The sequence below is a fragment of the Paenibacillus thalictri genome, from assembly GCF_004307995.1.
GTDB lineage: Bacteria > Bacillota > Bacilli > Paenibacillales > NBRC-103111 > Paenibacillus_AF > Paenibacillus_AF thalictri.
In genome coordinates, this window is record NZ_SIRE01000027.1 from 1 (window position 1) to 57332 (window position 57332).

Genomic DNA, 57332 nt, shown 5'->3' on the forward strand with positions numbered 1-57332 from the left:
TAGGCACGCCGCCAGCGTTCGTCCTGAGCCAGGATCAAACTCTCCATTAAGGTTTGTTTAATATAGCTCAATTCATTGCTGACTTGCTTGTTTTACATTCACTCGTTGTTCAGTTTTCAAAGAGCAAGACAGGTATATATGTTATCACACCTTATCATGTCATTGCAAGCATTTTTTATTCCAACAATTTGTTTCGTTAGTTTAAAAGTGCTGCACACAAGATATTAATTTACCACATCTCTTACCTAAATTGCAAGTAGTAAATTTATCTTTTTTTCAAAGCGTCAAACTCGTTAGAGCTTGTCCACAGCATCCTTGCTTGCCATCTTTCTCAGCGGCTTGTGCCGGGAATTAGAAATATATCATAAGCCCGGATAAAGCGCAAGCGGAAATTGCAAAAAACTTTTTGGGACACGTCTTTACGTGTCTATAGCGATCTCTGAAAAGCCAAGCCCGGTATAAGCTCCCTCCTATTAATGCCTTCAAGGATGAGTGCGCTGAAAACTTAATAAGTCTAATATTATGAAAAAAGCAGGCGCCAAAAGCGCCTGCTCTGCCTTACCACGTGCATCCTTATTAACCTGTGGCTTCGCCTTCACGCAGCGCATCCAGCATTTCTTGGTGGATGTGCCCATTGGTCCCGACAACGTTGCGAACGGACAACGAATACGGATTGCCCAGCGTATCAGTGACTTTACCGCCGGACTCCTGAATCATCAATGCGCCGGCGGCTATATCCCATGCGTTCAAGCCGATTTCCCAGAAGCCGTTCAACCGGCCGGCTGCCACATAAGCCATATGCAGCGCGGCGGAACCGGCGACACGAATATTGCGAACTTTAGGAGAAAGCTCCTGCAGCCCCTTCAGATTGACGGGGAGCGCGTAGCCGCGATCTGCAGGCAGACCCGTAGCGATCAGACCTTCGATCAGCTTGGTTTGAGGCGCCACCGCCATCTTTTTGCCGCGGAGATAAGCGCCTTTGCCCTTTTCCGCTACAAACATCTCATCATGATTCGGATTGTAAACAACACCTACAATCACTTCACCTTTGATTGCAAGCGCAATCGACACCGAGAAGAACGGGAAACCGTGCACAAAGTTAGTAGTCCCGTCTAGGGGGTCCACAATCCACAGGAACTCGGCATCGCTCACTTCGGAAAGCGCCGCCGCCGAAGCCGCAGGTCCCGGCTCGACCCCTTCCTCGCCAAAAATCATATGGTCGGGAAAGTGGGTGAGAATTAATTTGCGGATCATCGTTTCTGCGCCTTTATCTATTTCCGTTACAAGGTCGTGAACCCCATTTTTCGTATTCAGCTGGTTGTATTCCCCCAGCTTGCTCCGAATCCATTCACCGGCTTTCGCCGCAGCGCTAATAGCCACTGCCGTGTAGCTTTTGCTGCCTACGGAATAAGCCTGCGTTGTTTCATTTGCCATGAAAATCAGCCCTTTTCGCAAACATATATAAATCTACCATAACGCTTTCGTGAGTATAATAGATTATACGCCGGAAGCTCGCTGTAGTTTCGCTTTTTCCAAAAAACAGGCCTGTCCGGCAGGACAGGCTAATGAAACTGCTTCTACACGCCAACTATATGATACCCATTATCCACGTAAATCACTTCACCGGTAATTCCTCTGGAGAAGTGGCTCATCAGGAACATTGCCGTATCGCCCACTTCCGCCGTCTCCGTGGTACGGCGCAGCGGCGCCTTTTCCTCAACTTGCCTTAAGATTGAATTGAAGTCCTTAATTCCTTTGGCCGCCAATGTCCGAATCGGACCTGCCGAAATCGCGTTCACACGAATATTGTATTGGCCCAAATCGTTGGCCAAGTAACGCACACTCGCTTCCAGCGCCGCTTTGGCAACTCCCATTACGTTATAATTTTTCATAGCGCGCTCTGCGCCAAGATAAGTCATCGTCATGATGCTACCGCCTTCGGTCATAAGCGGATATATTTTATTCGTTACCGCGGTCAGCGAATAAGCGCTGATATCGTGGGCAAGCGCAAATCCGGCGCGGGAAGTGTCTGCGAACAAGCCTTCAAGCTCTTCCGTTTTGGCAAAAGCTATGCTGTGCACGTACCCGTGCAGCACGCCAAAATGTTCCTTCAGCGCTGCGGCAAGCGTATCGATTTCCTCATCCACCGTCACGTTGCACGGCAGCAGCAGGCTGCCCGGGATTGTATCCGCCAATTTGCGGACACGCTCTTCCACCCGTTCGTTCTCGTAAGTGAAAGCCAGCCGCGCGCCTTGGCTTGCAAGCGATTGCGCAATTGCCCAGGCGATGCTCCGATCGTTCGCTACGCCCATGACAAGAATATTTTTACCTGATAAAATTTGGCTCATTGGCAACTTGTCCCCTCTCCCGAAATGGTACGGCCGTCAAGGCCTTCCCCAACTTCCAAAGTACCCGATTTTTCAGAATATTTCAAGTCATGAGCTCGAAAGAAGCTTGGTCAATCTCTCTAACGCCGGATTCCCCCTGAATGTCCTCCATCAGACGAAAAAGCGCCTTGTCCTTCATCTTCGCTTCGATCATTACGTCCAGTTCGGGAGTTAGCTCAGCAATCGAACGAAGGAAATCCATCAACGCCGGAAGTTCGATATAATCGGCATGTCCGCGGATGTTGCGTTCATCTTTAGGGCTGGATACGTGTATTTTCGGAGGCAATAAGATGTTATCTTCAGGTCTTGATGCGGTTTCCCATGTTTTCAGAATTCGCGGCCACAACTCGTCGGCCCGCTCCCCTTCATTGTTGACCTGATGATGGTGAATATCCAATACCATAGGAGCGCCTACCTGCTCGCATAAAGCCAGCGTTTCGGCGGCATTAAACGTCTTGTCGTCGTTTTCCAGCGTGATCCTGCTTTTAATCGACTCGGGCAAAGCTGCAAATTGGCGGATAAACCGCCGGCCGGCTGTTTCCTTGCTGCCATAAGCGCCGCCGATATGAATATTGCACTTGGCCCTTTCATCCAATCCCATCGCCTCAAGCATCTGCACATGCCTGTCCAAGTCGGCAACCGAACTTCTCAGCACATCTTCTCGCGGGGTGCTCAGCACCGTAAAATGATCGGGATGAAAACTGACTCTCATCGCATGGGTGCGCACATAGTCCCCGATTTCGGCGAAGTCCGGCGCCAGCACGCCGGAAATAGGATTCCATCCCTCCAATAAATCGTGCCCGATTAGAGGAACCAGCTTCGAAGAGAAACGGTACATATGAATGTCGTGGGCCCGATTATGGCGCAGCAGACGCAGCGTATTATGAAGGTTTTCCGCGGCGATACGTTCCAATTTGCGAGTGGCCGCTTCCCGGTCCAGCAGCTTGGCAAAATGGGTTGCGGTCATCGTTTTGGAAGGCGAAGCGTTCTCCACCACCATGGACATGGCCACGTAGCCCAATCGCACAATCATTTTTTCTACCTCCCGCAGTTAATCTTATCCGTATCCGTAGCTTCCCCAAAAAAGCAAAAACCCTTCACCAATGTGAAGGGCCGGTTAAAAAATATCGAAACATAAGTGCTTCATTCAGTTCAGGAACGCTCGCCAAAAAACATTTCGTGTGCCAACGCGGTTTGAACGGCCGCTTCCTGTTCTGTCAGCTTGCGGACCAGTTCCATCTCTACCTGGGTCACTTCTTCGCCTTGAAAATTGATTTCGGCGATGGACGCCAGTATTTTCACAATAGCCACCGCTTGATTCTCCGGGTTATAAGCAATGACTTTCTGGCCTGTCGGGTATACCCGGAAGCCGCTTTTCACCATTTTGCCGCGGCCGTACTCCAGCAGCTCATACAACTCTTGGGACGACTTAAACTTACAGACGGAGTTAAACTCGGTTTGAAATCCCATTGTTCCACCTCCACTAGTGTGATGTGTGCCTCCACTATTCTTCGTCAAATGAATACCGGATAGCCTGTTTATCGGCATGACGCCGGATCGCAAGTGTGATGAGATCGTTCAGCAGCTCCGCGTACGATTTACCGGTTTCCTTCCAAAGCAGCGGGTACATGCTGAAAGGCGTAAAACCCGGCATCGTATTGATTTCATTAATAAAGATGCGGCTGCCATCCTTGGTCAGGAAAAAGTCGACACGCGACAATCCGCTGCCGTCGATGGCCTGGAACGCGCGAATCGCCATCTCACGGATTTCCTCGGCCAGTTCGGACGGAATTTCCGCAGGGATAATCATCGCGGATTTGCCGTCGATATATTTTGCCTTATAATCGTAAAAATCATTGGAGGAGACGATTTCGCCAGGTACCGACGCGGACGGATCTTCGTTGCCCAAGACGCTGATTTCAATCTCTCTTGCGTCCACAAATTCTTCTACGATGACTTTCCGGTCATATTGGAAAGCGAAAGCGATCGCTTTCACCAGTTCATCCCGGTTATTCGCTTTGCTGATGCCTACACTGGAGCCTAGATTAGCCGGTTTGACAAAACATGGATAACCGATAGTGATCTCGATTTCCATCAGGAAAAAGGCGTTGTCTTTTTCCCATTGGGGTTTTGTAAAATGCCGGAACAAACATTGGGGCAGCCCTTCTTGGGCAAATATTTTTTTCATCATAACCTTATCCATCCCGACTGCGGAAGCGAGCACACCGGCCCCGACGTAAGGGATGTTGGCTATTTCCAGCAAACCTTGAATCGTTCCGTCTTCGCCAAACGTGCCGTGAAGCAGCGGAAATACGACGTCGATCGGTTTGGCGGCGGCTGTGCCGTCCGCTTGCTGCACATGGCCAAAAAACGGCTGAAGAGCCGACGTGCCCGCCGCTTTGGCCGCGGATTGATGCGAAGTCAGCTGGAGCTTGTTTTCCACAGGGCCGGACAATAAGGCGCCCGAGCTCCATTCGCCCTGTTTGGTAATATAGAAGGGCACGATCTCGTATTTGGAGAAATCGAAAGCTTTAATGACCGCAAGCGCTGTTTGCAGCGAAACGTCGTGTTCCCCCGATTTGCCTCCGTAAATGAGACCTACCCGAATTTTCTCGCTCATAATAACCTCCATCATCCATAATATCCGTTTTAAGTGAGTTCAAAAAGCCGGCTTTCAGCATCAAGAGACTATTAAATTCCGCTATTTGAACACCTATTTGCAGCGCATATTCCCCGTCCGCCGAAGCATCCTATATTAGGTCAACTTGTTAAACTGCAAGTACCTTAGGAATCGACGATGTGTAAAAAACGGTAACGGGTGCGCGGCGTCCATGCCGGAGAATCTATGTATTGCCAATACCGGTGCTGGCTGCTAACCGTATGGGCATTGACCAGCGGCATCCCGTTCGGGTCAAACGCCGTTACGATGGTGCTGTGCTGGAAACGTCCGCTGCCATCCCAATCGTATACGATCACATCCCCATAGGTGAGCTGCCAAGGCGACTCGACCTCAACAGCGCGCAGACCGCTGCGGGAAGCGGTCAGATACCATTGAAAGCTGTTGGACACAGCCCAACTGAAGCTCCAAAGTTCCTGCCCTTGTATCCTGCCTTTGTACCACCAGCCGACATTCCTTTTTCCAGTATAGTTCATGGGGGCCCCGCCTGCAAAGAGGCATTGGGATATAAAGCTGGTGCAATCCACTTCAAATGTGGTATAAGCCGGGTTATTGCCGTTCCACCACCTGTCAGCGTATTGTACGGCCTTGGTGCGATCGTAAACGTAGCGATGAAGCACCGAATCGGGGAGACGCAGCAGTTCGTGATTTAGGTAAGGCACGGAAGGGATACTCATCATTTCAAATTCGTCGGGATCCTCGGCCAGCAGCATGCCGGGGCCGGAGTCCGATTGCAGCGTAAACCCGCGTTCAGCGGCGGTATCCTGTATTCTTGTAATATGCCAATGCTCGTTTCTGCGCTGCAGTTCGAGCCGTTGAAGCTCAATCCGCTGCTCGCTCTGCTCCTGACCTCGGATGTGCGCAACGATGGTCCTCTTAAGAGCTATGTCGGCAACGACACGGTCCGGCTGTTCGTCGGCCCTGACGATCCTAAGCCTGGTTTCATTTTTAACCGGAGTCGACCGCCGCTCTTCGTCATTGGTTTGAAGCTGCAGCAGCCGGTTTTGCCGATCCTGCAAAAAAGCCGCATCTTCAACATGCGGCGCAAGCGGATCGATGGAATAATCGATTTCCATCTGATTTTTATAATGCACATAATCGTAAATGTATGTTTTCCATGCTTTCACCAGCTTGACCTCCTTAAAAGTGCGTGTTCAAAAAGTCAGCTTTTCAGCAGAAGGTTGCAAGAACCTTTTGAACAACATCTAAAAAAAGGCGCATGAAAGCTGTAAAGGCGAGCTCCTCGCCAACCGGGATGCCTGCACTCGCAATGAACATGCGTTTTGCAACAATTATATGAAGCGATACGCGTAAAAATGAGCGAAATGTTCTTTACGCGCCATGCTCGAACATGTATACTAAAGGTATAGTCGGATTTTGAAATCAGGTTTCATTCCGTGAAACAACTGACTTATTGCTTCATCAAGAACTTAACTTGAGGGTGCATCGTGCAAGACAACCAGTTGCGGCTGGTTTAATTCGTTCAAGGAGGTAACACAAGCAATGGCTACAAACGATCAATACAAATCACGCAAAAGCTTAAGCGTAGGCGGCAAAAACTTTGCTTACTACAGCTTGCAGGCATTGGAAGAGCAAGGTTTCGCCGGCTTATCCAAGCTGCCTTTCTCCATTAAGGTACTGCTTGAGGCTGCGGTTCGCCAATTCGACGGACGCGCCATTACTGAAGAACATGTAAAGCAAATCGCCAATTGGGCTAACGAACGTGACGACAACAAGGAGATTCCTTTTATCCCTGCGCGTATCGTTCTGCAAGACTTCACCGGCGTACCGGTTGTCGTCGACCTTGCGGCCATGAGAGACACGATGAAAAAAGCAGGCGGAGACCCTAAACGGATCAACCCGCTTGTACCTGTCGACCTGGTTATCGACCACTCCGTTATGGTCGACGCATTTGGTACAAAGGACGCTCTTGAATATAACATCAACGTTGAATTCGAGCGCAACGAAGAACGCTACCGTTTCTTGCGTTGGGCGCAAACGGCGTTCGACAATTTCCGTGCGGTTCCTCCGTCAACCGGTATCGTGCACCAAGTTAACTTGGAGTACCTTGCTTCCGTTGCCGCTACAAAGCAAGTAAACGGCGAAACTGTCGTTTACCCGGACTCGCTTGTAGGTACCGACTCCCACACCACAATGATCAACGGTCTTGGCGTTGTAGGCTGGGGCGTTGGCGGTATCGAAGCGGAAGCCGGCATGCTCGGCCAACCGTTGTACTTCGTAGCGCCTGAAGTTATCGGCTTTAAACTGACAGGCAACCTGCCTGAAGGTTCGACGGCTACCGACTTGGCACTGACAGTTACGCAAATGCTGCGTAAAAAAGGCGTTGTCGGCAAATTCGTCGAATTCTACGGCCCTGGCCTGAGCAACATCAGCTTGGCTGACCGTGCTACCGTAGCCAACATGGCTCCTGAGTACGGCGCAACGATCGGTTTCTTCCCGGTAGACAGCGAAACGCTGAACTACATGAGAAGCACCGGCCGCGAAGAAGATCAAATCGCGCTTGTCGAAGCTTATTATAAAGAGCAAGGCATGTTCCGTACGGACGCAACCGTTGACCCGATCTTCACCGACAAAATCGAACTCGACTTGTCCACTGTCGTGCCGAGCCTTGCAGGACCAAAACGTCCTCAAGACCGCATCGAGCTGACTTCCATGAAGGAAGCGTTCAACTCGATCATCCGCACGCCAATCGACAAAGGCGGCTACGGATTGTCCGAAGAGAAAATCAGCGAAGTGGTTGACGTTAAACATGCAGGCGGCGCAGTCAGCAAAATGAGCGCCGGCGCTGTCGTGATCGCTGCCATCACTTCCTGTACGAACACATCCAACCCAAGCGTTATGCTGGGCGCAGGCCTTGTTGCGAAAAAAGCGGTTGAACGCGGTCTGGTTAAACCGGGCTACGTGAAGACCTCGCTGACTCCAGGTTCCCTGGTCGTTACCGAGTACCTGCATAAAGCAGGCCTGATCGAGCCGCTCGAAGCGCTTGGCTTCCACGTTGCAGGTTACGGCTGCGCAACTTGTATCGGCAACTCCGGTCCTTTGCCTGATGAAGTCAGCCAAGCGATCGCCGACAACGATATGACCGTTGCCGCTGTATTGTCCGGTAACCGTAACTTCGAAGGCCGCGTGCATGCACAGGTTAAAGCCAACTATCTGGCTTCTCCGCCGCTTGTCGTCGCTTATGCGTTGGCCGGTACGGTCAACATCGACCTGTCGAAAGATCCGATCGGTTACGACCAACAAAATCAACCGGTCTATCTGAAAGATATTTGGCCAACTAACGCTGAAGTACAGGCAGCGGTTGCCGCATCCCTGACACCGGCAATGTTCCGCGAGAAATACGCCAACGTATTCCGCGCCAACGAACGTTGGAATGCGATTGACGTTCCGGAAGGCGAGCTGTATGAATGGGATCCGAAGTCCACTTACATCGCCAACCCGCCGTTCTTCGAGAACATTCAAGGCGGCATCGGCGACATCGCTGATATCCGCGGCGCAAAAACAATGGCGCTGCTCGGCGATTCCGTAACGACGGACCACATTTCACCTGCAGGTAACATCAAAGCTGACAGCCCTGCCGGTAAATTCTTGATCGAGCATGGCGTGAAGAAAGAAGACTTCAACTCGTACGGTTCCCGCCGCGGCAACCACGATGTGATGATGCGCGGTACATTCGCTAACATCCGCATCCGCAACCAAGTGGCTCCAGGTACAGAAGGCGGCGTAACAACTTACCTGCCAACCGGCGAAGTTGAGTCGATCTACGACGCATCGATGAAATATCAAGCGAGCGGCACAAACCTTGTCGTTATCGCAGGCAAAGAATACGGCACCGGCTCTTCCCGCGACTGGGCGGCAAAAGGTACGTTCCTGCTTGGCGTTAAAGCGGTTATCGCGGAAAGCTTCGAGCGGATCCACCGTTCCAACCTTGTGGGCATGGGCGTGCTGCCGCTGCAATTCAAAGCCGGCGACAGCTGGAAGTCGCTTGGCATTACAGGCCGTGAAACGTTCGACATCGTTGGCCTGAGCAACGACGTTCGTCCGGGACAATCCGTACCGGTCAATGTGGTTCGCGAAGACGGATCGACCTTCTCCTTCGAAGCGCTCGTTCGTCTAGACAGCCTGGTTGACGTGGATTACTACCGCAACGGCGGTATTCTCCAAACGGTTCTTCGTCAAATCATGAAATAAGCTTGGCATATATAAAAAAGCGGGTCGCCTTGGGCGTAACCCGCTTTTTTTGCCGAAAAAGCGCCCGATTTGAAGTGACCTTCATCGTTAAGCACTTTAACGATGCGAGGCGCATTTCATATCGGGCGCTGCTGTTATTTGCCGCATATCGGCATCAATCAACCCAGCAGCTTGATCTCATTGTATGCCATCAACAGCGGCGCGACGCCGTGACCGTTATTGTCGACGATTTTTTCCTGTAAAAAATAATATTCCAAGCTGCCGTCGCGCATTTCTCCGCTTTCCGGCTTCTTGCCAAGGCCTGCGCTTCTGCATATACCGCCTAGAAGCACTTCGCCGTTCTCTTCGCGCAAATATCGGGCGATTGTCCCTTCAAACGACTGGATGCCGTATGTGGCATATTCCTTTGGCACATATCCAAGCCGAGCTGATTTCAGAATGGCATAAACAAGCATCAACGTGCCGCTTGTTTCCAGGTAATTACCCGGATCATCGCCGTGATCCACAACCTGATACCACATGCCGTCACGATGCCGGTAAGGCAGCATATCGTGGGTAAGCTCCTTGATATAACCCCGAAGCCCCCCCGTATCCGCCGGCTCGCCCTCCAGCAGCTCCAGGACGTCCACAAGCGCCATCGCGGTCCAGCCGACCGCACGTCCCCATACATTTGGCGACTGCCCCGTTGCCTGCTCGCACCAGAACATACTGCGGCTTTCATCATAAGCATGGCTGTACAGCCGCTTCTCTTGATTGTAGATATACCGGCGGACATTCGCGAATTGCCGCAGTGTATCGGAATAGTCCTTGGATTTCGCGAACCGTTTCACATACTCAACATAAAAAGGCTGCCCCATGTACAAGCCGTCCAGCCATACTTGGTAAGGGTAATTTTCTTTATGCCAAAACGAACCCGACTTCGTCCGCGGATAAGAAGAAAGCTGCCGGTACAGCATATCCAAAATCTTTCTGTATTTAGGGTCCTGCTCCCGCTCGTCAAGAGCGAATAAAATGGTGGCCATACGGATTTGATCGATATTATAGCTGCCGATCCGAATATCGGCTATATCGCCTTTTTCGTCAAAAAGCCGATCTATAAAACCTTTGACAAAGCCATACTCTGCTTTATTGCCGCTTTGCCCATAGCTGTCCAAATACGCCTTCAGGATGCAACCCTCAATATAATGCCATCTATAGGAATACCATTTCGGCTCGGCCATATATTGCGCTTTCAGTTTTTCTACCAACGGATAAATCAAATCGGCGCCTCCTTGCAGCGGAACTACGTTAATGACACTTATGATTTCGCGTGTGCTTCCCGATATTGGCCCGGCGTCATGCCGGTCGATTTCCGGAAAGTCCGGATAAATCCCGTCGAGTTCGTATAGTTTAACCGCTCGGCGATTTCCGTAATTTTCATATCGCTGTCCTTAAGCCAGATCTTAGCCATATTCATCCGGTAATTCATCAAATAGTCGATAAACGTCGTTCCAACCTCTTTTTTGAATACGCGGCTCAAATATACGGGATGAAACCGGAACTGCTCGGCGCACGATTCCAGGGTAATATCCTGATCGTATTTTTCGTGAATGAGTTCGACCATTTGCTGGGCGATATTGATATACTGCGAATCGATCCGGCTCTGGAAAAAGGCGACCGTGGGCGGCAGCAGCTCTGTTTTGAACCAAGTCATGATCTCCTCGGCCGTATGCAGCTTCATAAATTTGATCACAACCGATTTGGAGCCGACCAGCCCGTCCAACGTTCCGCCTTGCTGCTGCACAAGCCGGTATATTTTGGCGATCAATTGTAGGTTAAATATTTGAAAATCGTTAAACGAAACGCTGTTCTCCAATATCGACGACGCATACTGATTGTAATAATCGTAAGCGACGGCGGAATCGCCCGCTTTCAGACCGCTGATCATGCTTTCTTCGAGATGATTCCAAGAAGCCGCAGGTTGAACGCTGTTCGTGTGTACTGTATTGGTATCTTCATAACTTAAAAGAAGTTCGTTCCCCAAACTAATTCTGCGTTTCAGCGCTTCCAACGCCTCCTGATAAGCATCCATCGCGTGAGTGTATTTATGAAACGGACGGCTGATGCCGATACTGATTTTGATCTTCAGCAGCTCGCTTACCTTGGCTTTCATCTGCTCCGCCACTTGATAGAAATAGCTCTTCAGTTCAGCAGGGTCGTCCGAATCCCCAAGCAGCAGCGTGACTTGGGATTGATCCAGCAGCAACGTGCCCAAGATGCGGTCGCCGGGGATTAATTCCGCAACTACATTATTGATCGCGAATAACAGCAGCTCCTTATCGCTGTCCAAAAAACGCGTACCCTCCAGCGTATCGATCTGCAGGGCAAGCACACCCATCATCTTCCCTTTTTCGCCGAAACCGTACGTTTCATATTTATAGGAGAATTCGCTTTCCGTGACTTGTCCCATCAGCAGCTTCAACAGAAAAAACTCCTTTACCTGGCCGCGCTGCACATGCAGCTGCTGCTGCAGCTGCTTTCTCGTGCTGAACAGCGAAGAAAATCTCTCTTCGATTAAAGTGAATTCATCCTGCTTTCTGCTGTCCTGCGACTCTCCGCCAACCTGCTCCATCATCCTAAACAACCGGCCGATCGGCCTGTACATGCGGCGGGTTCCAAAAAAGGCGGCAAACGCAATAATAATAAAAATAATGATGCAGCCATTCAAGGTGATAAGGGCAATTTTTTTCGATTCTTTTGTGATAGCGTCTATGGACACGATGGACACGTAGGACCAGCCGTTATAAGACGAGATCTTATAATTCACGGCCAGAGAATCCGTTTCAAAAGACCCTGCCGGGTCGGCCGCGGCTTGCAGCCTTTGCAGAATGGCGGGCTGAACCCGGTTAGTAGCTGAGCTCGCCAGAAACGGCTCGCGGTCGCGATTCAGCACATAGATGGTTCCAAGCTGCGTATTTTGCTCCAAGTTGCTCAGCAGCGCGTCCTGCGATATATCAATGAGCAGCAGCGCTTTGGGCACGGTTGAGGAGGCGATCATCGGCAGCTTGACGACAAGCCGAATTTTATTTCCGCCGACGGCATTGTCGGTCTCGGCCAGCCAAAATAAATTTTGCTTGCGCGACGCATATTGGCTTAATACATCTTGATTCGCAAACTCCTGGGATGAGGTGAAACCGAGGTTGCTGATCATCCAACGATGCTCCAGATTGATCAGCCGCGTATCGGCCACACCTGAAATCGAATGAAGATTATACAATCCTTTGGAGAGATTATTGATCGTCTGGAATTCATCGTGCTGCAAATTATCGTAAATCCCATCGCTGACCAGCGACGAGTTGATGTATTGCACCGCACCGATCTCCACATTTTTTAGAATCTGTTCCATACGCATCTGATTTTGCAGCAAAATCTGCACATTGCCCTCATTGACCTTTTGCTCGATATCTTTGGAAGCGATATAGTAGGAGATCAATCCTATGGAAATAACAGGAATTGCACTGAGCAGAAGGGAAAAGACAAGCATGCGGTATAAATATCTGGGCAACGGAAACCTCTCCCTCCTTTACTTGCAAGGCTTCGACATTACCATTATAACAGAGGGCCATTCGTTGCCCAGGCTGACAATTGGGAGAACTGGGATGTATTACTTCTTCTGCTGCTTGGCATACTCTGCCGTATACTCTTCAATTATTTTATCTCCGCCGGCTTTTTTCCACTTATCCACTTCCGCCTGCCAACCGGCCTCGTCGATTTTCCCCATAATAAATTTGGTCTGGGCGTCGCGGATCATCGTATCCAGCTCCCCGCCTTTATCGGAATATGTCTTGGAGTTCAGCGTTAACGCCACATTGGGTACCACGTGCTTCAGATTTTCGTCAACGACCTGCCAGCCTTTGGCCTGCAAGTCGGTTAATTTGAGCGGCAGACCCGTTCCCGTTACTTCAAACGACGGCAAACTATCTCGGTAAGGCTTCACTTCCAGATTAAATACGGACAAATCTTTAAACTGCGCTTTTCCGTCGTCGGTTTTCGTGAAATGCTTGCCTTCGATGCCCCGGGTCAGCAGTGTGGACATCTCCGGGTCAAGCAGCTTATCGAAAAATCCAAGCAGACGTTTTAACTCCGCTTCCGATTTAACGCTGGATTTAGGGAAGACGTAAAAGCCGTTATTGCCCGGCTCAGCCGGTACAAGCACACCCGACGCTCCGGCATAAGACACAACGTCCACCACGCCGTTAGGCACGGCCTTCCTCAAGTTGTCCTGCGAGGTCGCGGCAGCCGAAGCAACCGTGTTGATCCGGATCCCCACCTTGCCTGCGTTCCATTTATTGTCCGCGTCCGCCGATTGCACAACGGAGAAGTCCTGATTGATTAATTTCTCTTGGTACAGCTTGCGCAGCAGCTTCATGGAGTCCGCGTAAGGTTTGGTCATGAACTCGGGGACCAGCTTGCCATTCTCCACTCCCCATTTATTAGGGGCCCCTTGAGAGACGGCTAGCCGGGTCAAATACGCGCTGCTCGCAGCAGGGTCGTTGTAGGTTTTGTCGAGAAACATACCGTACGTATCGTTTTGACCGTTCTTGTCGGGATCTTTCTCCGCGACCGTCTTCATGACGTTATACCAGTCGTCCAGGGTTACCGGAGGTTTGATGCCAAGCTCGTCGAACCAATCCTTCCGGTAAGTGATCCCGGCACGCCCGATGTCGCGGAATAAAGGCAGCGCATAAACTTTTCCGTCGACCTTGATGTTTTCGTAGTACAGCGGGTTGACCGCCGACAAGTTTTTGTAATCCTTCAGCAGAGGGCCGATCTCCCAGAACAGACCGGATTGGATAGCGCTTAGCGTTGTTGCGTTGGATGTAATTTTAAACGCCTTTGGCATTTCGCTGGAGGCGATCATTATATTTTTCTTGTCCTCAAATGCCGCCGAAGGAATCCATTGAATATCGAGTTTGGCATTGGTGTATTTCTCGATCGCTTTCTCGATCTCGCTGCCTTTGGGCGGCGCTTCCCCAACCTGCGGCGTTGCGATCGTTACTTCGAGCGGCGTATTGTCCTGCACCTCGGCGCCCTGCGAACCGCTTTTCCCGCCGCCGCACCCCGCTAAAGCGCTTGCAGTTGCAAGCATGGAAACCATTAAGGTGATAAAACGTTTTCTGTTCATACAAACCCCTCCTGATATATGTTCTTATCCTTTGACGGAACCTAACAGCACACCTTTGGCAAAATGCTTCTGCAAAAACGGGTAGACCAGCACAATAGGAATCGTTGCAACTACGATGGATGCCATGCGGATCGTCTGCGGCAAATAGTCGGTCGGATCCTGCTGTGTCGTGCTGTTTCCAATCTGGTCTTGGGAGAGCAGCACGATTTCCCGCAAAATCACCTGTACCGGAAACTTCGCCGCATCGTTCATATACATCACCGCGCTGAAGAATGTATTCCAATGTCCAACCGCGTAAAAAAGTCCGAAGGTCGCCATTGCCGGCATTGAAAGCGGCATTACAATGCGGAACAAGATGCCTAAATCGTTGCAGCCGTCCATCTTCGCCGAATCTTCAAGACCGTCGGGGATTTGCTGGAAAAAGTTTTTCAGCACGATTAAATTAAAGGCGCTGATCGCGCTGGGAATCATCAAAGACCAATACGTGTTGATCATGCCGAAGGCTTTGACTACGAAATAAGTCGGGATCAAACCTCCGCTGAACAGCATCGTAACCAATACCATAATAAGAATCGGCCGTCGTCCCCGCAAATGCGGTTTCGCCAGAGGGTATGCCATCAGCGAAGTAAGCAGCAGATTAATCAGCGTTCCAAGCACCGTCACATAAATCGATATGCCAATGCTCCTAACCATCGTGCCCGTGGAGAAGATGTATTTATACGCCCCTAACGTAAACTTGGAAGGAACTAAGAGCAGGCCGCCTTTAGCCACTTCTTCCGGACTGGCAAAAGACATGGAGACGATATATACAAAAGGAATGATCGCGACGATACAAATCAGGCCAAGCAGCGAGTAGTTACCGGTATGGAACAGCCGGCTGCCCCAGCTTTTATCTTCTTGCGGCATATGGACAACCTCCTCAATAGATGCCTTCTTCTCCGAATTTTTTGGCCAGCCAGTTGGACCCGAGCACAAGGATGAGCCCCACTACCGACTTAAACATCCCTACCGCGGCGCTATAGCTGTACTGGGCTTGCGTCAAACCTTTCAAATAAACGTAGGTGTCGAATACTTCTCCGACTTCCCGGTTCATGGAGTTCAGCATCAGAAAGATGTGCTCGAATCCCGTGTCCAAAAAGCTGCCCAACCGCAAGATGAACAAGATGACGATTGTGCTGCGGATGGCCGGCAGCGTAATATGCCACAGCTGGCGCCAGCGCCCTGCCCCATCCATACGAGCCGCTTCGTACAGTTGAAGATCCACTCCGGATAATGCCGCCAGGAATATGATCGTCCCCCAGCCTGCTTCTTTCCAGATCGATTGGCTGATAATCATCGGTCTGAACCATTCTTCGCTCAGCAGAAACGGAATTTTGTCCATCCCGGCCCGTGCAATCAATTCGTTGACAATCCCGCCTTCGGTCGTAAACAACACGTAGAAAATGCCTACAGCCACTACCCACGAAACAAAGTGGGGCAAATACAAAATCGTCTGGGCGAAGCGTTTGAATACGCTATTGCGCACTTCATTAAGCATAAGCGCCAATACGATAGGAAGCGGGAAAAAAAACACGATATTGTATACCGCCAAAACGATGGTGTTGCGGAACAACATCCAGAACTGCGGTTCCGTAAAAAACCTTTCAAAATGTTTTAGCCCAACCCAAGGGCTGCCCGCAAAACCGAGATAAGGCTTGTAGTCTTGAAAAGCCATTGCTAAACCTAACATGGGGACATATTTAAAAATGATGAAGTATAAAACTCCCGGCAATAAAATCAGATACAACCACCGGTCTCTGACCATATCTTTTAAAAATAACGATCGTTTCAATAAACCGGAGCTTTGACTTATGTGTAACCTAACTTCGTGTTGTCTGTTCATCGGTGCCCTCCTTCTGGATTCATCGATTGCTTATCGGATTCATCCATATCATAAGTACCGTATGTACGACTGACAATAGTACTGATCGAACCAATTGCTCCAAGCCTTGAATTCCAAGCTCCAGCGCGGGTATGATCATTCTTTTCACGGCATCGTACTTTCTTAACCAGCCGTAATTTCGCAGGAATCAACCGGAGAATAGGACCTTGAAGCAGAAGTTTGCCGGCGGCGATAACCTTGCGGGACCCCAAGAACAGATAGAACACTTTCTTTCGGGAGATGCCGATGAGATGGATCAAAAAAAGACCGCCGGAGTTCCGACAGCCTAAGCAATGGTTCTTATTTCCAGTTTCCCTTTCTTTTTATACCCGCATGCCATCCTTCCCGTTGGACAACACTATGAATCGGGCTGAAAACGATAGACAGCAGCACGTTGCAGGAAAGCAAAAAAGCCCCGCAGCAGATTGCGGGGACGCCACATAATTCGCACATGCAGCGGCGGCCTCGCAGATTGCGAGGCGCTGCCATGCGCGCCGGTGCGATACAGTGCAAGGCCCTTAGCTGCCGCAGAGGGCCTTGCACTGCCTGCTGCGCAGCAAGGGCCCGGCGCCGGCCTGCCGCGGCCTTGCTGGCGATGCGATGGTGAAGCAAGACCCGTTCCCGGGTCTTACTTCACCATCGTGCCCATGCGCCGCGCTGCTTCCATCAGCAGCGGCGCATGCTCTTTCATCATGTCCGGCGTCAAACGGTTCGCCGGACCCGAAACCGCCAGCGCCGCCACCAGGCGGTGCGCGTGGTTCAAGATCGGCGCGGAGAACGCCGCCGCGCCCGGTTCGCGCTCCTCGACGCTCGTCGCTAGACCGAGCGTCCGCGCTTCCGCGAGCTGCGCGACAAACGCCGCGCGGTCAAGCCCTTGCGGCCAGCTGCTGTCGGCGAGCAGCTGCTGCTGCACTTCGTCGCCGGCGAAGGCGACGAGAATTTTGCTCGACGCGCCGACATACAGCGGCAGTCTCGCACCGATGGGGGCGACGCGCCGGATCGCCTGATTGCTCTGCACGGCTTGCACGCGGACCCGCTCCATGCCGTCGCGGACGTACAAGCTGACCGTCTCGCCGATCTGATCGCGCAGCCGTTCCATTTCCGGCAGCAAAATCAGCGCTGGGTCGTCGCTTTGCGTCAAGTTTGCGGACAACTCCCATACCCGAAAGCCAAGCTTGTATTTCTCGGAAGCCGGGTCGCGCAATATAAACCCTTTAACCTCCAGCGAAGCAAGAAGCCGGTGCACTGTGCTCTTATGAAGCCCGACACGCTGCGATATTTCAGTCAAACTTAAATCCGACGAATCGGTAAAGCAAAGCAATATATCCAATGCGCGTTCTACTGCGCGTACTGTTAGTTTGGAATCGTCCATACCCTTCTACCTGCCTTTGCTTTGGAAGCATTTTATAACGTAAATAGTTTCACTAAATGAAACCGAGTTACATACAGTATACCTTATGCGTGATCGGCGGTAAAGATATAGAGTGAAATATTACGCCCGTATTACAGGGAGCTTACAATTTAATGTGTCCCATTGACGCAGCTTTAGCGTATATTTTACTATATAAATATATATTAATCAGAAATATCAGACAATTTAAGGAATTTTAAGGCAATTTCACTGTCCCGATTAGCGGCAGCTTGAAGTGAACATCCAACCAGCATACGAAGGAGGTACTTTTGATGGATAACACTTCAATCACATCCGTTTCGCTTTCTCCCACTGCAGCGGAAACCGTCAAGCAGCCCGTTGTCGGCAAAAGACGCTGGCTGGCGATTACATCCGTTTCCGCCCTGCTGCTGCTCACAAGTCTCGTATTGGCTTTCCATGCCTACATAGCCTGGACACTGGCCAATCCGCATATCGATGCGTTGAAGTCCAACCCTCTTAAGGCATTTGGCGCCGCTTACGAAGATATCCATTTTCCAAGCCATAACGGAAAAACCGAACTGAGCGGCTGGTATATTCCCGGCACCGGCTCCAAAAGCGTTGTATTTTCTCATGGCTACGGAGGCAACCGCGAAGAAATATGGGTGCCTATCTACTCTTTGGCCGGCGAGCTGCACAAACGCGGTTATAATGTGCTGATGTTTGATTATGGGTACGTCAATCCGAATCAGATGGTAACCGGCGGCGTGCAGGAGTCTCAAGAGCTGCTAGGCGCGATCGATTATGTGCGGGGCCGCAACGCCAGCCAAGTATATGTGTGGGGTTTTTCAATGGGTGCGGGTACTGCATTGCAAGCCGCATTACAAACGAAAAGCATTGACGGAATGATTCTCGACAGCACGTTTTTGCTTGATCCCGAAACGTTGTACCACAATATGAAGCAATATGTGAATTTGCCAAAATACCCGTCGCTGCCGTTAGTCAAGCTGTTCTTCCCGCTTGTTAATGGAGTGAATTTACAGCAAATCCCGTCGGAAACCGTGAAGGAAACGAAATATTCGATACCGATTTTCTTTATTCACGGGAAAGAAGATACGAAAGCGCCTTATGAAATTGTAGAGAACATCTTCGCCAACCAGAAGCAAAATTTGCTGACCCGCTTATGGCTGCTGCCTACCGGCGAACATGAATGGATTTATCAAGCGAACAAAAAGAGCTATATGACCCGTACCATGAACTTTTTGGATGAGCTTTCATCCGTAAAGCCAAGCTTCAAATTAACGCCTTCGACCAGCGATGCCAGCATTTAATTCATTTACCGCATGACAAAAATGCCTCTGCCCAGTTAGCTGCTTGTCCGCCCTCTCCGTGTCCTTTTCTTAAGACCGGCTTGAGCTCACAGCTTACTTCAGCAGAGGCATCTTTTTTCCTTGCCCTCTGATTACCCTTTAATCAACGAGAGAAACTCCGACCTGGCCGCAGAGTCAGTCCGGAACAATCCGCGCACGGCGGAAGTGACCGTCTTACTCCCCGGTTTTTTGACTCCGCGGGCGCACATGCACAAGTGCTCCCCTTCGACGACAACCATGCAGCCATGGGGTTTCAGCACTTCATCCATAATGTTCGCGATCTCCGAAGTGATGCGCTCCTGCACTTGCAGGCGGCGCGTTACGGCTTCGACAAGCCGGGCAAACTTGCTGAGGCCGGCAATTTTACCGCTCGGTATATAACCGACGTGGATTTTTCCGAAGAACGGAGCCATATGGTGCTCACATTGGCTGTAATAAACAATATCTTTAATAATGACAAGCTCTTCATGCTGCTCATCAAAAGTTACCCCGAGGATCTCCCGAGGATCGGCTTCGTAACCGGAGAAGATTTCCTCATACATTCTCGTCACGCGGGCCGGCGTTTCCAGCAAGCCTTCCCGGTCTACGTCCTCGCCGATCAGGCGCAATATTTCTTTGACGTGGTGCTCGATCTGCGCCCTGTTCTCGACTACGCGGTTATTATTATATTCTTTAGCTGGCATCGTTGCTTCCTCCTTCTCGGATAAAAAAAGAACAGGCCGTCTGCAACGGCCCTTGCCTATTATTTAAATTTTTGCTTTTTCATCATTTGCTGCGCTTTATTGAGCTGCTGCTTGTTTAAATTATAGCCCATTTTTTTGGCCATTTCGGCCAGCATATCGGGATTGCTTTGCATTCTTTCAAGCTGCTTGCGCAAATAAAACACACCTGCGAAAAAACCGCCGACCGCGCCGACAATCAGCGTTACAATCGGAATAACCCAATTTGTCCACATATCCTCACTCACTCCATCTATCACTTGTATATGCAACACATCATAGCATGCCAACTGGCTGAAAACAAATCAATTAGGCCATTACAAAAGCACGGTATCGATAAAAACAGTATTATGTTTAGCCAGGTCAATTTCCTTTACATCCAACTCGTGATCCGTACCCTGCTTGACCACACGTACGATCGGCCGTCCAGGCAATCCGCGGTGCTGACCCACAACTACGCCCGTTTCCCGCGTGGACAGCCGCACGGAAGCTCCGGTCGGATACACCGACACCGAACGCAAGAACTGGATGACCACTTCCCGGTCCAGCTTGGTTCCGGCAAGCGCCATCAGCCGCTCGCATGCTACATGCGGCAAAATGCGCCGGCCTTCGGACAAATCGTGAAGCATATTGTCATACAGATTTGCGACTGCCGCAATGCGGGCATACAGATGAATCTGATCCCCGGGAACCCGGCGGGGTATCCCTTGCCCATCCATCGTTTCATGGTGCTGAAAAGCCACATGGGCAATCAGCAGGCTGAGCTCGCGCTTGTGTTTGAGCAGCTCAAAACCTCTCCAGGTATGGTGCTTTTTGGGATCGTCCGATTCGTCATCGGTAGTCAGCTCCACTTTGCCGATGTCATGCAGCAGCGCTCCAATCGCAAGCTCCTTGAGCTGGCTGGTCGGCAATCCCAGATTGATGCCAATCAGCGTCGACATCATACACACGTTGACAGCATGCACATACGATTCATTATCTTTGGTCCGAATGTCTGACAGTTGAACCAGCACTTCTTTATTTTTCATCACATCGTCAAGCAAGCTGTCGATGCTGCCGCTGAGCGCCTTAGAGTTGATTTCTTTGCCGGAACGAATCGAATCGAAGGTGTCGCCCATTTGCTTCATGACGGCCCGTTTCGTTTCTTCGGATACGACTTCTACGATCTCGACATCCTCGAAATTGGGATCCTTGATATAAATCATCGTAACCCCAATGCGACGCATCGTATTAATCATATAAACCGTCAGCTGCACCCCTTCGGATAATAAGACGGCGCCATTGCTGGAAAAAATCGTCCTGCCAAGCAGTTGGCCGGGCTCTACGCTGTCAATGTGAGTATATCTCATCGTTCTCACCCCTAAGAGTTTTGCAAAGCAAAACTTGCATCGTAAGCATTAACTTTAGAGTTTTGCGAAGCAAAACTTACTTAAGCATTTGCTTTGAGTTCCCGCAACACAGAATCACTTATTTAGCACTTCTTCCCGCATGTTCACTGCCTTGCGCAGCTCAGTCCTAACCGCTTCGTCCGGTTCCGTGTCCAGGGCTCTCGCAACGGCCTGAGCCGCTTCCTCACCGCCGATGCGTCCCAGCGCCCACGCGACCGTTCCACGAATTTCAGGCCGGGGATCTTCCTTAAGAAGCTGGGATAACACAGGCACCGCCGACTCGTCCCGAAAATTGCCAAGTGCCAATATCGCATTGCGCTGGATCGGCTTCTTGCCCCGCCAAGCCGCGGCGCTGCGCCCAAACTTTTCTTTGAATTCGCGGTTGGTCAGAGTGAGCAGCGGAATTAACAGCGGCTTCACCTTTTCCGGGTCCGGCTGCAATTCCGGATGATGATCCCAGCTTTTCCCTTTGTTGATCGGGCAAACGATCTGGCACGTATCGCAGCCGTATAACCGGTTCCCGATTTTACGCTTCATCTCGTCGTCTTCGATCATGCCTTTGGTCTGGGTCAAAAAGGAGACGCACTTCTGCGCGTTTAACTGCCCCGGTCCGACCAGCGCTCCGGTCGGACATGCGTCGATGCACGCTGTACATTCTCCGCAGCTTTGCGTTACCGGCGTGTCCGGCGGAAATGGAATATTCGTAATCATCTCCCCGAGGTAAATCCAAGATCCCCACTCGGGCGTAATGACAGCGCAATTTTTACCGCTCCAGCCGATACCCGAACGTTCCGCAACGGCACGATCGGACAACACTCCCGTGTCAACCATACTCAGCATCCGCGCATCGGGCACACGTTCCCGTATGAACGACTCCAGCTTGGCAAGCCGGTCCCTCAGCACTACATGGTAATCCTCTCCCCATGCCGAACGGGCGATGATGCCGCGATAAGCGCCTTTCTCCGAACGGGGCGGGTTTTGAAGCTTGGACGGGTAAGCAATCGCAATCGATACAATCGATCGCGGTTCTTCGAAGCTCAGCTCTGGATACACTCTTCGATCGATATCCGGCTCCTCGAATCCCGATTCGTACCCTTTTTCACGATGAGCCAAAAGTATATCTTTTAATGATAGAAACGGATCGGCGGACGTAAATCCGATCTTATCGATGCCAAGCGCTGCCGCATGGTTCTTGATGTCGTCTTTCAACTGCTTATAGTCCATAGCGGATGGCCAAGCCTCTGCAAAATTCAAGGGAAGTCACCTCAGTTCATTTCCCTCTAGTATATCCATATTATAACACCTTGAACTTGTTAAACGGCCATAAAATACATTCTGCGCGCCCTTCGATTTGCCCGGCCGATACCGCCCCGAAGCTGCGGCTGTCATAACTTGCACTGCGGTGCCGGTTATCTCCCATGACAAAATAAGAATCCTCATCTACGGTATAAGGGATAAATCTGCCGTCTTCGACGGGGCCATCGGTGTATGATTCCGTCAAAGGCTCGTCGTTAACAAACAATTGATTTTGGCGCACTTCTACCGTATCGCCGGGAAGTCCCACGACCCTTTTCACCAGATAAGGGTGAGACAGTTGAGCGGGGTCGGTGCTTCTGATGATGACGATATCGCCACGCCGGGGAGAACCGATAAAACGAAGCGTTTTGTTGATGAACAACAATTCCCCTTCATATAAGGTGGGCTGCATCGACGAACCTGCTACGGACGATAGGTGAAACCCGAATTGATGAACCAGTACAACAAGCAGGAGCGCCGCCACGATGGCTTTGAACCACTCCCATATTTCCGCGGTCAACTGCTGGCTGTCCAACGGCTCCAAGCCGCATGAAGCACTGCGATCCTTGCCAAGGCGGTTAAACATTCCGTCTCATCAAGCCTCCGTGCCGCCATCCTTCCACAGGCGGTAGTATTGAAACACCAGATCGTCTTGAAACGGCGCTGCCTTGCGTTCAATTCTTTGCAGCAGATCGGCCAGTCCCGCTTTGACTTTGGCATCGACAATGGAAGAATAATGGTAGCCCAGTTTGTGCCGCTCATACTCTTCCTGGTCGACAACAGATACATGTCCGTTCGACTGTCGAATGACGTCGAGATCATAATCGATATAGGTGATAACCTTACCGTTAACATATGGCGGAGACGCCACATTACAATAATATCTTACTCCGTTCTCTTCAAGCAGCGCAACCACATTAAACCATTGTTTTGGAATAAAAAAAGAGACGCCCGGAATCCGGCTTACCCATTCTTTGCCGTCCGCCTCCACAATTTTCGTCTGGCTATTGATAAGCACCTTCATGGATTCCGCCCGGTGGGTTTCATCAAGGGCATTTTCGGGAACCAGCCAATTTTCCAGCCACATACGGTGAAGATGACCGTCATGCTTGAAGCTTTTGATAATATAAGATGTAAACAGTGACATGGACCTCAAGCCTTTCCTTACCGGTCTTAATACATATATTATTAATAGAAAAGCATATCTTAGCCCCGATTGCAATGGTTCAAAGATATGCTTATAGGAATTGTTCAAATGATATGAATGAGGCTTATCTCTACGAACTCCAAAGTTCTCAGTAACCGAATTATCCGTTCACGATGCTAAGTTGATGTGTTGTCCGGGTAAAATGCTCCGCACGGTAGCCGACCGATTCATAAACAGGTAAGACCATCTCGTTATGCGTATCCACCGAAATCAATATTTTCCGAACCTTGCGCTGAGTGAAACGCGTCTTCATCGCTTCGATCATGGCTTTGCCGATCCCTTTGCGCTGAAACTCGCCTTCCACAGCAATACGGTAGTAGTATCCGTTGTTGTTGTCAATCGTACCAATAATCACACCTGCAACACGTTCCTGCTCCACTGCCACAAGCACCAACTCGCTGTCCCACGACAGCTGCTTGGCGAAGGCGCTCATCGTCTCCTCATAACACTCTTCGGACAGCACGTTTTCTAAAAGCTGGGTAATTGAACTGTAATCAGACAATTGAAACGAACGAACTAGCATACTTGTCTCTCCCCGCCTCTGGTTTAGAATCGGTAGGAATAAGCCCTCGGCACTATCTTCCGATTCCCTTTAAAAATAGCTTTTCCACCCTCAGCCTCATTACCGAACATGACGGATCCGGTTACTAAAGGCCGAATCTTTTTCTATCTTTAGTATTAAAATACGACAAAAATCGAACAATTCCTGCTAAATTTCATAAAAAAGTGTGATTTACTTAACAAATATTTAATTTATCTCCTGAAAGCGCTTATTTTGAAGCGTTTACATTTTTTCGTTGTGCCTTATGCATACTTTTGCTTCCTCTAATAGAAAATATATGGCGGAGGTAAAGGCAGACTATCGAACTAACGCCGGGACGTATTTTACCGACGGTCCATAAATAGCCTGCCCACACCTTTGTCGACTGTACACGACATGAAGTGGGTCAATCGGTCCACATTCGGTACAGAGCAGCATCCGTTATCGACCTAAATACTTAATATACATAAATGTTGATTTATTATGGAATATAGGCGATAATGAGTAAGGATCATTACATAAATTTAGGGAGGTATTTTCCGCTATGGCACATCAATTACCAGCTCTGCCTTACGCAGCAAACGCGCTCGAACCACACATCGACGAAACGACGATGAACATCCACCACGGACGTCATCACAATACTTACGTAACGAACCTGAACGCCGCGCTTGAGAAATACCCTGATCTGCAAAGCAAATCCGTTGAAGATTTGATCAGCGATCTGAATGCAGTGCCTGAAGATATTCGCACAGCCGTTCGCAACAACGGCGGCGGACATGCCAACCACTCCCTCTTCTGGGAAGTAATCGGACCTAATGCAGGCGGCGCTCCAACAGGTGCAATCGCCGATGCCATCAACAGCGCATTCGGCAGCTTCGACAAATTCAAGGAAGATTTCGCTAAAGCGGCTACTACCCGTTTCGGCAGCGGCTGGGCTTGGCTCGCAGTGGGCAAAGACGGCGCGCTTAAAGTGTACAGCTTGCCAAACCAAGACAGCCCGATCATGGAAGGCGACACGCCGGTTCTGGGCCTTGACGTATGGGAGCATGCTTACTACCTCAACTATCAAAACAAACGTCCTGATTACATCGCCGCTTTCTGGAACATTGTCAATTGGGATGAAGTAAATAAACGTTTGGCAGCGGCTAAGTAATTCACTTGCCTGCATGAAAGAAGCCTTGTATCCCGCCAAAGGATACAAGGCTTCTTTTTCATGCCTGCGACAAATTGTAGTATTTTTCACAAAAATGCAATACAAAATCGGACATGAACATTGTATTATAAGGTTAAGGTGATTTCTTCCAGCCCATAATTCCACATGAACCACGTAATATTCAACGCAAGTGCATCGCTTTCCTTCTATTCGAGAGCGGAGCCTTAAGAAAACGTTGCAAAGAAAGAGATGAGCTTAATTGATGCATAAAATCATTCCCCTGCTGCAAAATGTACCTTTATTTCAAGACTTTTCGCCTGAGGAGCTTGAGTTTTTCGCTCCTTTGTTTACGGAACGCAAGTTTAAAAAGGGCAGCATTTTATTTTTCGAAGGTGATACCGGTGACGAAATGTTCTTGATTCAATCGGGTGTCGTGAAAATATACCGGATCGACAATGCCAAGGAAATCATTCTTGCCCTCTTTCGCGACGGCGACTATTTCGGGGAAATGGCGCTGATTCAGAAAGGCCTCACCCGTTCGGCTACAGCGGAGACGCTTGAGCCAAGCATCATCTATACGCTAGCGCGGTCGCAGCTGTTCGAGTTCATTGAACGCAGTCCCAAGTTGTGTATGAAGCTGCTGGAGGATACGATGCAGCGGTTGCGGCGCGCCAACGAGCAAATTTACGATTTGACGTTCCTTGACGTACGTTCCCGCACGATGAAAACCATTCTGCGGCTGACGGAAGAACATGGGATAAAGAAACCCGGAGGTACGATGATCGACGTCAAGCTGACCCACCAGCAGCTCGCCAACCTGATCGGCACAGTGCGTGAATCGGTAACGAAGGTGCTGCAGGAGCTGCAAGAAGACAAAGTAATCACGATTGATAAGAAGTTTATTATGGTTAAGGATATGGAAGGCCTTAAATCGAGAGTACAACTGTAAATCGAAGGCCTCTTGTTAAAGTTATCCCCTCGATGAGCCATTATGCAGCCTGTTGGGCATGAGCCCGGTATGTTCCGGACCCATGCCTTTTCATTTGGGCTGGATGATTTGGGGACGATGCTTCTGGGCTTCATTAGCGGGTATCGCGATACTGTTTCATAATGCGCAAGAATACGTTAGGGAACGCATACTGCGGCAGCTCGTCCGGAGCAAGCCAGCGGTAATGATAAGGCGTCAGCTGCGGAAGCTGCTCTTTGCCGCTCCACCCGGATTTGATCCGGCAGCGGTACACCTGCATCTCCCAGTGGATGTGGCTGAACGTATGCTCGGCATCCATCAGCCGCTCTTGCGGCTCAATAGCGATGCCTTCCTCCGCCAAATGCGCTTCAAGCCGTTCGAGGGCTGCGTTCGGAGCAAGCACAATGCGCTCACCAAGGATGGCGCTTCCTTCCATGTTGTGCACATCTTCGCCGGTGTGCACAGGCGGCAGCTTGTCCACCTCCACATGCGGCAGCTCCCACATGCGGGCGAGCAGACCTTCTTGCGGACGCTGGCGGATGAGGATGCGGCCGGCCAACTCGCCGGTGCCTTCGATCAGCGCAACAAGGCGCTTCTCGGGGCGGGGCGGCTTCGCTTTCTTCTTCACGGGCAGCGTTTCCTCGCGTCCCTCTTCCCGTCCAGCGCAGCCTTCCCGGACCGGACAGGTCAGGCAGTAGGGCGAGCGCGGCGTACATACCGTTGCTCCCAGCTCCATCAACGCTTGGTTGAAATCCCCTGCCGCACCTTCCGGAATAAGCTCCTTCGCAAGTTTTTCCATCAAGGTGCGGGTACTGATTTTCATGATATCTTCTTCGATGATAAAATACCGCGACAGCACACGCATCACGTTGCCGTCAACCGCCGGCTCCGGCTTGTTGTAGGCGATGCTCAGAATCGCCCCCGACGTATAAGGGCCGACGCCTTTTAACGAAGAGATGTCCGTTTTCTCGCTGGGCACGACACCATCGTAACGCTCGTGAACTTCTTTCACTGCCGCTTGCAGATTGCGGGCGCGGGAATAGTAGCCAAGCCCTTCCCACAACTTCAACACATCTTCCTCCGGCGCCAACGCAAGCGCCTCAACCGTAGGGAACCTGCCGATAAACCGTTCGAAATACGGGATGACCGTATCCACACGCGTCTGCTGCAGCATGATTTCCGATACCCAGATGTAGTAAGGGTTCCTGCTCCTCCGCCAAGGCAGGTCGCGATGGTGACGGCGGTACCACGCCAGCAGCTCAGTTGAAAAATATGTTTTTCGTTCGTCGATGTTCATGGAGAACTCCTTCTCTTTTCAGTCGCATTCACTGTATAATAGAGCCATTCATTGAATTACTCTTTTGGAGGACTTAAGACATATGCTTACCCCCGGAGAACTGGCCTCCTATCTGAATAAGCTGGTCATTTCCATCCTGCTCGTCGGTCATCAGAAAACAGAAGCCGATTGGCACCAATCAACACGCAAAATCAAGCATCATTCCGTCTGGCTTATTATTAAAGGAAAAGGCTCCTTCACCATTAACGGCACTCATTACCCCGCCGAACCGGGGAAAATTTTTTTCTTCAGCCCGGGTATGGTCGTTGAGCGGGGGACCGATCCTGACAATCCGATAGAATATTATTTCTTACGATTTCATTATACGGAAACTTACGAAGAGAAGGAACAGTGGATTCACCGGCCGGCCTGCGACTGCCCTTTTCCGCTTGACGGGATGTACACCCTGCTGAATACGCCGCAGCTCATTTATTTGATGGAGCAGCTGGAAATATTGTGGAAGCGGCGCGGCCATATGACGGCCATGCGGCGCAAAATTTTGCTGCAGGAATTTTTCCTGGCGCTGATTTCCGATTTCCGCGCCCAGAAAATGGCCGGCGCAACCACCTCCGCGATCGAGCTGACCCAGGATTATATGGTCGGCCATTATAAGGAGCCGCTCACCCTGGAGGGGCTTGCTGCAATGGCGGGTCTGAGCGTCAGCCATTATTCCCGCCTGTTCAAGAAGTTTATCGGCTACAGCCCGATTGACTACTTGACCCATCTGCGCGTCGACCGGGCAAAAGAACTGCTTGTCTTGTCAGACTACCGACTTAAATCGATTGCGGGCAGCGTAGGTTATAGCGACGAGTTTTATTTCAGCCGGATTTTCAAAAAAATGACCGGGATGTCGCCGCGCGACTATGCCAAAAAACACCGTTACTCCCTGCCCACCAGCTGATTAACGGGTTGTCGCCGGGATGAGGAAACCGGATCTGCCGCACCCTTGCGGCTTCGCCCCCCAATTGACTTCACAGCGGCAAAAGTGTACTCTGACTGTATCTCTGGGGTATTTTCAGCACGACCGGGCCTTGGGGCCAGCGGATTGCTGCGGTCAAGGCAGAGTGCAGCCTGATGAATGGCCGCCCGGAATGACTGTAAATTGGCTGAATTCACAGGATAGAGGTGAATGAGCAATGAACGAACCAAGCGGGAGCGCCGCCGAACGTTTTGCGGTTTACCGCAAGACGGCACGGCCGTACGCTCCGCTGTTAACGATATGGGGCTTAGAGTGGATCGCCAGTGCCGCATTAAGTTTTCTGGGGCAATGGCGCGATATGGAAACTTACCATATGTACACGTTGGCCGCCGCTGCCATCTTGACTTTGATTGCGGCGGTATGGAGCAAACGCAGTCTCCTGCGGCGGGCAAACGCCGGGAGTCTGCTGCTGCCCGCCTTATGTGTGCTTATGGCTGTAGGCGCGCTGTTTGTGCTCGATTACGTGCAGGCGATCGATCCTTTTTTTGTCCCGCTGCTCCATGCCTTTGCCTTAGCAGTCGGCTACACCTTTGTCAGCATATATCTGGGCAGACCTCTTCTGTATTTGGGATTATGGCTGTTCGCGCTTGATGTGGTGGTCGCTTTACATTACTTGGGTTATACGCTGCTTATTCTCAGCGGATTCGGCGGCCTGAGCCTGCTGGTCTTTGCTTGGCTGATCGGAGAATGGAACCGTAAGCGCCGCCGTAAACCGGATAAACGAAACAAGTCGAGAAAAACGCGACCGTTGGTCGTTGAATTGGAATAACCCCGCTACTTTGAACGAACGGAGAGACATGTTGTGAGCAAAATGATCCAAACCGCAGCGCTTCTTGCTTTGACCATCCTGATTGCAGCGGGATGCGGCGGCCAGTCCGCAAACAAAACGGATAAATTCGCCCAGTCGGGACCGGGCGAGCTGTTGAACTCCGCCCCTGAACGCGCGCAGGAGATTTATAAAACCAGTTGTCTGTCCTGCCATGGAAACAATCTCGAGGGGCGTGTCGGCCCCAAAACCAATCTGCAGCAGATCGGCGGCCGGATGAACAAAGATCAGATTACCAAACAAATTACAAACGGCGGCGGCGGCATGCCGGCTTTCGGCGCGAAACTGAAACCGGAAGATATCACCGTGATGACCGAGTGGCTCTCCTCCCTGAATGCCGGGAAATGATGCTGGAGGTGCGTTAATGCGAATACGCAGATTAACTCCCGATGATGCGCAGGCGTTCTGGACGCTGCGGATGCAAGGGCTGATGCAGTACCCCGAGGCATTCGGCAGCTCTTACGAAGAAGCTGCTGCAACACCGCTGGACAAAGTACGGGGACGGTTATCCGTCTCCTCCGAGAACGCCGTCTTCGGCGCTTTCACAGAACATGGCGAGTTGATCGGCGTTGCCGGCATTTATGGCGACCACGCTGCAAAAATGCGCCATAAAGCAGGGATATGGGGTGTTTATGTAGCCCCTTCCGGGCAAGGGAGAGGAATCGGCAGGCAGCTGATGGAAACCGCCCTCGCTTATGCCCGAACCATCCCCCATTGGGAGCTTGTGCTGCTCGCGGTCTCTTCGTCCAATCATTCCGCCAAGAAGCTGTACGAATCGCTTGGATTCCGCACTTACGGCGTCGAGCCTTGCGCGCTTAAGATGAACGGCATATGTTATGACGAAGATTTGATGATGATGAAACTTTAAACGAACGCGAAAAAAACCGGAACCGCAGGTGTACAACCTGTGTTCCGGTTTTTTTATGCCTCAATCACACAATATGCAATGGCGGTGGATGCGCTGTGCGATATACTTAAATGGATCGTCAAGGGACGCCCGTTCAAGCCCAGACGGGTCAAAGCGCCTTCGGACAGAAGGCAGCAAGGCTTGCCGAGCCGATCCGGCATGATGGTGAGATCGTGAAACCCCACCTGCTTGCCGATACCGCATCCCAACGCTTTCACAACCGCCTCTTTGGCGGCGAATCGTCCGGCGATAAACTCGGGCAGCCGCCCTTTCCTTGCATTGGCGAGTTCCCGCTCCGCCCCTGTTAACACTCTCTCCACAAAACGATCGGCAGCCGGCTGGGACAAAATACTCCGGATGCGCTCAATTTCCAGCACATCGGTACCAATTCCGTAGATCACGTGGGCAGCCTAAATGCCCGGAATCGGCGCGCGCTTATGTTCGGTTTTCAAATACTGCTTCTCCAGCTTCTCTTGTGCCGCCGGGTCGATTTGCTTCCCTTCCAAATAAGCGCTGTTGTTGTCATAAGTAATGCCCAGCTCGTTCTCATCGGTTTGACCGTCCCATAATCCGGCTGTCGGCGCTTTGTCGAGTACGCTCTGCGGTACGCCGAGCTTCGCCGCAAGCAGCCGCACTTGCCGTTTATTCAAGGTGCTGAGCGGAGTAATATCGACGGCCCCGTCGCCGTATTTGGTATAAAATCCGGTGATCGCTTCAGAAGCGTGGTCGGTGCCTACGACCAGCAGGTTCAATTCAAATGCCAGCGCGTATTGCACGACCATCCGTGTTCTTGCCTTCACGTTGCCTTTGCCTCCGCGGCTAAGATGCTGGTGGACGCCGATCGATTTGAGGCCGTATTCCGACTCCAGCACGATTTCATTAACCGCCTCTTCAATGTTTGTTTCCACCCGGTATTGTAATTGAAAAGCTTCAGCGACTGCATAGCTGTCAGAGATATCGGACTGCTCTCCGTAAGGCTGAAATACGCCTACGGTTTTGTGCTCCTTGCCTGTCTCCGCCGTAAGCTCATCCGTCGCTTTCTTGCAAAGCCCTGCCGCCACCGCGCTGTCGATGCCGCCGCTGATGGCGATCAACAGTCCGTTCACTCCGGATTTCTGCACGTATTGCTTTAAAAAGTCGACCCGTTTGCGGATTTCCGCATCTACATCAATCTCCGGCTTGACGCCCAAGCGGTTAATAATATCCTGCTGCAAGCTCATGTTTCTCCACCCTTCCTGCATTTCCGTTATTTTCTTCTAGTATAGTCCAGTCCGTAAAGAATTCAAGTCGGATAAGGACATTTTATGTGACAATACTTATCATCAGGCTCCGGGCAGAATCGGATACCCTCGCAATATTGGTAAATTGATAGATTTTTCAGTCAATCTCTGCTACGATAACTTTACATTATTTTCTGAACTGCGGGAAACAGAGAGGAGACTACCCGATGATCGATATTCATTGTCACATTCTGCACCACATTGATGACGGAGCCAGCGATTTAAACGAATCGCTCGATATGGCTAGAATAGCATACAATGACGGGGTCCGCGATATTATCGTCACTCCGCATTTTAATCAAGGCTGGCGAAGTACCCGAGCTCTAGTCGATGAGCGGTTGCAAGAGCTGCAAGCCGCAATTCACCAGGCCGGAATCGGCATTACACTCCATCGCGGAAATGAATTGACGCTGGAGAGCGCCGAATTTTTTCATGAGCACAACCAACTGCAGCACTTTCACTATCTCGCCGGAAAGCCATCCTTCCTGCTGGTTGAGATGCCCTGGTCAGGTTACAATGAAGCTGCGCCGGACATCGTCCGCCACTTGCGCGACCAAGGCGCCACGCCCATTCTCGCTCATCCCGAGCGTCATATTTTTTTCCGGGAACGGCCGGAATTACTGGACAACCTGCTTGAAGCGGGCATATGGACGCAAGTCACCGTAGACAGCCTGCTTGGCAAAAACGGCGAGGATGCCCGCTTATTTGGACTCCGTTTGCTGGATCAGGGCCAGGTGCATACGATTGCCACAGACGCTCATAACGTGAAACGGAAACCGAATTTATCCGAAGGCTACCGGATTATCGCAGAGCGGCAAGGACAAGCCGCGGCCGATGCCATTCAAGACCGCATCAAACAGATCCTGGCGGGATAAACGCCGCTTCGCCGCTGCAGATGGAACGTGAAAAAGAAAAACTCCCGCATCCAAGCCGAAAATACGCGGCTGCGATGAACGGGAGTTTTATTTTGGACCAATTCCTTTAGGTCAGATGAACCTAAAGATTATTTGCAATAGTTCTCGAATGCGCCGCGCAAGTCATTGGCGATCATGTCAGCGGAACGGTCTTCGATTTGGTGGCGTTGAATAAAATGTACCAGCTCACCGTCTTTAAACAAAGCGATGGATGGCGAAGACGGAGGGTAAGGTGCCAAATATTCACGCGCCTTAGCGGTAGCTTCCTTATCTTGGCCTGCGAATACCGTAAACAGATGATCCGGCGTCACATCGCCTTGCAGCGCTTTGGCTACGCCCGGACGGCATTGTCCTGCAGCACAACCGCAAACCGAGTTAATGACAAGCAGAGAGGTGCCTTTAGCGCCTTCTCCTTCAACCAGTTGGCTGATAACCTCATCGGGGGTCCGCAGCTCGGTAATGCCGATACGAGTCAAATCGTCGCGCATCGGTTGGACCATATCTCTCATATATGCTTCAAAAGACATTGACATGGCTTTCACTCCTTTAGACAACATGTTTATTTAGAAACTTTCTTAAAACATATTATACATCGGCTTGGAATGAAAGCAAAGCGTTTTGCCTGAAGTTTCATGAAGGGCCAGAGCCGGTTTATTCAGCGGACCGCTCGCCGTTATCCTTATCTTTCGGCTGTTCGTACTTATAAGCTACATTCTTATCTGCATGCTCAAAGATGCCTGATTGAGGCGGAATTCCCTTCTCGAAGTAGTCCCGGTTTTCCGCGGAATGAAAGCCGATATCCTTAAAGGGATGCACCCAATCGTCCCCCGCCATAATGGACGGGTCCGTGTCTTCGGTCCAATTCTCGAGCGGAGAATCTTCCGACTCGTAATCGTGATCGCCGATCACCACGCCGTATTGGTTGACAAAAGGGTTGCGCGGTCCGCGGCCTTTTTGAAATTGCGGAAGAAAGTTGATCTCAAAAGGATCCAGTTCGCTTGCGTCGTCTTGAAGTTCTATCTCGTTATCACGATCGTCACGCTTTTTCACGCTAACTCCTCCTCTCAGTGCTTCCACATGAGTTAATCCGCAGGGCGGTTGGGGCCGTTCAGCTTTTTGTCATAACCTTCCTTTAACGGGTCTGCCTGCTGGTTTTGCGAATGCTGCCGCTGCTGCCGGCTTTGCGCTTTGGACGCGGATTTGTTGTTTTCTTTCATACGCTCACTCTCCTTTTGTAATTGCTTCGCACTTATTATGGCTGTAAAAATCGAAATGTAAACGAATCGCGCTGCAGCACATCAAACGAGTAACCGTCTCTGCTCAGCTTCTCGATCACCGTCGGCAGTGCTTCCACCGTCGTTTTTTTGCGGGTGTTGTCATGCATCAGCACGATAATCCGGCTTTTGCCGCGGCTGTTCTCCATAACGGAGTCGATAATCGCTTGCCGATCCTGCACCGGGGCGGCGGCATCTGTCGAGCTGACGTTCCAATCGAAGTATTGATATCCCTGGGATACCATTTCCCGGGTAATTTTTTTCATCACATTTCGACCGCCGGCCTTCCAGCTTAAATGATTATTCGAGCCTCCGGGGAAGCGGATAATGTCGGTATGAAATCCGACGGTCTCGAACAATAAATCGTCAAGCTTTTTCAAATCATCCTCAAAAGCTTCAACCGAGCCGTAAATCTGATTGTAGTTATGCGAAAATGTATGATTGCCGAGTTTGTGGCCGTCCTCGACAATTTTTTTGTACATCGCCTTGCCTTCGGCAGAATTGCTGCCATTGACGAAAAAGGTCGCTTTGACGCCGTATTGTTTTAAAATATCCAGAATCGCCGGTGTACTGCCGGAAGGCCCGTCGTCAAAAGTCAGAAACGCCGTTTTGGGTCCCGATGCGCCTGAAAGCTCCTTGCTATCCGGCTGATCGCCGGATTTGCTTCGGCCATTCTCTTCGTCCACCGTTTCAGCAGAGGATGCAGTCCCATTATGAGCTGCTAACGGGCCGCTTACGCCTCCATCGCCCGTCTCGCTCTCAAGGGAATGTGGTTCCAAGTTCCGCTGCGGTGCGCTGGGGGCTCTGGAGCTTATCCATACAGGGCCCAGTTCAGGCTCCTCCTCCATAGTACGGACTGTCCCGTCCAAACTTCCCGGCAAAGCCGCCTCTCCCCGCTCCTCTCCCTTTAGACCCATATCCGCCGTTATGCCTTGCTTGCCGTCCCGGGATTCAGCGGATGGCTGCCCGCTCCAGGGAACGGGAGCCGGTTTCTTGCAGCCGGCAAGCCCGGCGGCAGTGAGCAGCAGTGTCAACATAACACCCGTACCGGCGAGAATCCAACGCCTCTGCTTTACCTTCATCGCCGTTCCTCCCTTCAGCCTGCCGGCTGCTTCTCAAATGGAATAGTACGCTTATTATGGCTGATCTTTCTGTACCGCTACCGTATAACCTTTTTCCACAATTGGCGCAAAAAGGCAGCCCTTTTCAGGACTGCCTTTGCCATCATCTATATGAATACCCTCTGTTAGTTATTCAGCTTTTGCTTGAGCTGTTCGAGCTGCTCGTCGATTTTTTGCTGCTTGGCGGCGTCGACTTGATTATAGTTTGCGCTGCCTGTATAAGGCATGCGGGCAACATCGGCTTCCACTTCAAGCTGCATAATTTTTTCTTCCATGCGGCGGAAACCGCGAACCGCGCTGCCCCCTTCAATTCCGCTGTTTGTTGTCACTTCGGCCATTTGGCGTTTGGCTTTAGCTAATTGAGCGCGGGAGACCAATTCGCTGCGTTTGTTGCGCATTTGGTAGAAGGCGTCTTTCATTTCATGAAGCTGTTTGACGATTTCTTCCGCTTGAGCCTTAGCTTGTTCGTGCATATCGCGGTATTCGACGATTTTTTGTTCGTAATACAGCTTTTGCTCCAGCGCCCCGCGAGCCGCGGCTTCTTGGCCGGATTTAAGCGCACCGGCTGCTTGATCTTCGGCTCTGGCCGCCAGCCGTACGGATTCCTCGAGGCGTTCCTTCAGCTTGCGTTCGCTGGCTATATGACGCGCTACCGTCACTTCAGCTTGTGCAATTTCTTCTTCCATATCACGCAGGTATTGATTCAGCATCACAATCGGATCTTCCACTTTATCAAGCAACTCGTGCATCGATGCCTTCGTCATATCTTTCAGTCTTTTGAATACTCCCATTATAATCACTTCTCCTCTTTATTATTGGTTTCGTTATTATTTTGTTTCTCGAATTGGGCCACTTTGGCGCGCAGTTCCTCGATTTCCTTCCACATTGCCTTTTTTTCGATGTCTTTCATCATATCATCTATATTCGAAGGGCCGGATGGAGCGGCGCCGCCAGTTTTCGGGCCTTGCTGATAATTCGTATATTCCGCATCGCGGTAGTTCCGTTCGGGACGTTCGAATGTCGACCCTCCGTAGGAACGGCTCGGCCGGCCATAGCTATCGTATCCGTGAGCTCTGCCGAAACGGTCGTAAGTTTCATCTCCGTAAGGATCCTTGGGAATAACGATGCTTGCTAAAATGTAGATAAGAATGGGCGCTCCGCCAAGTACAAACGTAATGATGATGACAAGCACCCGGAGCACATTTGCATCCATGTTCATCCAATCTGCCAATCCGCCGCAGAGCCCTGTTATTTTCCGGTCTGTGCGCGAGCGATACAATCTGCTGCTCATCTTTTATAGCCCTCCTGTTCCAGTTTGCGCCTTAAATTCGCCAGTTCTTGTTCGACCGCATCCACCGCGGCGCCCGCATAACGCATCATTTCGCGTGTGCCGCTGCGTACTTCGCGCAGTGTCCGGGCGTGGGATTCCATATCGGACAACCGCTCATCGAGACGGTCGAACATTCTCGGTACGCCATAACCGCTGCCGGACGGGCGCACCCGCTCGTTCATCCGCTGCTGCAGCCTTACGGCTTCCAGCCTTGCCAGATAGTAGCCCCGTTTCGCAGCGACTTCGTCCAGATCCGCTTTCAGCTGTCTCAACTGATCCTCCAGATCGCGGATCGAGTACTGGCTTTCCTCGTACAACGCTTTGTAGTTGGCGCTTAATTCCTCTTGCTGCATTTTCTCCTGCAGAGCCAGACGCGCCACCTCGTCTTCACCGGCCCGCAAGGCCAACATGGCTTGCTGCTCACGCTTCTGCTTCATTTGGTCGGCCGTCAAATATTGCTGGCGGACCGATTGGGAATGCGCTAGGCATTGGGACAGCAGACGTTCTGTGGAGCGAATCTGTTCCGCTTGAGCCGCCAAATATTTATCGATCAGTCGCACTGGATCCTCCGAGGATTCCAGCATTTCGTTCAGCGTCGCTACGCTGATGTCCCGCAATCTCTTACTTATGCTCATCTCATCTACCACCTATCCCCTGATTTTCTTCGTTATTTTCAAAATTAATAGCTTCTATTGGAGTTCCGCTTTAAGAGATATACGCCGTAGCCAATCAAGCCAACTGCGATCAACAGGCCCGAAAGCTTGCCTAACAGAATTAACGCGCCCAGACCGCCGATAATGAGGCCAATCACTTTCTTGCCGTTAATGATTCCGAGATATCCGAGTCCAATCATTGCAATCGGAATAAGATAACTCATCAAATGCCCGGTATGGAAGCCAAAGCCATTAATTACAACAAGTACGCCTACAAAGATCAGCAGAATCGCAAATCCCATTTTTCCATTCCATCTCATCTATGTACTCACCGCCTTTCACAGATTAGTTTTTTTGGATCGTGTTTTTTGCTTGTGTTGTTGCTGCGCTTGCTTATGTCTTTATTCTAGGGAAAATCGGGCTTCTTCAAAACGGACCTGCGGCGGTTTTTGGCACTAGACCTAAGACGGGGGACAAGTCAGACCTCTGCCCGGTACTTCTTAAACAGATGGCTCTATAGGAAGCTCTGCGGCCGTTACGGAAAAGGTTTTAAGAAAAACCGTCAGGGAAAACCACCCTGACGGTCCTTTTGGTTCGTGGAGCTATTTTCGGCGCGTTGAATGGGGATGAGTATGGGACTCCAACCGCCAATTAAAATCATGTCCCTATGAACAGCTAAGTAGGTCGGACCCTGATTTTAAAAGCGGCCGCTTACGCTTTTACGCCCCATACGCATCCCTTTGGTCTACTCTGTGCTAGTTCGCCTCTTCCTGATGCTGCTGCAAGCTCAAATAACTCTGGCGCTTATGAGCAGCGCGCAGCGCCCTCAAGTTCCCTCTTGTATGCCGCGGCCATTCCCAAACGGCTGCGGAGGCTGGATATATTCGATATAAAGAGGGTTAGCAGGACTTGCACCGCCACCATATCCCGGTATAGCTGGGCACGAAGGTCAATCGCTCCGCTCTAACGAGATCGGCCAAGTCCTGCCCGAAGAAAAACCGGGTCAGCCGCTCCGCCTCATCCGCCGAAGCGAAGCGGAAATCGCTTCTTACCCACATGTGCCGAAAGCCGTAATGCTGCTCCAATTCACGGTAATACGGCTGCAAAAAAGCCGGCGGCTGCGGTGCCGCAACGCCGGTACCCATCGTTTCTATAATGATGGCAACGCCGTCCTGCCGAAGCACGCGATTCAGCTCCTCCATCGCGCGGGAAAGCTGTTCCCGCCAGTCTGCCCTATTGCTGCTGGCGATATAACACAAGGTCCAGCCTGCAAGCACAATGTCGGCGCTCTCCGCAGGAAGCGGCAGCTCACGGTGATCGGCGACGGCAGCGCTGACATTGTGCACCCCCGCTTCGCTTAATTTGCGCTTGGCCAGCTCCAGCATCGGCTCCGCCCCATCAAGTATCGCCAAGCTGCTAACCCAAGGCGCAATATGCCTGCTTAAGCGCCCTGTACCTGCGCCGAGCTCGGCCGCCGTTTTTCCCTGCCATTCCGCAAGCGGGCGAATAGCCTTCAGCAGCGGTCCTACATCTTCCCGCTCGACAAGCTGCTCATACTCATTTTCTTGCTCCTCGTAAATCCGCTTGTGATCCGGCTCGTTTTTTTCTTCCACGTCGAACCCTCCCGTCTATGATTGGACAGCATATGCGTCCCTGCCATTCATCATAAAGGCTCACGTGGCGTTAAACTCAAGTGTTGGTTTTGACTGCGTACACAATATGTGTCGCCCCCTCAACAGACTGCTGAATCGTCACATAACCCCAGGCTTGCAATATACTGACCAGCCGCTCTCTGACGGCCGGGTTCTCTTCATCTGCCCCGAAGGTTTCCGTCGTCCCCGCTCCGGTCCGAAGCCCGTCTTCTTCGTTCATAAAATCGACGATGCATAAACGTCCCCGCGGCTTCAGCACCCGGTCCATTTCCGCCAGCGCAAGAGGATGCTGGTCTCCGCTCAAATGATGCAGAGCAAAACTGCTGACCACAAAATCGTACTGGGCGTCAAAACAAGGCAAAGCTAATAGGTTGCCTAGCCGTGTTGTCAATTCCGGCAGCTTGTCCCGGCAATGGCTTAGCATTCGCCGCGACTGGTCGACACCAACCATAGCCGCGCCTTTGCGTATGCACCGCCGGGCCAGCTCTCCCGTACCCGTGCCAACGTCCAGCCCCGCTTCGCCCGAACGAGGGCCGACCCATTGCACCGCCATCTCCAGTGCACGCTCGTACTCTTGTTCCGGAGGCACATGGCTGCGCAAATCGGGGCTCGTACTTCCGGGCAGCGCAGGCAGCCCGTCAAAGTTCCAACGGTCAATCCAGCGGCTCCGGCGCTCTTTTAATTCCCCTAAACTGTCCGTGAGCTTATGCAACTGCTGCCCCCAATGCAACCGGCTTGGGTCCGCTGCCGCGGCGTTCTCTTCAATGATCCGGTCCAGCGTACCGATCATCTCCTTAAGCTGCAGCCACTGCGAGAACATGGCCGAGCGCTGCAGCTCCAACAAATGTCTGACCTCGTCCGGATTGTCCTGTTCCATCTGGCCAAGCAGCCGGCCGATGTCCTCAAGTCTCATCCCAACCTCGCGCAGCGAAGCAATCGAAGCCAATCTCCACACGTCGGATTCGCTGAATTCGCGGTAACCGCTATGCGGAAGCTTGCTGGGCGAGAGCAGCCCTTTTTCCTCGTAGAAACGGATTGTGCGCGGCGTCAGGCCCAGCCTTTGCGCCACTTCATGGATTTTCAAACCTCACTCCCCCTATGTACCTTGACGCTGCGGTATAGTTTAACTATAGCCAAACTATATGCTGATGGAAGAATTGCTTACTGTTTATAATACGTGAAGGAGAGTTTCAAGTCGCTCATACCTATAAAAACATCCTTTTCGCGAAAATTCCATTTTTTTCATGAACATGCTGAAACATTATTCGGGGAAGTCGCGTTTAATGTTTGTGCTGGTTTCAGGCGGAGAGGAAGCTGACCGAAATGGTTCAAACCTGGATTCTGCTCGTCATCCTGCTGCTTAGCGGATGCCAGAGCGATCCCGAGCGGGCAATGTCCCATGGAGACTTATCTGTAAATGAAGTTGCTGAAGCGATTGCCGCGGAGAACATCCCGGTAGCTCCAAGCGCTGACAAATACAGCTGGCTTGCAGGAACTGCCCCTGCCGCATACCGATTAGGCGGCGAAGAGAAGCTTCTCGTATTCACATTCTCAGGCCCCCGAGTGCCGCATAAGGCCTACGAAGACTACGACAAGAGGACTTCGAGCGAAGAAAAGGCGCATATTGTCCTGTACCGCGTCAAAAACGCGCTGCTTCTGTACGTCCACCACGCTCCGGCGGACGGCGCCAAACCACCGCGCACCGAATATGGCTCACGCATAGAACGGGTGCTGGATAAGCTGCATGGCGACGAAGTAGAGGATGTCCACGGCAACATTGCGAACAAAACAAAGCTGGAAAGCTTTATTTCCCATATCCGCAGTTACACTCCCGATCGGATGCGCATTACACGCTTCACCATCGAAGGCGACCCGATTTTTTACGATATCGTGTATGACGGGAAACAGTACCTTCTCTCTATCGACAATTCCGAAGACGCTTTTGCCGGTTCGGACAGCAAACAACCAAAGACCTATACATGTGGCGGTTTGGCCGAAACATCTGCCGAAGAAGTGACCCATTATGCATTAACCGCATGCTCCGGGTTCAGCGAACCTTTCCCTCTCCTATCCATCCCGCATGCAATAATTAAGGAGTGAAATGATTGATGTCCAAAACAACAACGGCTCCGGCCGGTTTATTCAGTAACGCTTTTATCCGCACGATCTTATTGTCCGGGCTGCTGCTGCAGATCGGCATCTGGGTACGAAACTTTGCCATTTTGCTGTTTGTGACCGAACGAACCAATGCGGATCCATTCGCCATATCGATGATCTCGGTTGCCGAATTTGCGCCGATTTTCATATTTTCTTTTATTGGGGGCACCTTTGCCGACCGCTGGCGGCCCAAACGGACGATGGTCTGGTGCGATTTGCTCAGCGCCTTATCCGTATTCGCCGTATTATTCGTGATGGAATCGGCAGGCTGGAAAGCCGTATTTTTCGCGACACTGGTTTCCTCGATTTTATCGCAATTTTCCCAGCCTTCCGGGATGAAGCTGTTTAAGCTTCATGTTCCCGAGCAGTTCATGCAAGCCGGGATGTCGCTGTACCAGACGATGTTTGCTTTGTTTATGGTGCTTGGCCCGATTCTTGGCACGTTTGTGTTTCAACATTACGGCATTTATATTTCGATAGGCGTGATGGGTGTCGCCTTTCTGCTGTCCGCCGGCGTTTTGCTGTTCCTGCCCCCGGACCGGATAAGCGAAGAGCAGAACAAGGGCACATCGCTGCTGCAGGAAATGGGCCTTGGCTTCCGCTATGTGCTGTCGAGCAAAATGCTGACCACCTTGGGTGCCACCTTTGTTTCCGCCGGGCTGGCGATCGGTCTGATCCAACCGTTAGGCATCTTTCTGGTGACTGAACGGTTGGGACTGCCCAAGGAGTATTTGCAGTGGTTGATGACTGCCAACGGCGTTGCGATGATTATCGGCGGCGGCATCGCCATGGGCATGTCCAAACGAATGCCTCCGCAGCATATGTTGGCCTTCGGTATGTCCGTCAGCGCGATCGGCCTGCTTATTGCCGGACTGTCCACGAGCCTGCCGCTGACGTTGGCCGGGCAGTTCATTAGCGGGCTTGTGCTGCCCGCCATTCAAATCTCGATCAATACCATGATATTGCAAAATACGGAGGAAGCTTTTGTCGGCCGCGTGAACGGTATTTTAACCCCTTTGTTCATGGGCGCCATGGTCATTACGATGAGCTTGGCCGGATCACTCAAAATGGCCTTTTCTTTAGTTTCGTTGTATGCGGCTTCCACGCTGCTGTTTTTCCTGGGGGTGCTGGTCATGGTGCCCTTGCTGAAAAAATCCGGCCAAGACTCCAAACCGGAGTCGGCCATATAACGTCAAAGGAGCCTATAAAGGCTCCTTTTGTCGTCATCCTTGCCTGTTCGGTTATTTCGCCGGCAATTGCTTATTGATGTCCTTGCTGCCCATGCCACTGTTGACCATGGCCTTGCTGGCCATACCCTTGCTGGCCCTGCCATTGTTGGCCGTGACCTTGCTGCCCATGACCTTGCTGGCCCTGCCATTGTTGGCCGTGACCTTGCTGCCCATGACCTTGCTGCCCATGCCACTGTTGACCATGGCCTTGCTGGCCATGACCTTGCTGCCCATGCCACTGTTGGCCGTGGTCTTGCTGTCCATGCCATTGCTGGCCATGACCCCATTGTTGGTGTGGATAAGAGTGATGCGGGTAGGTATGCGGGTGATACGGATAATGATGCGCCGGATGATATGGATGTACCGGATAGTGCGGATGAGCATGATACGGATATACCGGATGAGCCGGCTGCATAGGATAGTGGTAGTATCCGCCTTGCGGGTTTTGATATTGTCCTTGCTGAACCGGACGTTCGGCCGTTTCTTCTGATAAGATGGCCGGTTGGAATGGGTTGTCGGTCAAGTGGAAATCCCCTCTCGTTTTAGAACTTAATCTCAACATATGCCGTCATTCGAAAAAGGGCGACTGCCCTTAACCAAAAATAGGCTTTTCCCCGGTTCAAACCGAGTATGTTAAGAATAGGAGGGTACCGTAAAAAATAGCGCAGCTTTTTTTAAAAATGCCAAACTTTTTTTAATATTTGCTCAAAACTTACGAAAACGAGGGAAAATCGCCTGAAATCCAGAAAAACCGGGATTCAATTCAATCGTTGCGTCTGTATGCGGCGCAATGGAGGGGCGAATTGGAGTGGAGACGCAAGACCGAATAGTATATAATTTATATATATCGAATGATATCTTTTTATAATAAGGGAGGTGTACCTGTCCATCTACTTGAGGGGGCAGGGAATATTTGAGTAGTGACCCGTTACCGTTATTGTTCAATCTGTTATTGATCGTTTTGCTAGTCGTCATCAACGGATTTTTCGTCGCGGCGGAGTTCGCCTTGGTGAAGGTACGTTCCAGCAGACTTGACGCGCTTGCCGAGGGCGGCCGAATAAGCGCCAAGTGGGCTCAGAAAATAGTACTTAACCTCGATGCGTACTTATCGGCCTGCCAACTTGGGATTACATTAGCATCCCTGGGACTTGGCTGGGTCGGCGAGCCGACTGTTGCTGCCATACTGGATCCGGTGCTTAAAGATCTGGGACTGAACGATGTTGCGGTGCATACCATTTCATTTATTATTTCCTTTTCCGTCATCACTATGCTTCATATTACGCTGGGAGAACAGTTTCCCAAAACTTACGCCATCCGTAAATCGGAAAATGTAACGTTATGGTCGGCTTTGCCGATGATTGTATTGTATAAAGTCATGTACCCGTTCATATGGGTGTTGAACGGCGCATCGAACTGGCTTCTGCGGAGAGCCGGCATCGAACCGACAACCGAACACGAAGTAGCGCATACGGAGGAAGAAATCCGTGTCTTGATGAAAGAAAGCCATCGCAGCGGCCTGATCGATAATACCGAATTGACGCTGTTTGATAATATATTTGATTTTTCCGAGACAAACGCTCGCGAAGTTATGATTCCGCGCACGGAGATCGATTGTTTGTACACGAATCTGCCGTTTGCTGAAAACAAGAAAATCGCGCTGAAAGAAATGCGCACCCGTTATCCGGTCAGTGATTCCGACAAAGATAATATTATCGGGTTCGTGCATATTAAAGATTTATTGAAACCTCATGAAGGCACCACCGATATCCGCGATCTCACTCGCCCTATCCTGAGTGTTCCTGAATCGATGCCGATCAGTAATTTGCTTAAACAAATGCAGAAGAAAAAGGTGCAGATCGCGCTGCTAATCGACGAATATGGCGGTACCTCCGGACTGGTCACGATGGAAGATATCATCGAGGAAATCGTCGGCGAAATTCAAGACGAATTCGACCAGGAACGTCCGGCTTTGGAGAAAAAAGACGAGAATACCTTCTCGATCGACGGCCGCATGCTGATTGACGAGGTTAACGATACGTTTGGACTCGATATCCAAGAAGAGCATGTCGACACGATCGGCGGCTGGATTTATTCCCAAGTGGAAATTCCTCCGAAAAAGAATCAATCTATTACATTTAACGGTTTCGATTTTATTGTGGAAGAAACGGATCATCTCCGGATATCCCGAATCACCGTGAAAAAGCATCACCGGCAAACACAATCCGCTTAACACGCGGCGCCGCAGAGAACTCTACGTTCTCGCGCGGCGCTTTTTTGTTGTTCGGCCTTGTTAAGTCGTCTCCGATCCGGATACAATGAATTGTGAAGAAAGTAACGCAGTCCGAAAAGGAGTTATATATGAATTACGATATTATTGTCATCGGCGGAGGGCCATCCGGTTTGATGGCTTGTATTGCGGCCAGCGCCGCGGGAGCCCGCACGCTGCTCATCGACAAAGGCGATAAACTCGGGCGCAAGCTGGGGATCTCCGGCGGGGGCCGCTGTAATGTGACTAATGCGGGGGATTTGGACGAGATCGTCAAACACATTCCAGGTAACGGGCGGTTTCTGTACAGCGCGTTTTCCACGTTCAGCAACTACGATATCATCGACTTTTTTGAAAACATGGGCATCTCCCTCAAAGAAGAAGACCGCGGCAGAATGTTTCCGGTCAGCGATAAAGCCAAATCGGTCGTCGACGCGCTGGTCGGCCGGGTTCGCGCGCAAGGCGTTGAGATCAAAGTAAACAGCCCCGTAGACCGGGTACTATATGAGGACAGGCGTGCGTCCGGAGTCCTTCTGCGCACAGGCGAGCGGATTTCCAGCCGCTGTGTCGTCATTGCTACCGGAGGCAAAAGCGTGCCGCATACCGGTTCGGAAGGCGACGGTTATCCTTGGGCGGAAGCCGCCGGACATACGATCACGGAGCTGTACCCTACCGAAGTTCCGCTGACTTCGAAAGAACCGTTTATCCGCAGCAAAGAGCTGCAAGGTCTGTCCCTAAGAGATGTCGCTTTAACCGTCTGGAATTCCAAAGGCAAAAAGCTGGTTACTCATCAAGGCGACATGATCTTTACCCATTTCGGCATTTCCGGCCCGATGGCCTTGCGCTGCAGCCAATTTGTCGTCAAAGCGCTGAAACAGACGGAAACCGGAACGGTCCAGCTCACGATCGATTTGCTCCCGCTGAAATCGGCCGAAGAGATCTATGATGAAACGATGCGGTTAGCTGAACAAGAATCCAAAAAAGCGGTTAAAAATGTGCTGAAAGGTTATCTTCCGGAACGCTTGATCCCGCTGATCCTGGAGAAGTCCGGTCTGCGCACGGATATCACCTATGACCATATCCCGAAACAACAATGGCAGGACTTCAGCAAACTCGTGAAATCGTTTCCTATCGCCATCAACGGCACGTTGTCGCTTGAAGAAGCTTTTGTCACCGGGGGCGGCGTTCATCTGAAAGAAATTGATCCGCGAACGATGGAATCCAAGCTGACGGAAGGCTTATTTTTTTGCGGGGAAATTCTCGATATCCACGGATATACCGGGGGCTACAATATTACAGCGGCCTTTGCTACCGGTTATACCGCTGGGAAAAACGCCGCTTTGACTTATGTAAAGCTGGAGTAAAAAAAGGCGGTTTTATATATATTTAGCAGGATTAACGACAGGATCTGTCGAATTATCTGTCGTTATATTCATTGAACATTCGAATGGGGCGTGGACAAAATGAGATTATCGGTTAGCCAAAAAATGATTGCCTCTTTTTCTTTTATTTTTCTTCTGCTTTTGATTTCAGGCCTGTTTTCTTTTAAAAGTATGAATAACATTTTTGGTTCCGTATCGAGTATCACAGACGAGTATTTGCCCGGTGTCGAGCTGGTCAACAATTTGAACTTCCAAACGGAACATGTGATAGCCCTGACTTATTCTCATTTAATCGAAAACAACGCCGACAATATGAAAAATATTGAGAAGGAAATCACCGACTACTCCGCAAAAATCGATCAAACTTTAAAAGAATACGAGCCTACCGTTAGCACCGAGGACGAAAAGAAACATTACGATTCCCTCATTGCCAAATGGAAGGAGTTTCAAAAAACCAATGCGGCCACTTTGCAAGTCAGCCTCACTAATGATCAGACCAAGATCAAGACCGCGATGGCCGATAGCTATAAAGCTTTTTCTGCGATGCAAACCGATCTCGACGCATTGGTGAAGCACAATCACAGTGGCGCGCTTGACGCTGCGCAATCCGTCCGCGACGTGTATACTTCGAGCACACGGGTCATGGTTGTCATTGTGATTTTGTCGCTGGTATTCGCCATTGCCATTACCTATACACTGCACCGGCTTATTTCGGTGCCTATCCGGAAAGTGACGAATACCGTGCTGAAAGTGGCGGATGGGGATTTGTCCGTTCGTGATATTCAGGTTAAAAACCGCGATGAAATCGGTCAGCTTGCCCAAGCGGTTAACGCGATGGTGCTGAATTTGCGCTCTACCGTGCAAACAGCCATGGATACCTCGCAGCAAGTTGCCGCGTTGTCGGCCGAGCTGACAGCCAGTGCGGAGCAGACAAGCCGTGCCTCCGAGCAAATCGCCGCTTCGATCGATGAAGTGGCTGCCGGCTCCCATGAGCAATTGACCGGGCTTGATGAAACGGCGCGCACGATGGAAGAAATGACGATTGGGGTGGAACGTATCTCGGAGAAAGCGACGAATGTCGCAGAGCAAACCGTTGAGACTACGCAAAACGTAAGCCGCGGCAACGAATCGATGCAGGCTATGCTGCAGCAGATGGGATCCATTCAGTCTTCGACCGAACAAACCTCGGAAGCCATTCATCGGCTCGGCGAAAGATCCGATCAGATCGGCTCCATTGTCGCAATCATTACCGAGATCGCCAACCAGACGAACCTGCTTGCATTAAATGCTTCTATTGAAGCCGCGCGAGCCGGCGAAGAAGGCAGAGGTTTTGCCGTTGTAGCGCTGGAGGTCAAGAAGCTTGCCGAGCAGTCCGGCCAGTCTGCCAGCCAAATCTCCGCGCTGATCGAAGATATCGAAAGAGACATCTCCCGTGCCAAAAGCTCTATGGAGTTAGCGGCAGCCGACGTATTAAACGGCACCGATGCAGCCAAACATACCGGGGCGCTGTTCGAACAAATATTGAAGTCCATCGAGCAAGTCAGCGAGCAATTTTTGGAGGTTTCGTCAACTACGCAGCAAATGTCCGCTTCCACCGAGGAAATTTCCTCCACGGTTGTTTCCATCGCTGCTATTGCCAAGCAATCCAGCGACAATACGATGAACGTAGCCTCGGCGTCGGAAGAACAGATGGCCGCTATGGAGCAAATCTCATCGACCTCGGCTCATTTAGCCCAATTGGCCGACGAACTGCAGTCTTCCATCCGCAGGTTCAAGCTGGTCTAACCATCGCCTCATTCTTTGACGATATGAAAAAGCCGCGGATCCGTTTTCCGCGGCTTTTTTCCGTTATCCTTGCAACAACCCGCTATAAGCGGATCCCCGCCAAAAAATGATCGTAGTCTTCTCCCGACGGGTCGACACGTCCGTCTTTCTCCTGATATGGCGAGGAGGTGGAAACTGCGCCGTAATCGTCCGTAGCGCTTTCCGTTTCCGCGTATCCGGCTGGCCAATCCTCATTGACCACATGCGCCGGAATGGCAACATCGTCGATTTCATACGCCGTATTGTATGCAGCCGTCTCCGAGGAGCTGTCAGAGTATTCCACCCATTTGCCACCGAAAGCTTGTACGATTTCAAGCGCCGAGGTCAAATCACCCTTCTCCAAGGTCAGGTGCAGCAGCGACGTTCCTCCGCTTTCTTGCAGCTTGGCCGTATAACCCAGCTCGTCCAGCGTTTCAACCGCAAGCTTAGCGGAAGGCGTCTGATCGAATTGAAAATGAATCGGTGCGGCGTCCATGTCGGGTCATCCCTTTCTTCGATTGGAAGTCGTGGTATCGATTGTCTCAGAAGTTAGCTTTGCCAAAACGGCACTGCCTTAACCCGAACCTTCTCCTTGCTCCCAACGCCTGACCCGCGCAATTTAAATCTTCTGCTTTCCTTGAGGCAGCGCTTCGTTAACAAGCTGCAGCAGCGCGGCATGGTTGTCCGGATGCGCAGCGACAATGTAAGGTTCGCCATGCAGTTCGGCAAGCGGACGCCCTTCGAAGTCCGTCACCGTTGCTCCCGCTTCTTGTGCGATCAGCACGCCGGCATACATGTCGTCGCCTTCCGAATTGTACAGCACAATGCCCTGCAGATCGCCTCTGGCGAGCATCGCCCAAGTGAGTGAAGGCGCCCAGACCCTCAGCACCCTTTTGATATTCGCTTCCAGATGGTGGCGAAGCTGTAATGCGGCATGGTCCTGTTTGCCGACCCCATGGCCTTGAATCCACGATATCGTGCCCTTGGATAGTCCAAAAGGTGCGGCAGCGACAGTTATAGGTTTATCGTTTCTCCAGGCCCCTTGTCCGGCCAGCGCTGTATAGGTGGTCTGCAGCGCGGAATCGTGCACCACCCCGACTACCGGGAGGCCCCGATGGCTCAGCGAAATCGATACGCCGTACAGCGGAATCCCCAGCGCAAAATTGTTCGTGCCATCCAGCGGATCGACATGCCATACCCACTCGCTCTGCGTGCCATTCTCTCCCGCTTCCTCGCTATGAATGCGGTGTTCGGGAAACCGCTGCTGCAGCAGATCGACAATCAGCTTATCGGTCAGCAGGTCGATTTCCGTTACCAGGTCCCCCATACTCCCTTTATGTTGAATGTCTAAAGTGCTGCCAAAACGGTTCGTAGCCGTTTCTCCCGCCAGCTTCGCCGCCTCAACAGCAGCCTCCAGTGCTTGTCTCAATAATTGCTCCCGATTCATCTTGCGTCTCCTTCCAGGCCAAGGCAGCCGGCTTGATCGATCCATTCAGGCAAGTTCATCCGCCGGCAGGAAATCAGCTTTCCATCTATAAAAGTGCAGCGGTATTCCTTCAACTCCGATTCAACCAGCATGGAAGGCAGAAAATGCCGAACGTGAGCGGCAACTCCAGCATTATCGGCTTTAACCACCCATTCGACCGGTTTCCATGCCAGCAGTCCTTCATTCATTTCAACCGGTGTGTGAAACTCGATATGGTCTTTCAGCTCCGCGATATATACATACATACCGCCATTCTCCCGGCCCTCCAATTCCCATGTAACAATACCGGTAAACCGGACGGCATTCGGGGGCATCATCAAGCCGGTTTCCTCAACTATTTCCCGTACAATGCCCTCGTGCGGGGTTTCTCCGGGTTCAAGCTTGCCGCCTACCCCATTCCACGTCCCGCGAAGCGGAGCCTCGTTACGGTTAAGCATCAACACCCGGTCGCCTTGGCGTATAAAACAAATCGTATACTTCAGCATCCCCACATCCAGCCTCCTGCCTTTATCGTCTTGCATCACCGTAAAAATGCCCACTCTTTACCATACCATAACGGAAAAAATAAAACGAGGCTCTCCCGTTGATTTCAACAGGAAAACCTCGTTGCAAGCATCATTTTGGTTATTGCGCAAGCTGCGCAGATTTGGCTTTAAACTCGATACGTCTGCGGTGCAGAATCGGTTCAGTATAACCGTTCGGCTGATCGCAGCCTTGGAACACCAGCTCGCAAGCGGCCAGAAAAGCAACGGAATCATCATAATTCGGAGCCATCGGCCGATAAGCGGCATCTCCGGCGTTCTGCCCATCTACCACTTGCGCCATGCGGCGCATCGTTTCCATTACCTGAGTTTCGCTGCAGATGCCATGGTGCAGCCAATTGGCAATGTGCTGGCTGGAAATACGCAGTGTCGCCCGGTCCTCCATCAAGCCAACGTTGTTAATATCCGGCACCTTGGAGCAGCCGATGCCTTGCTCGACCCAACGGACCACATAACCAAGAATGCCCTGCGCGTTGTTATCGAGCTCTTGCTGGATTTGCGCGGCGGTCCAAGCTGGATTCGACTCCACCGGAATCTCCAGAATGCCGTCCTGCAGATCGGTAATCGCCTGCTTCAATTGATTCTGGACGGCGACAACGTCTACTTGGTGGTAATGCAGAGCATGCAGTACTGCCGCTGTCGGCGAAGGCACCCAAGCCGTGTTGGCGCCTGCTTGCGGATGCGCAATTTTCGTCTTCAGCATATCGCCCATCAGATCCGGCATCGCCCACATGCCTTTACCGATCTGAGCATGCCCCTGCAAGCCGCAGGAAAGCCCTGCGTTAACGTTGGATTTCTCATAACTTTGCAGCCAAACCGACGATTTCATATCATTTTTACGGATCATCGGTCCTGCAGCCATCGATGTATGCATTTCATCGCCCGTACGATCCAGGAAACCGGTATTGATAAAAGCAATACGCTCCTTCACCTGACGAATACATGCCTTTAAATTCAAAGAAGTGCGTCGTTCCTCGTCCATGACCCCGATTTTCAGCGTAAATCTGTCCAGGCCCAGCAGATCCTCCACGCGGTTAAACAGTTCATTGGCGAAGGCGACCTCGGCGGAACCGTGCATTTTCGGTTTGACGATGTATACGGAGCCTTTCAGCGAGTTCGGAAACGGATTGTTTTCAAGAAGAGAGTGTCTGGCGATAAGTCCCGTCACAACCGCATCCATAATGCCTTCGGGTACTTCGCTGCCATCCTGGTCCAATATCGCATTATTCGTCATCAGATGTCCGACATTGCGGACAAACAGAAGCGAGCGCCCGCGCAAGCTTATTGCCGAGCCTGACGGCGAAGTGTATGCACGGTCCGGATTCAATGTGCGGGTGACCGTTTGTTTTCCTTTGGCGAACGTTGCAGATAAAGTTCCTTTCATTAAACCAAGCCAGTTCCTGTACACAAGCACCTTATCTTCCGCGTCGACAGCGGCTACGGAATCTTCGCAGTCCATAATCGTTGTCAGCGCCGCTTCCAGCAAAATATCCTTTACACCGGCACTATCGGTCCGGCCGATGGGAGATTCCCGATCGATCTGAATTTCAAGATGCAATCCGTTATTACGAAGCAAGATAGCATGAGGAGCTGCGCTTTCTCCTTGATAACCGACAAACTTAGCCGGATCTTTCAACCCGGTGGCTGTTCCATTGCTTAAAGTGACCCTAAGCCGGCCGTTATCGACCTCATATTTTACAGCTTCCGCATGCGATCCTTCTATAAGCCCGGCCGCCTGGTCGAGAAATCCCCGGCCGAAGGCAATGACCTTGTCGCCCCGGACCGGATTATATGCCGCTTGCCGCTCAGCCCCTCCGTCATCCGGTATAGCGTCTGTGCCATATAAGGCGTCATACAGGCTTCCCCAGCGGGCATTCGCAGCGTTGAGCGCGTAACGGGCGTTATTGACGGGCACAACCAGCTGCGGGCCTGCCTGCACGGTAATTTCATCGTCAACCGCTTGCGTAGTCACTTCGAAATCTTCCGCCTCGGGTTCAAGGTATCCGATACTTTGCAAGAATGATTTATAAGCTGCAAAATCAAAACTGTCTTTATTGTTCTTGTGCCATTCATCTACAGCCTGCTGGAGCTCATCGCGTCTGGCCAGCAAAGCTTGGTTCTGCGGCATTAAGTCGTGCACCAGGTTATCGAATCCCGACCAGAAGTGCTCTTCAGCAACTCCGCTGCCGGGAAGCGCCTCGGAACGGATAAATTCATAAAGCTCTGAAGCAACCTGCAAGCGACCGGTTTGAACATACTCTCCCATAATCTGTTCCTCCTCGAAATTAACTGTGCTATCGATAAAACCAGCTTTTGTTACACATTTCGGGTTACCTATTCGGCCTTGCCGTAGGAAAGCTTGCCGGCAAGCGTAATCGCCGCCCGTCTTGCATCCTCCCGCTTGTGATCCCATTCGTGGACCGGCATCGATACGCTGACCGCCCCAAGCATTTGTCCACCCGGGTGAATGATCGGCGCAGCCACGCAGCAGAAGCCCATGACCCCTTCCTGCATCTCCTCCGCGAATCCTTGACGGCGCGCCAATGCGATCTGTTCCAGCAGCTCGGTACGGTTGTTAACCGTATGCGGCGTAAGCCGGTTCAGCCCCTCCTCCGGGTACATGGCCAGCAGCGCTTCCTCGGAAAGAGCAGTCAGCAGCATTTTCCCCAAAGCCGTAGCATAAGCCGGGAATCTCGCCCCCGGTCCGGATACCATCTGAACTGGCTTAGGAGCAGCCTCTTTCGCCAAATAAACGACCTGATCGCCCTCCAGACGAGCCAGTTGAACCGATTCTTCGATCCTGGCCATGACAGTAGGCGCCTCCCTGCGGAATACGTCAATCAGATCAAACTGCTGAAAGTAGACGTTGCCCATCATGCCAAAATGCACACCCAAACTAAACGCATCGGCACGATCGCGTTCAATCCACTGCAGCTGCTCCATCGTTTGCAGCAGCGAGAACATCGTGCTTTTGCTGATGCCGCTGCGCGAGCATAAATCCGTCAGCTTCAGCTTGCCCGGCTCCGCCGCGATCTCGCGCAAAATCGTATGCGCCCTTTCCAATGCGGGAACCCAATACTTTTTGTCCATACATACCCCTGTTATTTAGTTCATTATTTAGAACCATGTTCATGATTTTGTTTAAATATATTTTAACACCGCATGTCATCCGGGTCAACGCCAAATAAAAATCCCCTTAGGCACCGTATCGAGCTAATGGCCTTAAGGGGATCTATGTTTAATTTAATTCTGCCGGCTGTTTCTTTCCGCCTGGAGTTTCCTGTTTTACCCAGAGGTCGCCGTTCCAGCTGTGGATGCGAAACCAATTGTCGCCTTGCGGGCTTTGCCATTTCTCATATGCTTTCACCTTTTGCGGACTCAGCAGCCCGAAGGTGGGGTACGGCTGATGCGGGTATAAGTATTGGACTGCGGGTTCGGTCAGTGTGATTTCCTCATCCGTCTTTCGGACTCCCTCCGGCTGAGCAAACTGTTTGTTGACCCACTTCGGACCAACGCTTGTTTCGATGTGGTAGAAATCGTAATATTTCTCATACGCCTTTACCGTCTGCGCCGGAATGACCCACAGGTCCGTGTATTTTCCCAGCCTGGCCGGTTCCGGCAAGTCGCTGATCATCGTTTCCGTAGGCAGCACTACATCTTCTTCGACCTTCTCAATGTTGGTGTAATGACGGACCGATGGGGCCAGCCATTTATCACCCAACCATGTCGTTTCAATTAAATAGAGAGGAGACACTTGCGGGCTTTCGAACGCGGCTTTGGCGTGCACCGTTTGTGGTGTCAATACGGCTGCCGCGTCGTCATTAGCGAACGGCTCATCGTATATCGATGCCCCGTCGGGCAGCCATATATGAGTGTCGAGCAATTTTACGGCGCCGATCTTCGACCTGTGCAGCCTCATCCATTGCGGTCCCAGCCATGTCGTCTCGATTTGAACCCACCTTTTCTCTTCGTCCGGATGGGTCGGATCGTAACTCCGAGCATACCATTCTTTCTCCGCTCCGACAGTAATCACATCTTGTGGAGATAACGTTGCCGACGGCTTCAGCGAGGCATCCGGCTTATTATAAATCGGCGTTTCCTCAAACAAAGTAATCACCTTGGGGAGGTCAGGCGGACCTTTTAATGGGGGTAAAGCCGCTGATCCCGTGCCGCTTGATACGCCGGCACTTATTCCTAACAACATGACGGCGCATAAAACCAATTTGTTCATAGCGTTTGCCACCTCCATATTTTACCTGCATATGCTTATACCCCGTTTGTTTTGTAAAAGTTTCTTTAATTTTCAATATCGTGTCATTTTGACGATTGATTTTTGTCCTTATTATCATTTATCATGAATTAAATGATTGACAAGTTGAGAAATATATGACAGTATGTAAAAAAGACACTTTACCGCTGAAAAGCTAAAAAGCTAAAAAGCCCGAAAGTGCAAATAGGGATGTTCAGTCCGAAGGGAGCAGCAGCATTATGGTTAGAGAAAATCATAACATTTTAGATTGTACGATTCGCGACGGGGGATTAGTTAATAATTGGGACTTTAGCGTTCAGTTTGTTAAGGACATATATTATGGCCTTAGCGAAGCCGGCGTTGAATATATGGAAATCGGTTATAAAAACTCTGCCAAGCTGCTGAAAGGCGCTGACGCAGGTCCATGGCGCTTTCTGAACGAAGATTTCCTGAAAGAAGTCATCTCGAAGAAAACCGACACGAAGCTGTCCGCGCTTGTTGATATCGGCCGCGTTGACGAGAACGATATTTTGCCTCGCGAACAAAGCATGCTCGATTTGATCCGCGTTGCTTGCTACATTAAAGATGTGGACAAAGCGCTTGATCTGGTCGAGAAATTCAATGGCTACGGCTACGAAACTTCCATTAACATCATGGCGCTGTCGCATGTCATGGAAAACGAGCTTGCCGAAGCGCTTGAGGAAATTAACAAAAGCAAAGTCGATGTTGTCTACATCGTAGACTCCTACGGCAGCTTGTACCATAAAGACATTGATTACCTGGTTGCCAAGTTCCAGCGTTTGTGCCCGGATAAGCAGCTTGGCGTGCATATGCACAACAACATGCAGCTTGCTTTCGCCAACACGATCGTCGGCGCGCAAAACGGCGTGAAATTCCTTGATACGTCCGTATATGGCATGGGCCGCGCGGCGGGCAACTGTCCGACCGAGCTGATTGTCAGCCATCTGAAGCATCCGAAATATGAAGTACGTCCGGTACTCGACATTATCGAACGCCATATGGTTGCTATGCGTGAGAAATGGGAGTGGGGCTACAACATTCCTTACATGGTAGCCGGCGTGCTGAACGAACATCCACGCGCCGCCATGGCTCTTCGCAGCTCTGACGAAAGAGACAGATATGTTGATTTCTACGACAGACTGACATCGCCGGAAGTCATGCCAACCAATCATCACTCCGACTAAACCTGCTTAAGCCGAAGAACCTTGTTCTTCGGCTTTTTTTTACATCTCTTCCTTATAGAGCCTCCGTTGCAGACTTCCACTCCGCTCCCCGTCGATTAAACGGCCGTATACTTGCTCAATAAGCTTGTATATACTTCCTTCGGACGTAAGCCGACCAGCTTTTCCACCGCTTCTCCACCCTTGAATATAACCACCGTTGGCATCGACATGATTCCATAACGCGCGGCCGATTCCGGAGATTCGTCCACATTCACTTTCATCACCGACAACCGCTCGCCATATTCGCCGTCCAACTCCTCCAATATCGGCAGCAGCGCCTTGCAAGGCGGGCACCAATTTGCTGTAAAATCAACCATCGTGACTTCGGATTCGCGAATACCTGTTTCCAAATCAGCATCGTTTACATATTGCACCGTCATTTTGCTCATCCTCCCGTATTAGCGGATTCTCCAAATGAATGGAACGAATGCGCTCTTCCAAATTGGCTTTGATCCTCGTTAACAATCCAATCTGTTGGTCCAATTCGCTTAATTTCTGATGATACACGGGAAGCACCTCCCGGCAAAATGCCTCCTTGTTCATCAACACACACTGCAGAAATCCTGCTATTTGTTCCGTAGTCAGACCAAGATCCAAATAAAACCGGATCGTTCGTACCTGCTCCACCACCAGCTGATTATAGCTGCGGTAACCATTGTCCTCGCGTACTGAGTGAATCAAACCCTGCTGCTCGTAATAGCGCAGCGAACGGACGCTTACGCCGGTTAAATGTGATAATTCGCCAATCTTCAAGAGCGTGCACAACTCCCTCCGATGTTTGGTAATGTTATTATAAACGCTGACATTAACGTCAGGGTCAACACATTTTTTATCGATGATGCAAAAAAACCATCAGCTCCGTATCAGCTCATGGTTTGTCGAATCATTTTGATAAGTTGTTTATTTATGCTTGTCCATTACCAGCCCATAATGGCGTCAATCACCGGTTTCGTGTCCCCGCCCGGGTACATGATATACAGCAGCACATAAACGACCACCCCGGTCGGAGCTGTCAGCAGCCACATCACCGCTGTCCAGCGGCCGATCTTTTTGTGCTTGGCGAATCTGGCGTTAAACGCATGAAGCAGCGTAACAATGCCAAATACACCGGCAGTGGTAGCAAGCATAATATGGCACAACAAAAAGATAAGGTACGCGGTCTTGATGTTTTCCGGCCCGCCAAAGGAGGTATTGCCGACAAATATCGTTCTGCCTACATACAACAGGAAAAACAGAAGTGCCGACGCTGCGCCCCAAAGCATTAATTTTCGATGGGTCGCCCGGTTTCCTTTCAAGATATGATACCAGCCAAAACCAACAAACGTTGCGCTGATGACGATTAACAACGTACAAATCGTTGGCAGCAAATGCATATAAAACACCACCTGTCCTGTAAATTCCCTCAATTAGCAGTTGTTAACCTTTAATCGCAACAACTGCTACGGGACATAAACAACAGCTTGTTATGCTTGATTTAGATTTCCTGGCCCGGACAAAGCGGCATTCCGGCTATCAGACTGCGGTACGGCATCGAGATCTTCGTTGTCCTGTTTTCGCTCCAGCCGGTACCAACGGAAAAAGCTGTACGCCAGAGCAATCGCATAAACGAATTCCTGTACAATTTTCATAATAACGCCACCAAGCTGTTGATCCTGAATCGGCGTCATCATCCACATCATTTCAGGGGGAACATCCTTGTACATATCGTACATTACATCGCTTGCGAAAATAATGAGAGCACATGCGGGAGTCAGCAGTATGCCGTTAATGAAAATGTAACCCATTTTCTTTAATCCGGACATACGGTTGTATTCGGGCATCGGCCCAAATATCGGGAACCACAGCTGAAATGCCGATATTAAAAACAATGCGTTATATGCGATCAGCCAACTTTCGTGAGCCATCAGCGCATTCATAATCATCGGAATATGATAAAACGAAAAGACCATATTAAATACCAGAATCCCCATCAGCGGCGAAGTCCATAACTTCATTAGAAGATGCGCCCAGCGCTGCTTAAACAACGGCCGCAGCAGCCATGCGGGAAGCCCAAGTATAACCAAGATCGGGGCGATCAAGTACAATATGGACTGTTGAAGCATATGCATGCTGAACATATAGTGATGGCCATAATAGCTGATCGGACTTCCGTTAGCGGAATAAATCAAGGCCAAGCCGCAAATAAAATAGAACTTTTGCATCCATTTCACGGGCTCTGAACCCTCAAAGCGGTCTCTCCAATCACCTATTAACGCCATATATAACACAGCGATCACGATCAGCAGCAGCGCTAGTCCCGGGCTCCACAATTCCGCCCACGACGGGCCC

At 51.0% G+C, this 57332-nt stretch carries 59 protein-coding genes (1 of these 59 running past the window's edge); 16 read left to right on the forward strand and 43 right to left on the reverse strand.

The window, feature by feature from the left end; all coding sequences use genetic code 11:
• Positions 1-576: 576 nt before the first annotated feature.
• The 6 genes from EYB31_RS30780 to EYB31_RS30805 all read right to left on the reverse strand — a co-directional run bounded on the left by EYB31_RS30780 (position 577) and on the right by EYB31_RS30805 (position 6191).
• The gene (locus EYB31_RS30780; protein WP_131017335.1) at positions 577-1434 is read right to left on the reverse strand and encodes an inositol monophosphatase family protein; all 858 of its coding nucleotides are present in this window, start codon (positions 1432-1434) and stop codon (positions 577-579) included.
• Between the two features lie 143 nt (positions 1435-1577).
• Entirely contained in the window at positions 1578-2348 is a 771-nt protein-coding gene (fabI, locus tag EYB31_RS30785) for an enoyl-ACP reductase FabI (RefSeq protein ID WP_131017336.1), read from the reverse strand.
• Between the two features lie 82 nt (positions 2349-2430).
• The gene (uvsE, locus tag EYB31_RS30790) at positions 2431-3420 is read right to left on the reverse strand and encodes a UV DNA damage repair endonuclease UvsE (RefSeq protein WP_131017337.1); all 990 of its coding nucleotides are present in this window, start codon (positions 3418-3420) and stop codon (positions 2431-2433) included.
• 119 nt (positions 3421-3539) lie between these two features.
• Complete coding sequence (locus EYB31_RS30795; RefSeq protein WP_131017338.1) at positions 3540-3857, reverse strand: hypothetical protein; 318 nt, start codon at positions 3855-3857, stop codon at positions 3540-3542.
• Positions 3858-3891: 34 nt separating this feature from the next.
• Positions 3892-5007, reverse strand: coding sequence for a D-alanine--D-alanine ligase (locus EYB31_RS30800; RefSeq protein WP_131017339.1), 1116 nt, complete (start codon positions 5005-5007; stop codon positions 3892-3894).
• 164 nt (positions 5008-5171) lie between these two features.
• Positions 5172-6191: an amidase domain-containing protein gene (locus EYB31_RS30805; protein ID WP_240763060.1), complete on the reverse strand. Its 1020-nt coding sequence runs from the start codon at positions 6189-6191 to the stop codon at positions 5172-5174.
• A gap of 376 nt (positions 6192-6567) precedes the next feature.
• Here EYB31_RS30805 and acnA point away from each other — a divergent pair, with 376 nt between their 5' ends.
• Entirely contained in the window at positions 6568-9276 is a 2709-nt protein-coding gene (gene acnA / locus EYB31_RS30810; protein ID WP_131017340.1) for an aconitate hydratase AcnA, read from the forward strand.
• Between the two features lie 158 nt (positions 9277-9434).
• On the opposite strand, the gene EYB31_RS30815 is transcribed toward acnA, so the two are convergent.
• The 5 genes from EYB31_RS30815 to EYB31_RS30835 form a co-directional block, all read right to left on the reverse strand.
• Positions 9435-10535, reverse strand: a complete 1101-nt coding sequence (locus tag EYB31_RS30815) for a glycoside hydrolase family 88/105 protein (protein ID WP_131017341.1) — start codon at positions 10533-10535, stop codon at positions 9435-9437.
• Between the two features lie 38 nt (positions 10536-10573).
• Complete coding sequence (locus EYB31_RS30820) at positions 10574-12820, reverse strand: helix-turn-helix domain-containing protein (protein ID WP_131017342.1); 2247 nt, start codon at positions 12818-12820, stop codon at positions 10574-10576.
• Between the two features lie 99 nt (positions 12821-12919).
• Entirely contained in the window at positions 12920-14440 is a 1521-nt protein-coding gene (locus tag EYB31_RS30825; RefSeq protein WP_131017343.1) for an extracellular solute-binding protein, read from the reverse strand.
• Positions 14441-14464: 24 nt separating this feature from the next.
• On the reverse strand, positions 14465-15346 hold the full coding sequence (locus EYB31_RS30830) for a carbohydrate ABC transporter permease (protein WP_131017344.1): 882 nt from the start codon (positions 15344-15346) through the stop codon (positions 14465-14467).
• A 13-nt stretch (positions 15347-15359) separates the two neighbouring features.
• On the reverse strand, positions 15360-16322 hold the full coding sequence (locus EYB31_RS30835; protein ID WP_131017345.1) for an ABC transporter permease: 963 nt from the start codon (positions 16320-16322) through the stop codon (positions 15360-15362).
• A gap of 206 nt (positions 16323-16528) precedes the next feature.
• Here EYB31_RS30835 and EYB31_RS41325 point away from each other — a divergent pair, with 206 nt between their 5' ends.
• Positions 16529-16651, forward strand: a complete 123-nt coding sequence (locus EYB31_RS41325; RefSeq protein WP_276322106.1) for a hypothetical protein — start codon at positions 16529-16531, stop codon at positions 16649-16651.
• Between the two features lie 338 nt (positions 16652-16989).
• Here the strand turns inward: EYB31_RS41325 and EYB31_RS30840 are convergent, their stop codons facing one another.
• Positions 16990-17733 (reverse strand): IclR family transcriptional regulator, encoded by a 744-nt coding sequence (locus tag EYB31_RS30840; RefSeq protein ID WP_131017346.1) that lies wholly within the window; start codon positions 17731-17733, stop codon positions 16990-16992.
• Positions 17734-18044: 311 nt separating this feature from the next.
• On the opposite strand from EYB31_RS30840, the gene EYB31_RS30845 reads away from it, so the two are divergent.
• Complete coding sequence (locus tag EYB31_RS30845; protein ID WP_131017347.1) at positions 18045-19061, forward strand: alpha/beta hydrolase; 1017 nt, start codon at positions 18045-18047, stop codon at positions 19059-19061.
• 131 nt (positions 19062-19192) lie between these two features.
• Here EYB31_RS30845 and folE read toward each other — a convergent pair whose 3' ends face one another.
• The 7 genes from folE to EYB31_RS30880 form a co-directional block, all read right to left on the reverse strand.
• A complete protein-coding gene (folE, locus tag EYB31_RS30850; protein ID WP_131017348.1) occupies positions 19193-19783 on the reverse strand; it encodes a GTP cyclohydrolase I FolE in 591 nt (196 codons plus the stop codon).
• A gap of 59 nt (positions 19784-19842) precedes the next feature.
• A complete protein-coding gene (locus EYB31_RS30855) occupies positions 19843-20055 on the reverse strand; it encodes a YneF family protein (RefSeq protein ID WP_131017349.1) in 213 nt (70 codons plus the stop codon).
• Positions 20056-20136: 81 nt separating this feature from the next.
• Positions 20137-21168: an HD-GYP domain-containing protein gene (locus EYB31_RS30860; protein ID WP_131017350.1), complete on the reverse strand. Its 1032-nt coding sequence runs from the start codon at positions 21166-21168 to the stop codon at positions 20137-20139.
• Between the two features lie 114 nt (positions 21169-21282).
• Positions 21283-22431 carry a tRNA epoxyqueuosine(34) reductase QueG gene (gene queG, locus EYB31_RS30865; protein WP_131017427.1) on the reverse strand — a complete coding sequence of 383 codons (1149 nt, stop codon included), beginning with the start codon at positions 22429-22431 and terminating at the stop codon, positions 21283-21285.
• A gap of 70 nt (positions 22432-22501) precedes the next feature.
• On the reverse strand, positions 22502-23089 hold the full coding sequence (gene lepB, locus EYB31_RS30870) for a signal peptidase I (RefSeq protein ID WP_131017351.1): 588 nt from the start codon (positions 23087-23089) through the stop codon (positions 22502-22504).
• Positions 23090-23098: 9 nt separating this feature from the next.
• Positions 23099-23650 carry a DUF402 domain-containing protein gene (locus EYB31_RS30875; RefSeq protein WP_131017352.1) on the reverse strand — a complete coding sequence of 184 codons (552 nt, stop codon included), beginning with the start codon at positions 23648-23650 and terminating at the stop codon, positions 23099-23101.
• Between the two features lie 160 nt (positions 23651-23810).
• Positions 23811-24233: a GNAT family N-acetyltransferase gene (locus tag EYB31_RS30880; protein WP_131017353.1), complete on the reverse strand. Its 423-nt coding sequence runs from the start codon at positions 24231-24233 to the stop codon at positions 23811-23813.
• A gap of 562 nt (positions 24234-24795) precedes the next feature.
• Here EYB31_RS30880 and EYB31_RS30885 point away from each other — a divergent pair.
• Together EYB31_RS30885 and EYB31_RS30890 are read left to right on the forward strand one after the other, a co-directional pair.
• On the forward strand, positions 24796-25407 hold the full coding sequence (locus EYB31_RS30885; protein ID WP_131017354.1) for a superoxide dismutase: 612 nt from the start codon (positions 24796-24798) through the stop codon (positions 25405-25407).
• Between the two features lie 262 nt (positions 25408-25669).
• Entirely contained in the window at positions 25670-26356 is a 687-nt protein-coding gene (locus EYB31_RS30890; RefSeq protein WP_131017428.1) for a Crp/Fnr family transcriptional regulator, read from the forward strand.
• 133 nt (positions 26357-26489) lie between these two features.
• Here EYB31_RS30890 and mutY read toward each other — a convergent pair whose 3' ends face one another.
• Positions 26490-27671 carry an A/G-specific adenine glycosylase gene (gene mutY / locus EYB31_RS30895; protein ID WP_131017355.1) on the reverse strand — a complete coding sequence of 394 codons (1182 nt, stop codon included), beginning with the start codon at positions 27669-27671 and terminating at the stop codon, positions 26490-26492.
• An 82-nt stretch (positions 27672-27753) separates the two neighbouring features.
• Here mutY and EYB31_RS30900 point away from each other — a divergent pair, with 82 nt between their 5' ends.
• From EYB31_RS30900 to EYB31_RS30915, 4 genes are all read left to right on the forward strand, one after another.
• Positions 27754-28611: a helix-turn-helix domain-containing protein gene (locus tag EYB31_RS30900; protein WP_131017356.1), complete on the forward strand. Its 858-nt coding sequence runs from the start codon at positions 27754-27756 to the stop codon at positions 28609-28611.
• A gap of 235 nt (positions 28612-28846) precedes the next feature.
• Positions 28847-29458 (forward strand): hypothetical protein, encoded by a 612-nt coding sequence (locus EYB31_RS30905; protein WP_131017357.1) that lies wholly within the window; start codon positions 28847-28849, stop codon positions 29456-29458.
• 42 nt (positions 29459-29500) lie between these two features.
• Positions 29501-29863: a c-type cytochrome gene (locus EYB31_RS30910; protein WP_131017429.1), complete on the forward strand. Its 363-nt coding sequence runs from the start codon at positions 29501-29503 to the stop codon at positions 29861-29863.
• Positions 29864-29879: 16 nt separating this feature from the next.
• Positions 29880-30383, forward strand: a complete 504-nt coding sequence (locus EYB31_RS30915) for a GNAT family N-acetyltransferase (RefSeq protein ID WP_131017358.1) — start codon at positions 29880-29882, stop codon at positions 30381-30383.
• Positions 30384-30436: 53 nt separating this feature from the next.
• Here the strand turns inward: EYB31_RS30915 and acpS are convergent, their stop codons facing one another.
• Both acpS and nadE read right to left on the reverse strand, forming a co-directional pair.
• Positions 30437-30823, reverse strand: a complete 387-nt coding sequence (gene acpS / locus EYB31_RS30920) for a holo-ACP synthase (RefSeq protein WP_131017359.1) — start codon at positions 30821-30823, stop codon at positions 30437-30439.
• Positions 30824-30832: 9 nt separating this feature from the next.
• Entirely contained in the window at positions 30833-31642 is an 810-nt protein-coding gene (nadE, locus tag EYB31_RS30925; RefSeq protein WP_131017360.1) for an ammonia-dependent NAD(+) synthetase, read from the reverse strand.
• Positions 31643-31869: 227 nt separating this feature from the next.
• Here nadE and EYB31_RS30930 point away from each other — a divergent pair, with 227 nt between their 5' ends.
• Positions 31870-32577, forward strand: a complete 708-nt coding sequence (locus EYB31_RS30930) for a tyrosine-protein phosphatase (protein WP_131017361.1) — start codon at positions 31870-31872, stop codon at positions 32575-32577.
• A 128-nt stretch (positions 32578-32705) separates the two neighbouring features.
• On the opposite strand, the gene EYB31_RS30935 is transcribed toward EYB31_RS30930, so the two are convergent.
• The 10 genes from EYB31_RS30935 to EYB31_RS30975 form a co-directional block, all read right to left on the reverse strand.
• Entirely contained in the window at positions 32706-33149 is a 444-nt protein-coding gene (locus tag EYB31_RS30935) for a BrxA/BrxB family bacilliredoxin (protein ID WP_131017362.1), read from the reverse strand.
• A gap of 118 nt (positions 33150-33267) precedes the next feature.
• Positions 33268-33666: a DUF3905 domain-containing protein gene (locus EYB31_RS30940; protein ID WP_420819488.1), complete on the reverse strand. Its 399-nt coding sequence runs from the start codon at positions 33664-33666 to the stop codon at positions 33268-33270.
• Between the two features lie 32 nt (positions 33667-33698).
• Complete coding sequence (locus tag EYB31_RS41330) at positions 33699-33833, reverse strand: hypothetical protein (RefSeq protein ID WP_276322108.1); 135 nt, start codon at positions 33831-33833, stop codon at positions 33699-33701.
• Between the two features lie 35 nt (positions 33834-33868).
• On the reverse strand, positions 33869-34972 hold the full coding sequence (locus EYB31_RS30945) for a polysaccharide deacetylase family protein (RefSeq protein WP_131017363.1): 1104 nt from the start codon (positions 34970-34972) through the stop codon (positions 33869-33871).
• Positions 34973-35136: 164 nt separating this feature from the next.
• Complete coding sequence (locus EYB31_RS30950) at positions 35137-35802, reverse strand: PspA/IM30 family protein (RefSeq protein ID WP_131017364.1); 666 nt, start codon at positions 35800-35802, stop codon at positions 35137-35139.
• 5 nt (positions 35803-35807) lie between these two features.
• Positions 35808-36302: a PspC domain-containing protein gene (locus EYB31_RS30955; RefSeq protein ID WP_131017365.1), complete on the reverse strand. Its 495-nt coding sequence runs from the start codon at positions 36300-36302 to the stop codon at positions 35808-35810.
• Positions 36299-36976, reverse strand: a complete 678-nt coding sequence (locus tag EYB31_RS30960) for a PspA/IM30 family protein (protein ID WP_131017366.1) — start codon at positions 36974-36976, stop codon at positions 36299-36301. Before EYB31_RS30960 ends, EYB31_RS30955 begins: the two co-directional genes overlap by 4 nt.
• A 44-nt stretch (positions 36977-37020) precedes the next feature.
• Positions 37021-37314, reverse strand: a complete 294-nt coding sequence (locus tag EYB31_RS30965) for a LiaF transmembrane domain-containing protein (protein WP_131017367.1) — start codon at positions 37312-37314, stop codon at positions 37021-37023.
• Between the two features lie 579 nt (positions 37315-37893).
• Positions 37894-38607, reverse strand: a complete 714-nt coding sequence (locus tag EYB31_RS30970) for a class I SAM-dependent methyltransferase (RefSeq protein ID WP_131017368.1) — start codon at positions 38605-38607, stop codon at positions 37894-37896.
• Positions 38608-38683: 76 nt separating this feature from the next.
• A complete protein-coding gene (locus EYB31_RS30975) occupies positions 38684-39730 on the reverse strand; it encodes a MerR family transcriptional regulator (RefSeq protein WP_131017369.1) in 1047 nt (348 codons plus the stop codon).
• A 239-nt stretch (positions 39731-39969) separates the two neighbouring features.
• Between EYB31_RS30975 and EYB31_RS30980 the strand changes: the two genes are divergently transcribed.
• Together EYB31_RS30980 and EYB31_RS30985 are read left to right on the forward strand one after the other, a co-directional pair.
• Complete coding sequence (locus tag EYB31_RS30980; RefSeq protein WP_131017370.1) at positions 39970-40746, forward strand: DUF4362 domain-containing protein; 777 nt, start codon at positions 39970-39972, stop codon at positions 40744-40746.
• An 8-nt stretch (positions 40747-40754) separates the two neighbouring features.
• Entirely contained in the window at positions 40755-41993 is a 1239-nt protein-coding gene (locus tag EYB31_RS30985; RefSeq protein WP_131017371.1) for an MFS transporter, read from the forward strand.
• Positions 41994-42044: 51 nt separating this feature from the next.
• On the opposite strand, the gene EYB31_RS40440 is transcribed toward EYB31_RS30985, so the two are convergent.
• Positions 42045-42416 (reverse strand): hypothetical protein, encoded by a 372-nt coding sequence (locus EYB31_RS40440; RefSeq protein WP_165452704.1) that lies wholly within the window; start codon positions 42414-42416, stop codon positions 42045-42047.
• A 529-nt stretch (positions 42417-42945) separates the two neighbouring features.
• On the opposite strand from EYB31_RS40440, the gene EYB31_RS30995 reads away from it, so the two are divergent.
• The 3 genes from EYB31_RS30995 (at position 42946) to EYB31_RS31005 (ending at position 47465) form a co-directional block, all read left to right on the forward strand.
• A complete protein-coding gene (locus EYB31_RS30995; RefSeq protein ID WP_240763062.1) occupies positions 42946-44262 on the forward strand; it encodes a hemolysin family protein in 1317 nt (438 codons plus the stop codon).
• 128 nt (positions 44263-44390) lie between these two features.
• The gene (locus EYB31_RS31000; RefSeq protein WP_131017372.1) at positions 44391-45662 is read left to right on the forward strand and encodes a BaiN/RdsA family NAD(P)/FAD-dependent oxidoreductase; all 1272 of its coding nucleotides are present in this window, start codon (positions 44391-44393) and stop codon (positions 45660-45662) included.
• 99 nt (positions 45663-45761) lie between these two features.
• Positions 45762-47465: a HAMP domain-containing methyl-accepting chemotaxis protein gene (locus tag EYB31_RS31005; RefSeq protein ID WP_131017373.1), complete on the forward strand. Its 1704-nt coding sequence runs from the start codon at positions 45762-45764 to the stop codon at positions 47463-47465.
• 82 nt (positions 47466-47547) lie between these two features.
• Here EYB31_RS31005 and EYB31_RS31010 read toward each other — a convergent pair whose 3' ends face one another.
• The 6 genes from EYB31_RS31010 to EYB31_RS31035 form a co-directional block, all read right to left on the reverse strand.
• A complete protein-coding gene (locus EYB31_RS31010; RefSeq protein WP_131017374.1) occupies positions 47548-47979 on the reverse strand; it encodes a hypothetical protein in 432 nt (143 codons plus the stop codon).
• 123 nt (positions 47980-48102) lie between these two features.
• The gene (locus EYB31_RS31015) at positions 48103-48930 is read right to left on the reverse strand and encodes an inositol monophosphatase family protein (protein ID WP_131017375.1); all 828 of its coding nucleotides are present in this window, start codon (positions 48928-48930) and stop codon (positions 48103-48105) included.
• Positions 48927-49454, reverse strand: coding sequence for an NUDIX hydrolase (locus EYB31_RS31020; protein WP_131017432.1), 528 nt, complete (start codon positions 49452-49454; stop codon positions 48927-48929). The genes EYB31_RS31015 and EYB31_RS31020 overlap by 4 nt, the downstream gene beginning before the upstream one ends.
• A gap of 139 nt (positions 49455-49593) precedes the next feature.
• Entirely contained in the window at positions 49594-51777 is a 2184-nt protein-coding gene (locus EYB31_RS31025) for a malate synthase G (RefSeq protein WP_131017376.1), read from the reverse strand.
• 68 nt (positions 51778-51845) lie between these two features.
• Complete coding sequence (locus EYB31_RS31030; RefSeq protein ID WP_131017377.1) at positions 51846-52601, reverse strand: IclR family transcriptional regulator; 756 nt, start codon at positions 52599-52601, stop codon at positions 51846-51848.
• Positions 52602-52749: 148 nt separating this feature from the next.
• Entirely contained in the window at positions 52750-53742 is a 993-nt protein-coding gene (locus tag EYB31_RS31035) for a hypothetical protein (RefSeq protein ID WP_131017378.1), read from the reverse strand.
• 257 nt (positions 53743-53999) lie between these two features.
• On the opposite strand from EYB31_RS31035, the gene EYB31_RS31040 reads away from it, so the two are divergent.
• A complete protein-coding gene (locus tag EYB31_RS31040) occupies positions 54000-54965 on the forward strand; it encodes an aldolase catalytic domain-containing protein (protein WP_131017379.1) in 966 nt (321 codons plus the stop codon).
• A 95-nt stretch (positions 54966-55060) separates the two neighbouring features.
• Here the strand turns inward: EYB31_RS31040 and trxA are convergent, their stop codons facing one another.
• The 4 genes from trxA to EYB31_RS31060 form a co-directional block, all read right to left on the reverse strand.
• Positions 55061-55384, reverse strand: a complete 324-nt coding sequence (trxA, locus tag EYB31_RS31045) for a thioredoxin (RefSeq protein ID WP_131017380.1) — start codon at positions 55382-55384, stop codon at positions 55061-55063.
• Positions 55356-55757 (reverse strand): MerR family transcriptional regulator, encoded by a 402-nt coding sequence (locus tag EYB31_RS31050; protein ID WP_131017381.1) that lies wholly within the window; start codon positions 55755-55757, stop codon positions 55356-55358. Before EYB31_RS31050 ends, trxA begins: the two co-directional genes overlap by 29 nt.
• Before the next feature lie 164 nt (positions 55758-55921).
• Complete coding sequence (locus EYB31_RS31055) at positions 55922-56377, reverse strand: DUF420 domain-containing protein (protein ID WP_131017382.1); 456 nt, start codon at positions 56375-56377, stop codon at positions 55922-55924.
• A gap of 90 nt (positions 56378-56467) precedes the next feature.
• Positions 56468-57332 carry the 3' portion of a cytochrome c oxidase assembly protein gene (locus EYB31_RS31060; RefSeq protein ID WP_240763064.1) on the reverse strand. 50 nt of this gene lie beyond the right edge of the window, so the window shows 865 of its 915 coding nt (coding positions 51-915); its start codon lies off the right edge, out of view; the stop codon is at positions 56468-56470.

Coding starts and splice junctions, on each gene's coding strand:
- EYB31_RS30780 (WP_131017335.1), bottom strand. CDS start 1,434: ATGGCAAATGAAACAACGCAGGCTTATTCCGTAGGCAGCAAAAGCTAC.
- fabI (WP_131017336.1), bottom strand. CDS start 2,348: ATGAGCCAAATTTTATCAGGTAAAAATATTCTTGTCATGGGCGTAGCG.
- uvsE (WP_131017337.1), bottom strand. CDS start 3,420: ATGATTGTGCGATTGGGCTACGTGGCCATGTCCATGGTGGTGGAGAAC.
- EYB31_RS30795 (WP_131017338.1), bottom strand. CDS start 3,857: ATGGGATTTCAAACCGAGTTTAACTCCGTCTGTAAGTTTAAGTCGTCC.
- EYB31_RS30800 (WP_131017339.1), bottom strand. CDS start 5,007: ATGAGCGAGAAAATTCGGGTAGGTCTCATTTACGGAGGCAAATCGGGG.
- acnA (WP_131017340.1), top strand. CDS start 6,568: ATGGCTACAAACGATCAATACAAATCACGCAAAAGCTTAAGCGTAGGC.
- EYB31_RS30825 (WP_131017343.1), bottom strand. CDS start 14,440: ATGAACAGAAAACGTTTTATCACCTTAATGGTTTCCATGCTTGCAACT.
- EYB31_RS30830 (WP_131017344.1), bottom strand. CDS start 15,346: ATGCCGCAAGAAGATAAAAGCTGGGGCAGCCGGCTGTTCCATACCGGT.
- EYB31_RS30835 (WP_131017345.1), bottom strand. CDS start 16,322: ATGAACAGACAACACGAAGTTAGGTTACACATAAGTCAAAGCTCCGGT.
- EYB31_RS30840 (WP_131017346.1), bottom strand. CDS start 17,733: ATGGACGATTCCAAACTAACAGTACGCGCAGTAGAACGCGCATTGGAT.
- EYB31_RS30845 (WP_131017347.1), top strand. CDS start 18,045: ATGGATAACACTTCAATCACATCCGTTTCGCTTTCTCCCACTGCAGCG.
- folE (WP_131017348.1), bottom strand. CDS start 19,783: ATGCCAGCTAAAGAATATAATAATAACCGCGTAGTCGAGAACAGGGCG.
- EYB31_RS30855 (WP_131017349.1), bottom strand. CDS start 20,055: ATGTGGACAAATTGGGTTATTCCGATTGTAACGCTGATTGTCGGCGCG.
- EYB31_RS30860 (WP_131017350.1), bottom strand. CDS start 21,168: ATGAGATATACTCACATTGACAGCGTAGAGCCCGGCCAACTGCTTGGC.
- queG (WP_131017427.1), bottom strand. CDS start 22,431: ATGGACTATAAGCAGTTGAAAGACGACATCAAGAACCATGCGGCAGCG.
- lepB (WP_131017351.1), bottom strand. CDS start 23,089: ATGTTTAACCGCCTTGGCAAGGATCGCAGTGCTTCATGCGGCTTGGAG.
- EYB31_RS30875 (WP_131017352.1), bottom strand. CDS start 23,650: ATGTCACTGTTTACATCTTATATTATCAAAAGCTTCAAGCATGACGGT.
- EYB31_RS30880 (WP_131017353.1), bottom strand. CDS start 24,233: ATGCTAGTTCGTTCGTTTCAATTGTCTGATTACAGTTCAATTACCCAG.
- EYB31_RS30885 (WP_131017354.1), top strand. CDS start 24,796: ATGGCACATCAATTACCAGCTCTGCCTTACGCAGCAAACGCGCTCGAA.
- EYB31_RS30890 (WP_131017428.1), top strand. CDS start 25,670: ATGCATAAAATCATTCCCCTGCTGCAAAATGTACCTTTATTTCAAGAC.
- mutY (WP_131017355.1), bottom strand. CDS start 27,671: ATGAACATCGACGAACGAAAAACATATTTTTCAACTGAGCTGCTGGCG.
- EYB31_RS30900 (WP_131017356.1), top strand. CDS start 27,754: ATGCTTACCCCCGGAGAACTGGCCTCCTATCTGAATAAGCTGGTCATT.
- EYB31_RS30905 (WP_131017357.1), top strand. CDS start 28,847: ATGAACGAACCAAGCGGGAGCGCCGCCGAACGTTTTGCGGTTTACCGC.
- EYB31_RS30910 (WP_131017429.1), top strand. CDS start 29,501: ATGATCCAAACCGCAGCGCTTCTTGCTTTGACCATCCTGATTGCAGCG.
- EYB31_RS30915 (WP_131017358.1), top strand. CDS start 29,880: ATGCGAATACGCAGATTAACTCCCGATGATGCGCAGGCGTTCTGGACG.
- nadE (WP_131017360.1), bottom strand. CDS start 31,642: ATGAGCTTGCAGCAGGATATTATTAACCGCTTGGGCGTCAAGCCGGAG.
- EYB31_RS30930 (WP_131017361.1), top strand. CDS start 31,870: ATGATCGATATTCATTGTCACATTCTGCACCACATTGATGACGGAGCC.
- EYB31_RS30935 (WP_131017362.1), bottom strand. CDS start 33,149: ATGTCAATGTCTTTTGAAGCATATATGAGAGATATGGTCCAACCGATG.
- EYB31_RS41330 (WP_276322108.1), bottom strand. CDS start 33,833: ATGAAAGAAAACAACAAATCCGCGTCCAAAGCGCAAAGCCGGCAGCAG.
- EYB31_RS30945 (WP_131017363.1), bottom strand. CDS start 34,972: ATGAAGGTAAAGCAGAGGCGTTGGATTCTCGCCGGTACGGGTGTTATG.
- EYB31_RS30950 (WP_131017364.1), bottom strand. CDS start 35,802: ATGGGAGTATTCAAAAGACTGAAAGATATGACGAAGGCATCGATGCAC.
- EYB31_RS30955 (WP_131017365.1), bottom strand. CDS start 36,302: ATGAGCAGCAGATTGTATCGCTCGCGCACAGACCGGAAAATAACAGGG.
- EYB31_RS30960 (WP_131017366.1), bottom strand. CDS start 36,976: ATGAGCATAAGTAAGAGATTGCGGGACATCAGCGTAGCGACGCTGAAC.
- EYB31_RS30965 (WP_131017367.1), bottom strand. CDS start 37,314: ATGAGATGGAATGGAAAAATGGGATTTGCGATTCTGCTGATCTTTGTA.
- EYB31_RS30980 (WP_131017370.1), top strand. CDS start 39,970: ATGGTTCAAACCTGGATTCTGCTCGTCATCCTGCTGCTTAGCGGATGC.
- EYB31_RS30985 (WP_131017371.1), top strand. CDS start 40,755: ATGTCCAAAACAACAACGGCTCCGGCCGGTTTATTCAGTAACGCTTTT.
- EYB31_RS40440 (WP_165452704.1), bottom strand. CDS start 42,416: ATGCTCATCCGCACTATCCGGTACATCCATATCATCCGGCGCATCATT.
- EYB31_RS31000 (WP_131017372.1), top strand. CDS start 44,391: ATGAATTACGATATTATTGTCATCGGCGGAGGGCCATCCGGTTTGATG.
- EYB31_RS31005 (WP_131017373.1), top strand. CDS start 45,762: ATGAGATTATCGGTTAGCCAAAAAATGATTGCCTCTTTTTCTTTTATT.
- EYB31_RS31010 (WP_131017374.1), bottom strand. CDS start 47,979: ATGGACGCCGCACCGATTCATTTTCAATTCGATCAGACGCCTTCCGCT.
- EYB31_RS31015 (WP_131017375.1), bottom strand. CDS start 48,930: ATGAATCGGGAGCAATTATTGAGACAAGCACTGGAGGCTGCTGTTGAG.
- EYB31_RS31020 (WP_131017432.1), bottom strand. CDS start 49,454: ATGCTGAAGTATACGATTTGTTTTATACGCCAAGGCGACCGGGTGTTG.
- EYB31_RS31025 (WP_131017376.1), bottom strand. CDS start 51,777: ATGGGAGAGTATGTTCAAACCGGTCGCTTGCAGGTTGCTTCAGAGCTT.
- EYB31_RS31030 (WP_131017377.1), bottom strand. CDS start 52,601: ATGGACAAAAAGTATTGGGTTCCCGCATTGGAAAGGGCGCATACGATT.
- EYB31_RS31035 (WP_131017378.1), bottom strand. CDS start 53,742: ATGAACAAATTGGTTTTATGCGCCGTCATGTTGTTAGGAATAAGTGCC.
- EYB31_RS31040 (WP_131017379.1), top strand. CDS start 54,000: ATGGTTAGAGAAAATCATAACATTTTAGATTGTACGATTCGCGACGGG.
- trxA (WP_131017380.1), bottom strand. CDS start 55,384: ATGACGGTGCAATATGTAAACGATGCTGATTTGGAAACAGGTATTCGC.
- EYB31_RS31055 (WP_131017382.1), bottom strand. CDS start 56,377: ATGCATTTGCTGCCAACGATTTGTACGTTGTTAATCGTCATCAGCGCA.